Annotated in this window: 52 protein-coding genes and 1 riboswitch (1 of these 53 only partly in view); of the genes, 14 read left to right on the top strand and 38 right to left on the bottom strand. The window is 71.6% G+C overall.

Annotation, left to right across the window (positions count from 1 at the left end):
* Positions 1-656, top strand: partial view of an MFS transporter gene (locus ABZZ74_RS31940; protein ID WP_356770843.1) — the end only. 679 nt of this gene lie to the left of the window's left edge; only the last 656 of its 1335 coding nucleotides appear in the window; its start codon lies off the left edge, out of view; the stop codon is at positions 654-656.
* A 267-nt stretch (positions 657-923) separates the two neighbouring features.
* Positions 924-1298 (top strand): RNA polymerase-binding protein RbpA, encoded by a 375-nt coding sequence (locus ABZZ74_RS31935; RefSeq protein WP_003977404.1) that lies wholly within the window; start codon positions 924-926, stop codon positions 1296-1298.
* A 101-nt stretch (positions 1299-1399) separates the two neighbouring features.
* On the opposite strand, the gene fxsA is transcribed toward ABZZ74_RS31935, so the two are convergent.
* The 4 genes from fxsA to ABZZ74_RS31915 form a co-directional block, all read right to left on the bottom strand.
* A complete protein-coding gene (gene fxsA / locus ABZZ74_RS31930) occupies positions 1400-1960 on the bottom strand; it encodes an FxsA family membrane protein (RefSeq protein ID WP_133044804.1) in 561 nt (186 codons plus the stop codon).
* An 80-nt stretch (positions 1961-2040) separates the two neighbouring features.
* Positions 2041-2835: a polyprenol monophosphomannose synthase gene (locus ABZZ74_RS31925; RefSeq protein ID WP_356770841.1), complete on the bottom strand. Its 795-nt coding sequence runs from the start codon at positions 2833-2835 to the stop codon at positions 2041-2043.
* A 570-nt stretch (positions 2836-3405) separates the two neighbouring features.
* Positions 3406-5007, bottom strand: coding sequence for an amidohydrolase (locus ABZZ74_RS31920; RefSeq protein WP_356770839.1), 1602 nt, complete (start codon positions 5005-5007; stop codon positions 3406-3408).
* Between the two features lie 58 nt (positions 5008-5065).
* On the bottom strand, positions 5066-5506 hold the full coding sequence (locus ABZZ74_RS31915) for an Lrp/AsnC family transcriptional regulator (protein WP_020138156.1): 441 nt from the start codon (positions 5504-5506) through the stop codon (positions 5066-5068).
* A 268-nt stretch (positions 5507-5774) separates the two neighbouring features.
* Between ABZZ74_RS31915 and ABZZ74_RS31910 the strand changes: the two genes are divergently transcribed.
* The gene (locus ABZZ74_RS31910) at positions 5775-6212 is read left to right on the top strand and encodes a hypothetical protein (RefSeq protein WP_356770837.1); all 438 of its coding nucleotides are present in this window, start codon (positions 5775-5777) and stop codon (positions 6210-6212) included.
* Between the two features lie 10 nt (positions 6213-6222).
* Here ABZZ74_RS31910 and ABZZ74_RS31905 read toward each other — a convergent pair whose 3' ends face one another.
* From ABZZ74_RS31905 to ABZZ74_RS31895, 3 genes are all read right to left on the bottom strand, one after another.
* Positions 6223-7317 (bottom strand): phosphotransferase family protein, encoded by a 1095-nt coding sequence (locus ABZZ74_RS31905; RefSeq protein ID WP_356770835.1) that lies wholly within the window; start codon positions 7315-7317, stop codon positions 6223-6225.
* Between the two features lie 13 nt (positions 7318-7330).
* A complete protein-coding gene (locus ABZZ74_RS31900) occupies positions 7331-8431 on the bottom strand; it encodes a hypothetical protein (protein WP_356770833.1) in 1101 nt (366 codons plus the stop codon).
* A 338-nt stretch (positions 8432-8769) separates the two neighbouring features.
* Complete coding sequence (locus ABZZ74_RS31895; RefSeq protein ID WP_356770831.1) at positions 8770-9942, bottom strand: acyl-CoA dehydrogenase family protein; 1173 nt, start codon at positions 9940-9942, stop codon at positions 8770-8772.
* A gap of 357 nt (positions 9943-10299) precedes the next feature.
* On the opposite strand from ABZZ74_RS31895, the gene ABZZ74_RS31890 reads away from it, so the two are divergent.
* A complete protein-coding gene (locus ABZZ74_RS31890; protein ID WP_356770829.1) occupies positions 10300-11532 on the top strand; it encodes a glycoside hydrolase family 18 protein in 1233 nt (410 codons plus the stop codon).
* Positions 11533-11538: 6 nt separating this feature from the next.
* On the opposite strand, the gene ABZZ74_RS31885 is transcribed toward ABZZ74_RS31890, so the two are convergent.
* The 3 genes from ABZZ74_RS31885 to ABZZ74_RS31875 form a co-directional block, all read right to left on the bottom strand.
* Entirely contained in the window at positions 11539-12198 is a 660-nt protein-coding gene (locus ABZZ74_RS31885) for a helix-turn-helix domain-containing protein (RefSeq protein ID WP_356770827.1), read from the bottom strand.
* A gap of 72 nt (positions 12199-12270) precedes the next feature.
* A complete protein-coding gene (locus ABZZ74_RS31880) occupies positions 12271-12411 on the bottom strand; it encodes an SCO1431 family membrane protein (RefSeq protein ID WP_356770825.1) in 141 nt (46 codons plus the stop codon).
* A 142-nt stretch (positions 12412-12553) separates the two neighbouring features.
* A complete protein-coding gene (locus ABZZ74_RS31875; RefSeq protein ID WP_356770823.1) occupies positions 12554-13891 on the bottom strand; it encodes a peptidase C39 family protein in 1338 nt (445 codons plus the stop codon).
* A gap of 206 nt (positions 13892-14097) precedes the next feature.
* Here ABZZ74_RS31875 and ABZZ74_RS31870 point away from each other — a divergent pair, with 206 nt between their 5' ends.
* A complete protein-coding gene (locus ABZZ74_RS31870; protein ID WP_356770821.1) occupies positions 14098-14760 on the top strand; it encodes a hypothetical protein in 663 nt (220 codons plus the stop codon).
* A 429-nt stretch (positions 14761-15189) separates the two neighbouring features.
* The gene (locus ABZZ74_RS31865; protein ID WP_356770819.1) at positions 15190-17052 is read left to right on the top strand and encodes an AAA family ATPase; all 1863 of its coding nucleotides are present in this window, start codon (positions 15190-15192) and stop codon (positions 17050-17052) included.
* 23 nt (positions 17053-17075) lie between these two features.
* On the opposite strand, the gene ABZZ74_RS31860 is transcribed toward ABZZ74_RS31865, so the two are convergent.
* The 9 genes from ABZZ74_RS31860 to ABZZ74_RS31820 form a co-directional block, all read right to left on the bottom strand.
* Positions 17076-18161 carry a hemolysin family protein gene (locus tag ABZZ74_RS31860; RefSeq protein ID WP_356770817.1) on the bottom strand — a complete coding sequence of 362 codons (1086 nt, stop codon included), beginning with the start codon at positions 18159-18161 and terminating at the stop codon, positions 17076-17078.
* The gene (locus ABZZ74_RS31855) at positions 18158-19483 is read right to left on the bottom strand and encodes a hemolysin family protein (protein ID WP_356770815.1); all 1326 of its coding nucleotides are present in this window, start codon (positions 19481-19483) and stop codon (positions 18158-18160) included. The genes ABZZ74_RS31860 and ABZZ74_RS31855 overlap by 4 nt, the downstream gene beginning before the upstream one ends.
* A gap of 176 nt (positions 19484-19659) precedes the next feature.
* A complete protein-coding gene (locus tag ABZZ74_RS31850; RefSeq protein WP_356770813.1) occupies positions 19660-20103 on the bottom strand; it encodes a PH domain-containing protein in 444 nt (147 codons plus the stop codon).
* Positions 20104-20127: 24 nt separating this feature from the next.
* Positions 20128-20976 (bottom strand): ATP phosphoribosyltransferase, encoded by an 849-nt coding sequence (gene hisG, locus ABZZ74_RS31845; protein WP_356770811.1) that lies wholly within the window; start codon positions 20974-20976, stop codon positions 20128-20130.
* 47 nt (positions 20977-21023) lie between these two features.
* Positions 21024-21296: a phosphoribosyl-ATP diphosphatase gene (locus tag ABZZ74_RS31840; protein ID WP_030946750.1), complete on the bottom strand. Its 273-nt coding sequence runs from the start codon at positions 21294-21296 to the stop codon at positions 21024-21026.
* 33 nt (positions 21297-21329) lie between these two features.
* On the bottom strand, positions 21330-21815 hold the full coding sequence (ribH, locus tag ABZZ74_RS31835; protein WP_016434183.1) for a 6,7-dimethyl-8-ribityllumazine synthase: 486 nt from the start codon (positions 21813-21815) through the stop codon (positions 21330-21332).
* Between the two features lie 34 nt (positions 21816-21849).
* On the bottom strand, positions 21850-23139 hold the full coding sequence (locus ABZZ74_RS31830; protein WP_356770808.1) for a bifunctional 3,4-dihydroxy-2-butanone-4-phosphate synthase/GTP cyclohydrolase II: 1290 nt from the start codon (positions 23137-23139) through the stop codon (positions 21850-21852).
* Positions 23136-23777, bottom strand: coding sequence for a nicotinamide riboside transporter PnuC (gene pnuC / locus ABZZ74_RS31825; protein ID WP_356770806.1), 642 nt, complete (start codon positions 23775-23777; stop codon positions 23136-23138). Before pnuC ends, ABZZ74_RS31830 begins: the two co-directional genes overlap by 4 nt.
* The gene (locus tag ABZZ74_RS31820) at positions 23774-24379 is read right to left on the bottom strand and encodes a riboflavin synthase (protein WP_356770804.1); all 606 of its coding nucleotides are present in this window, start codon (positions 24377-24379) and stop codon (positions 23774-23776) included. The genes pnuC and ABZZ74_RS31820 overlap by 4 nt, the downstream gene beginning before the upstream one ends.
* A 142-nt stretch (positions 24380-24521) precedes the next feature.
* Positions 24522-24652, bottom strand: a riboswitch (FMN riboswitch).
* Between the two features lie 230 nt (positions 24653-24882).
* Here ABZZ74_RS31820 and ABZZ74_RS31815 point away from each other — a divergent pair.
* Both ABZZ74_RS31815 and ABZZ74_RS31810 read left to right on the top strand, forming a co-directional pair.
* Positions 24883-25770 (top strand): RNA polymerase sigma-70 factor, encoded by an 888-nt coding sequence (locus ABZZ74_RS31815; protein WP_356770802.1) that lies wholly within the window; start codon positions 24883-24885, stop codon positions 25768-25770.
* Between the two features lie 93 nt (positions 25771-25863).
* The gene (locus ABZZ74_RS31810; protein WP_356770800.1) at positions 25864-26604 is read left to right on the top strand and encodes an SDR family oxidoreductase; all 741 of its coding nucleotides are present in this window, start codon (positions 25864-25866) and stop codon (positions 26602-26604) included.
* A gap of 453 nt (positions 26605-27057) precedes the next feature.
* Here ABZZ74_RS31810 and ABZZ74_RS31805 read toward each other — a convergent pair whose 3' ends face one another.
* A complete protein-coding gene (locus ABZZ74_RS31805; RefSeq protein ID WP_356770798.1) occupies positions 27058-28599 on the bottom strand; it encodes an ROK family transcriptional regulator in 1542 nt (513 codons plus the stop codon).
* A gap of 140 nt (positions 28600-28739) precedes the next feature.
* Here ABZZ74_RS31805 and ABZZ74_RS31800 point away from each other — a divergent pair, with 140 nt between their 5' ends.
* Positions 28740-29951 carry an MFS transporter gene (locus ABZZ74_RS31800; protein ID WP_356770796.1) on the top strand — a complete coding sequence of 404 codons (1212 nt, stop codon included), beginning with the start codon at positions 28740-28742 and terminating at the stop codon, positions 29949-29951.
* Here ABZZ74_RS31800 and ABZZ74_RS31795 read toward each other — a convergent pair.
* Entirely contained in the window at positions 29911-30369 is a 459-nt protein-coding gene (locus ABZZ74_RS31795) for a thioesterase family protein (protein ID WP_356770794.1), read from the bottom strand. The genes ABZZ74_RS31800 and ABZZ74_RS31795 overlap by 41 nt on opposite strands.
* An 88-nt stretch (positions 30370-30457) precedes the next feature.
* Positions 30458-31717 carry an alginate lyase family protein gene (locus tag ABZZ74_RS31790; protein WP_356770792.1) on the bottom strand — a complete coding sequence of 420 codons (1260 nt, stop codon included), beginning with the start codon at positions 31715-31717 and terminating at the stop codon, positions 30458-30460.
* A 137-nt stretch (positions 31718-31854) separates the two neighbouring features.
* On the opposite strand from ABZZ74_RS31790, the gene ABZZ74_RS31785 reads away from it, so the two are divergent.
* Positions 31855-33234 (top strand): solute carrier family 23 protein, encoded by a 1380-nt coding sequence (locus tag ABZZ74_RS31785; RefSeq protein ID WP_356770922.1) that lies wholly within the window; start codon positions 31855-31857, stop codon positions 33232-33234.
* Here ABZZ74_RS31785 and ABZZ74_RS31780 read toward each other — a convergent pair.
* Positions 33213-34322: a glycoside hydrolase family 6 protein gene (locus ABZZ74_RS31780; RefSeq protein ID WP_356770920.1), complete on the bottom strand. Its 1110-nt coding sequence runs from the start codon at positions 34320-34322 to the stop codon at positions 33213-33215. The two genes, ABZZ74_RS31785 and ABZZ74_RS31780, sit on opposite strands and share 22 nt — an antisense overlap.
* Positions 34323-34497: 175 nt before the next feature.
* On the opposite strand from ABZZ74_RS31780, the gene ABZZ74_RS31775 reads away from it, so the two are divergent.
* Together ABZZ74_RS31775 and ABZZ74_RS31770 are read left to right on the top strand one after the other, a co-directional pair.
* Positions 34498-35184 carry a DUF5995 family protein gene (locus ABZZ74_RS31775; RefSeq protein WP_356770790.1) on the top strand — a complete coding sequence of 229 codons (687 nt, stop codon included), beginning with the start codon at positions 34498-34500 and terminating at the stop codon, positions 35182-35184.
* 34 nt (positions 35185-35218) lie between these two features.
* Entirely contained in the window at positions 35219-36151 is a 933-nt protein-coding gene (locus ABZZ74_RS31770; protein WP_356770788.1) for an LLM class F420-dependent oxidoreductase, read from the top strand.
* Here ABZZ74_RS31770 and ABZZ74_RS31765 read toward each other — a convergent pair.
* The 11 genes from ABZZ74_RS31765 to rpe form a co-directional block, all read right to left on the bottom strand.
* Positions 36148-37851 carry an NAD(P)/FAD-dependent oxidoreductase gene (locus tag ABZZ74_RS31765; RefSeq protein WP_356770786.1) on the bottom strand — a complete coding sequence of 568 codons (1704 nt, stop codon included), beginning with the start codon at positions 37849-37851 and terminating at the stop codon, positions 36148-36150. The two genes, ABZZ74_RS31770 and ABZZ74_RS31765, sit on opposite strands and share 4 nt — an antisense overlap.
* Positions 37852-37892: 41 nt before the next feature.
* Positions 37893-38681 (bottom strand): carbon-nitrogen hydrolase family protein, encoded by a 789-nt coding sequence (locus ABZZ74_RS31760; RefSeq protein WP_356770784.1) that lies wholly within the window; start codon positions 38679-38681, stop codon positions 37893-37895.
* Positions 38682-39313: 632 nt separating this feature from the next.
* Positions 39314-40456 (bottom strand): MFS transporter, encoded by a 1143-nt coding sequence (locus tag ABZZ74_RS31755; RefSeq protein WP_356770918.1) that lies wholly within the window; start codon positions 40454-40456, stop codon positions 39314-39316.
* Positions 40457-40539: 83 nt separating this feature from the next.
* Complete coding sequence (locus ABZZ74_RS31750) at positions 40540-40992, bottom strand: Lrp/AsnC family transcriptional regulator (protein WP_133044837.1); 453 nt, start codon at positions 40990-40992, stop codon at positions 40540-40542.
* A 10-nt stretch (positions 40993-41002) separates the two neighbouring features.
* Positions 41003-42469 carry an amino acid permease gene (locus ABZZ74_RS31745; RefSeq protein WP_356770782.1) on the bottom strand — a complete coding sequence of 489 codons (1467 nt, stop codon included), beginning with the start codon at positions 42467-42469 and terminating at the stop codon, positions 41003-41005.
* A gap of 235 nt (positions 42470-42704) precedes the next feature.
* On the bottom strand, positions 42705-43202 hold the full coding sequence (locus tag ABZZ74_RS31740; protein ID WP_356770780.1) for a GNAT family N-acetyltransferase: 498 nt from the start codon (positions 43200-43202) through the stop codon (positions 42705-42707).
* A gap of 73 nt (positions 43203-43275) precedes the next feature.
* Complete coding sequence (locus ABZZ74_RS31735; RefSeq protein ID WP_356770778.1) at positions 43276-44718, bottom strand: GuaB1 family IMP dehydrogenase-related protein; 1443 nt, start codon at positions 44716-44718, stop codon at positions 43276-43278.
* Positions 44719-44825: 107 nt separating this feature from the next.
* Complete coding sequence (locus ABZZ74_RS31730; protein ID WP_356770776.1) at positions 44826-45152, bottom strand: barstar family protein; 327 nt, start codon at positions 45150-45152, stop codon at positions 44826-44828.
* The gene (locus ABZZ74_RS31725) at positions 45149-45520 is read right to left on the bottom strand and encodes a ribonuclease (RefSeq protein WP_356770774.1); all 372 of its coding nucleotides are present in this window, start codon (positions 45518-45520) and stop codon (positions 45149-45151) included. The genes ABZZ74_RS31730 and ABZZ74_RS31725 overlap by 4 nt, the downstream gene beginning before the upstream one ends.
* 40 nt (positions 45521-45560) lie before the next feature.
* Entirely contained in the window at positions 45561-46604 is a 1044-nt protein-coding gene (locus ABZZ74_RS31720; RefSeq protein WP_356770772.1) for a sugar-binding domain-containing protein, read from the bottom strand.
* Between the two features lie 88 nt (positions 46605-46692).
* Positions 46693-47379: a ribulose-phosphate 3-epimerase gene (rpe, locus tag ABZZ74_RS31715; protein ID WP_356770770.1), complete on the bottom strand. Its 687-nt coding sequence runs from the start codon at positions 47377-47379 to the stop codon at positions 46693-46695.
* 134 nt (positions 47380-47513) lie between these two features.
* Between rpe and ABZZ74_RS31710 the strand changes: the two genes are divergently transcribed.
* Complete coding sequence (locus ABZZ74_RS31710) at positions 47514-49667, top strand: MMPL family transporter (protein WP_356770768.1); 2154 nt, start codon at positions 47514-47516, stop codon at positions 49665-49667.
* A gap of 304 nt (positions 49668-49971) precedes the next feature.
* Here the strand turns inward: ABZZ74_RS31710 and ABZZ74_RS31705 are convergent, their stop codons facing one another.
* Positions 49972-51381 (bottom strand): transcription antitermination factor NusB, encoded by a 1410-nt coding sequence (locus tag ABZZ74_RS31705; RefSeq protein WP_356770766.1) that lies wholly within the window; start codon positions 51379-51381, stop codon positions 49972-49974.
* A gap of 98 nt (positions 51382-51479) precedes the next feature.
* Entirely contained in the window at positions 51480-52412 is a 933-nt protein-coding gene (gene fmt, locus ABZZ74_RS31700; RefSeq protein WP_356770764.1) for a methionyl-tRNA formyltransferase, read from the bottom strand.
* A 310-nt stretch (positions 52413-52722) separates the two neighbouring features.
* Between fmt and ABZZ74_RS31695 the strand changes: the two genes are divergently transcribed.
* The gene (locus ABZZ74_RS31695) at positions 52723-53265 is read left to right on the top strand and encodes a hypothetical protein (protein ID WP_356770762.1); all 543 of its coding nucleotides are present in this window, start codon (positions 52723-52725) and stop codon (positions 53263-53265) included.
* 363 nt (positions 53266-53628) lie between these two features.
* On the opposite strand, the gene ABZZ74_RS31690 is transcribed toward ABZZ74_RS31695, so the two are convergent.
* Positions 53629-55779, bottom strand: coding sequence for a primosomal protein N' (locus ABZZ74_RS31690; protein WP_356770760.1), 2151 nt, complete (start codon positions 55777-55779; stop codon positions 53629-53631).
* A gap of 90 nt (positions 55780-55869) precedes the next feature.
* On the bottom strand, positions 55870-56034 hold a 165-nt coding region (locus ABZZ74_RS31685; RefSeq protein ID WP_356770916.1), incomplete at its 5' end, for a methionine adenosyltransferase domain-containing protein.

Below are 56034 nucleotides of genomic sequence, written 5' to 3'. Positions count from 1 at the left end.
CCTCAGCACCTCCCGTCCACGGCTGGCGGCAGCTCGCGTCCACCGTCCGGGACATGCGCGCCAAGCCCCTCACGCTCTCCTTCCTGCTCGCCTACCTCATCTACAACGACGGCATCCAGACCGTGATCTCGCAGGCGTCGGTCTACGGCTCCGAGGAACTCGGCCTGAGCCAGTCCACGCTGATCACGGCGGTGCTGATGGTCCAGGTGCTGGCGGTCGCGGGGGCGCTCGGGATGGGGCGGCTGGCGCGGACGTACGGGGCCAAGCGCACCATCCTCGGCTCGCTGGTGGCGTGGACGGTGACGCTGGCGGCCGGCTACTTCCTGCCGGCCGGTGCGCCGGTGTGGTTCTTCGTCCTGGCGGCCGGCATCGGCCTGGTGCTCGGCGGCAGCCAGGCCCTGTCCCGCTCCCTGTTCTCCCATCTGGTCCCGCCGGGCAAGGAGGCCGAGTACTTCTCGGCGTACGAGATGAGCGATCGGGGTATGAGCTGGCTCGGTCCGCTCCTGTTCGGGTTCACCTACCAGCTGACTGGAAGTTATCGCGACGCGATCATCTCTCTGGTGGCCTTCTTCGTCATCGGATTCGCCCTGCTCGCACGGGTTCCGGTGCGGCAGGCGATCAACGACGCGGGCAATCCCGTTCCCGAGAGGATTTAGCGCCGGAGGCGAAAGGGCTGTAGTGTACGCGTTTGGCCTGCCAGGCGTACCGTTACTGCGCGTCAAAGATGACGAAACGCTGGGTGACATCTGCTAGCAGATGTGACAAACCGGGCGACGGTGGGTACAACAAGGGGCGGCTACGACGGCGACGCATGACCCGGAACGGGACTCGGAACGGGAATCTTTACCGCCGACCGGACGTTGACCGGATGACGACGACAGCGACACCTGTCCTGTGGGCGACAAGCCCGGGAGGCACGATTCATGAGTGAGCGAGCTCTTCGCGGCACGCGCCTCGTGGTGACCAGCTACGAGACGGACCGCGGCATCGACCTGGCCCCGCGCCAGGCCGTGGAGTACGCATGCGAGAAGGGGCACCGCTTCGAGATGCCCTTCTCGGTCGAGGCGGAGATCCCGCCGGAGTGGGAGTGCAAGGTCTGCGGGGCCCAGGCACTCCTCGTCGATGGCGACGGCCCGGAAGAGAAGAAGGCCAAGCCCGCGCGTACGCACTGGGACATGCTGATGGAGCGGCGCACCCGCGAGGAACTCGAAGAGGTCCTTGAGGAGCGCCTGGCCGTTCTGCGTTCGGGGGCGATGAACATCGCCGTCCATCCGCGGGACAGCCGCAAGTCGGCCTAGTCCCTCCCAGGGCCGGGCGTACGACAACGAAACACACGACTGCGGGCGCCCTACGTGAGGTCATCACGTAGGGCGCCCGCAGTCGTGCGTCCCCGGAGCGCTCAGCGCGTCAGCGGCGGGCGCGGCCCCTGCGGGGCGTCACCGCGCGGCTCGTCGTCCCGCACGACCTCGCCCTGCACGACCTTGCCGTCGGGGCGGTGGATGCGGGCCTGCTGGAAGGCGTCCCCGAAGCTGCCCGCGGCGGCCTCGCGCAGCTTGCGGTCGAAGGTGCGCTCCGCGCTGCGACTGAGAGCCTTCTGAACCGGCGGAACGAGCAGGAGCAGACCGACCGCGTCCGAGATCAGGCCGGGGATCATGAGCAGCAGACCGCCCAGCATCAGCAGGCCGTTACCGCCGCCGCGCTGCGGGGTTCCGCCGCGCTGCAGCGCCTCGTTGAGGTTCTGGAAGGCGCGCCGGCCCGCCTTCTTGATCACCGCGCCGCCGAGCACGAACCCGGCGAGCAGCAGCAGGAACACCACGAACCCGCTCGACGCCCCGGCGACCACGGTCAGCAGCCAGATCTCCAGCACCAGCCAGGCCGCGACGCCGAGCGGCAGGAAGGTACGCAGCCGGGAGCGCCGGGGCCGGGCGGGATACGTGGGGGTCGGAGCACCAGTCGTCATGCGTCCAGTGTGCCTGGCCCCGGCTCAGAGCGGGATAAACGAACGATCAGCCGGGTCTGTGAGCCGTACGCCGGTGGCGATCAGGCCTTCTTCCCGCGGCTCCGGACCCTGGCGACCCGCTCCGAGGCGCCCCACGCGGTGACCCGCCACAGCGCCTCGACGAGGATGTCGCGGCTCATCTTGGAGTCGCCGAGTTCGCGCTCGACGAAGGTGATGGGGACCTCGACGACGTGGTATCCGGCCTTGACCGCGCGCCGGGCGAGGTCCACCTGGAAGCAGTAGCCCTGCGAGGCGACCTGGTCGAGGCCGAGGCCCTCGAGGGTCTCGCGGCGGAAGGCGCGGTAGCCGCCGGTGATGTCGCGCAGCGGCAGATCCAGGGCGAGGCGGGAGTACAGGCTGCCGCCGCGGGAGATGAACTCGCGGGACTTGGGCCAGTTCACCACGCGGCCCCCGGGCACCCAGCGGGAGCCGAGGACCAGGTCGGCGCTCTTGAGGGCGGTGAGCAGACGGGGCAGTTCCTCGGGCTGGTGGGAGCCGTCGGCGTCCATCTCGACGACCACGCCGTAGCCGTTGTCCAGGGCCCAGCGGAAGCCCGCGAGGTAGGCGGCGCCCAGGCCCTCCTTGCCCTTGCGGTGCATGACGTGGACGTGATCGTCCTCGGCGGCCAGCTCATCGGCCAGCTTGCCGGTGCCGTCAGGGCTGTTGTCGTCGGCCACGAGGACGTGCGCCTCGGGAACGGACTTGCGGACCCGGCCGACGATCTTCTTGATGTTCTCCGCCTCGTTGTAGGTCGGGATGATCACCAAGGCCGTGCCGAGCGGGCCGAACTGCCTCTTGCCGGCCTGTGCCGCGAGGGTTCCGTCGCCGTCGTTCACTGCTGCCCCTTCATGTCCGTACGCAGGACGTCCACCATAGTGGCCGCGGCCTGCGCAGACGTGCCAGGACGTTCGTATGGTGGTGTCGATTCCACAAGAGTGGGGTAAGAGTGCCCTTCCAGGCCTTTTGCCCCCGTGGCGTCCTCGCATGCCTGGCAGTGACATGCTGCGGATGGGGGCCCGGCGCCCTTCGGGCCGACCTGGGACCCGCTGGCTGCGGGTCGACCGAAAGCCGTTGTCTACTGAACGACCGGGCCCCACCCGGGTCACACCTTCCCGACCGGCCGGAACGTTCCCTCGCCGCGTCGCGGGCGCTGAGCCTGGCTCCCAGTGGCGGTGCCCCGGTGCGGCACACCGTCCCTGACCCAGCGGCGCCGCGGGCGAGTGCGCGGAAGTCCCCCGGTAGGGCGTCCGGTGGTGGACTCGGCCGAACCTATCGGCCCCGTGCGGCCGCCTGTCAACAGCCGTTTGACCTGCGGCTATTCGATCAATGACCTGGTCAGCGGGGCGGAGGCGCAGGTCGCGCGACGAGGCCCGGGGCCCCGTTCGGACCTGCACCACCCCGGGAGATCACTCGCCCGGCCGTACGAAGACCGTCCGCCCGCCGACCACCGTGCGCAGACAGACGGGCAGGTCACGGCCCGGGGTGAGATCGGGCAGGCCCGGAGTGCCGGAGCGGGGATCGGTCGACCAGCGCGCGACACGGTCGTCGGGAGCCTGCACGACCAGTTCGTCGGTACGCCAGACGGCGTAGTCGGCCGGCGCGCCCGGGACGAGCACGCCCGCGTCGTCACGGCCGATCGCACGCCAGCCGCCGCGCGTGTGGGCGGTGAAGGCGGCGCGGACGGAGACGCGGTGCTCCGGAGTGCGGTGGAAGGCGGCCGCGCGGACCGTGCCCCACGGATCGAGCGGGGTGACCGGGCTGTCGGACCCGAAGGCGAGGGGCACCCCGGCCCGCAGCAGGGCGGCGAAGGGATTGAGCGTGCAGGCCCGCTCTACTCCCAGCCGCTGGGCGTAGAGGCCGCCCTCGCCGCCCCACAGGGCGTCGAAGGCGGGCTGCACCGAGGCGGTCAGGCCGAGTTCGGCGAAGGCGGCGATCGTCTCGGGCGTCAGCATCTCGGCGTGCTCGACGCGGTGCCGGGAGGCGCGGATCCGGGCGAGGCCCATTTTCTCGGCGGCTGCCCGGACCCCGTCGACCACGGCGGTCACGGCCGCGTCGCCGATCGCGTGGAAGCCCCCCTGGAGGCCGGCCTCGGTGCAGGCGACGACATGGGCCGCGACGGCGGCCGCGTCGAGGTAGGCGGCGCCCGTGTGGTCGGCGTCGGTGTACGGCCGGTGCAGACAGGCGGTGTGGGAGCCGAGGGCGCCGTCGACGAAGAGGTCTCCGGCCGCGCCGACCGCCCCCAGCCCGCGGGCCTTCTCCACGTCCTGTTCGGCCCAGTAGCCGACCACCCGGGGGGTCGGCTCCTCGGCGGCGAGCCGCAGCAGACCGGTGAAGTCGTCCTCGGAGGAGATCTCGGGGCCACCGCACTCGTGGACCGAGCCGATGCCGAGGGAGGCCGCGTGGGCGAGGGCCGCGCGCTGCGCCCCGGCGCGCTGCTGCGGCGTCACGGCTGCGAACGCGGCCGCGCGGACGGCGTGGTGGGCATCGGCGGTGAGCGGTCCGTCGAGGGCCTCGAGCCCGTGGACCCTGTCCAGCAGGGCCGTGGTCACCACCGCCGAGTGGACGTCGATCCGGCTCAGATACAGAGGACGTCCGCCGGTGGCCTCGTCCAGCTCCGCGCGCGTCGGCGGCCGTCCACCGGGCCACCGGGAGGCGTCCCAGCCGTGCCCGAGCAGGACACGGTCCTCGGGCCGGCCTGCGGCGAACTCCCGTACGAGGGCGAGGGCCGCCTCCAGCGTGGGCGCGCCGGACAGGTCGAGGCCGGTGAGCGCAAGCCCGGTGGAGGTGGTGTGCACATGGGCGTCGGTGAAGGCGGGGGTGACGAGGGCACCTTCGAGATCGACCACTTCGTCGACCCCGTCCGCGAAGGCGTCGGCGGCCCCTTCGGATCCGACCCAGGCGACCTGTCCGGCCTCCACGACCATCGCGGTCGCGAAGGGGTCGGCGGGGCTGTGGACCTCGCCGCGGCGGAGGAGGACGGTGCTGGGCTCGGGGCTGCGCTCACTCATGGGGACAGTCTCCCGTGCCCCCGCGCGCCCCCTGCACACGGGGGCGGCGCCCGTGCGGTCAGATCCTCGGCGGGCGGGCCTCGTAGGGCGTGGAAAGAACCACCGTCGTCCGCGTGGAGACCCCCGCCAGCGTGCGCAGCCGGGCCAGGAGCTCCTCCAGCTCGTGGGGGGTGGCCACCCGGACCTTGAGGATGTAGTTCTCGTCGCCCGCGACGCTGTGGCAGGCCTCGATCTCGGGAACGCCGGCGAGGCGTTCCGCGATGTCGTCCGGCGCGCTGGGATCGAAGGGTTTCACCGAGATGAACGCGGTCATGGGCAGCCCGACGGCCTCGGGGTCGACCACCGCGGCATAGCCGCGGATGACGCCACGCTGTTCCAGCCGGCGCACCCGCTGGTGCACGGCCGACGTGGACAGGCCCGTGGCCTTGCCCAGGTCTGTGTAGCTCATCCGCCCGTCCTTGACGAGCAGCTGCACGATCTGACGGTCCAGCTCCTCCATGCGGCAGAACCTACAGTGCGGGTGATCTCCTCGGATACCTGAGCAGCCCAGGTCATACCCGGTTTGTGATGTGGGCGAGAGCGGTCCGTGAGCCGTTCGGGCGACAGACGGTCCGCCAGCGGCACCTGCGAGCGGCATGTGACGAACGCCACATACGCCGAGACATCTCCGTGATGGTCTCGTGATTACCTCCGAGAGCGGACGGGAAGTGCTTGCTGTGGTCGAGGCCGCAGCGCCTTCACGGCCCCAGCCCAAGGGGGAGTTATCCATGCAGAGTCTCAAGCGCCCTGGTCGCACCGCGCCCAAGCGGCTCCACTCGGTCGTCGAGCCCGAGCCGGAGGGCGTCGAACCCGACGCCTACGACGACGAGGAACTCGACGCGTACGACACCTTCGAGATGTTCCGGGTGGTCTGCCCGGACTGCGCGCAGCCCATCGCCCTGCTCGCCGACGAGGAGGTCCTGCCGGAGCACGCGCTGTGCGCCTCACCGTGGAACCCGTTCGGCCTGACGGTCTGTGCCGGTACGGGCCGCAGGGCCGCCGAGGCCCGCTCCGCGGACGAGTCCGCACAGGCCCAGGAGCAGGACACCGCCCTTCTGTTGACGCTCCCTCAGGGGCTCGACTGGCGGACGCAGCCGTTCTCGCACGTCGGCGGCCCGGGCTCGCGCCCGATGCGTGTGCCGGTGATGCGCCGTCAGGCCGCCTGAACCGCCTCGCTCAGTCCCAGTAGCTGCCCTGCACCATGGCTCGCAGGCTGCCGTGGTGCAGGATCAGTGTGTCCGGGTCCGCCGGGACGGCCACCTCGCCGAAGTGCACCTGCCGGTAGGCGATGCGCAGCATCACGATGGCGTGCCGCAGCGCCGCGTACAGGGTGTGGAAGTCCATGTCGCGCGGTGTGTGACCGGTGAGTTCGGCGTAGCGGGCCTCGACGCGGTCGCGGCGCAGGAAGTCCGGCAGGCCGCGCTGGCCGAAGGCGACCGTCAGGTCCTGGAAGAAGCGGTGCAGGTAGACGGTCCAGCCGAGGTCGACCTCGCGCGGGGCCAGGGCCGCCATCTCCCAGTCGAGGACGGCGACGGGCTCGAAGCCGTCGTAGACGACGTTCCCGATGCGCGCGTCGCCCCAGTTGAGGACCGGCGTGCCCGGATCGTCGGGCCAGAGGTCCTCGAGGCGGTCGAACGCGGCCTCGATGAGCGGTGAGCGCGCGTGTCCGTCCACCACCCAGTCGTAGTAGGCGCGTTGGGCGGTGACATGGCGGCGCAGCGCGTCGCCGTCGCCGGGCAGGGTGAGGAACTCGGCTGCCGCCAGCGGCACTTGGTCGTGCAGCCGGGCCAGGAGTCCGATCGAGGCCGCCTCCAGCCGCTCGCGCTCGGCGTCGCTCGCCGCGTGCAGCCAGTTGCCCTGGTAGGTGTACGGCATCACGTCCGGCGGCACGCGCCCCGCGACGCGCTCCATCACGAAGAACGGCGCCCCGAGCGGCTCCGGGTCCTCCTCCAGCCACAGCACCTTCGGCACGGGCAGGTCGGTGTGCTCGGCCGCGACACGCATCGTGCGGTACTGGCGCGGCATGTCGTACACCGGGAAGACGGTGTACGCCGCCGGGTCCGCCGCCAGCCTCAACGCGCAGGAGACAACCGGCGGCCGGGGGTGCTCGATGTCGAAGAGCAGGGTCTCGCTGGACAGTCCGTTGGACTCGGGGACGCTGACGCCGACCGCCTTGGCGCCGGGCAGCCGAGTGCCCAGCCAGACGGTGAGGCGACGGGCGAGCTCCTCCGGGTCCCGGGTGGTGGTGCGGGGGCGGGGTGCCGTGGCCATGTCGTGAACCCCCTTACGGTGCGACCGAGGTGAAGTCCGTGAAGCCGCTCGGGTCGTGCCGCCCGAACGAGCCGTGCTCGAAGATGCCGTAGCCGACCTGCCCGTCGAGCCGGAAGCGCGCCGCGTGGTCGGTGACGCCGTACGCGGCGAGAGGGTGGGGCTGTGTCAGGTCGTACGCACGCCGGTCGGTCCAGCCCCGGCCCTGCCAGGTGCCGTGCTGCCAGTCGTCGGCGGGCGGATAGCCGGCGCCGATCGCGAGCGGGGACGAGGTGAGGATCTCGGCCTCCAGTTCCTGCGGCTTGCGGAGGTCGCCGAGGTGGACGACGGCGCGCTCGGGGTGGCGGGTGCCGGAGCGGTAGGTGATCTCGGGCTGGGGCCAGCCGAGTTGGCGGTCGCGGTGGCCGGGGCGGACGAGGGTGGCGTCGTTGAGGGAGCGGTAGCCGTCGGCGTCCTCCTGGACGATCACCATCAGGAACCGGTCCTCGAAGCGGACCGGACACCACAGCCAGTGGAACCCCTCGGTCGGCCGCTCCTCGGCGAACCGGCCGCCCTCCTCCCCCGGTATGGGCCGCACTCCCCAACTGCGGTCCCGGGTGCCGGTCCAGCGGGCGGCGCTGACCCGGAGCTCCTCGCCGGCCGCCCGGATCACCCCCTCCACGCTCCCCGCCTGCACGAACCGGCGCCCTTCGAGGGTGAGCCGGTCGCCGCGGCGCTGGACGTGGTGGGGCTCCCACAGGGCAGGAAAGTCGGCGGTCCAGGTGAGGTCGTACGACAACGCCTCGTCGTCGCTGAACAGCCGGAGCCTGCGCAGCGGTTGCCCGACCTCGATGCGCAGCGGTCCGACGGCGAGCCGCATCCGGTCCTCGTCGAGCGCATCGGACGCCCGTACCGCGTGGACCGTGTCCCCCACCCGCAGGGTCGCGTAGGCGTCGATCACGCCGACGTTCGGGTAGACGCCGAGGCCGGCGATGAGCAGGGCACGGCCCTCGTGGTCCAGGACGTGGAAGATGCAGCGGTCGTAGGCGTTGCGGTCCCCGGTGGCCACGTGCCGCATGGACAGGGGGACCTGGTGCACGGGGTACTCGTCGAGCGGCACGGGACGGTCGTCGGCCATGCCAAACCTCCCTGGAGACGGCGTGGCTGACGGTACGTCAGACAGCGGCCGGTGACCAGAGACGGGTCGCGAACTCACGCTCGATTCGACGGATCGGTGACCTGTCCGTCCCTTGCCGCGTTGCCCTGGTATGACCCCCACCTATTCAGCGACCGGGCGTCAGCGCCGCATCTTCGTCCCGCCGCCGGCAGGAACGGTTCCCCCGGCGCCGCCCGTCCCGGACCCGCCGATCTACCGTGATCTGATGCGCACCTGGGCCGACCGGGGCCGCACCTTGCCGGGCCGCCATGACCCGGAGTGGGTCAGGCTGGCGGCCCCGCAGGTGCTGCCGGGGCAGTTCAGCGGGTCTCCGGGCCCGCAAGGTGACGGGCGATGACCATGCGCTGGATCTGGTTGGTGCCCTCGACGATCTGCAGCACCTTGGCCTCGCGCATATGGCGCTCGACCGGGAAGTCCGCGGTGTAGCCGTATCCGCCGAGGACCTGGACGGCGTCGGTGGTGACCTTCATCGCGGTGTCGGTGCAGTGCAGCTTGGCCATGGCCGCCTGCTTGGCGAATGGCCGGCCCGCGTCGCGCAGCCGCGCCGCCGACAGGTACAGGGCACGGCCCGCCTCGATCTGGGTGGCCATGTCGGCGAGCATGAACCGCAGCCCCTGGAAGTCGGCGATGGGCCGCCCGAACTGCTGCCGTCCGGTGGCATAGGCGACCGCCTCGTCGAGCGCCGCCTGGGCGAGTCCGATGGCGCAGGCCGCGATGCCTAGCCGGCCGGAGTCGAGGGAGGCCAGGGCGATCGCGAAGCCCTGCCCCTCCTCGCCGATGCGCCGCTCGTCGGAGACCCGCACCCCGTCGAAGTGGACCTGGGCGGTGGGCGAGCCCTTGAGGCCCATCTTCTTCTCGGGCACCGCGCCGCTGAGCCCCTCGGCGTCGCCGGGCACCAGGAAGGCGGTGATCCCGCGCGGGCCGTCCTCGCCGGTGCGGGCCATGACGGTGTAGAAGTCGGCGATGCCGCCGTGGGTGATCCAGGCCTTGGTCCCGTCGATCACCCAGTGGTCGCCGTCGCGCACCGCCCTCGTGCGCAGGGAGGCGGCGTCGGAGCCGGACGACGGCTCGGACAGGCAGTAGGCACCCAGCAGGCCGCCGCCGAGCATCGCGGGCAGGTGCTCGACCTGCTGCTGCTTGGTGCCGTAGGCCGCGAGGGCGTAGGAGGCGAGCGTGTGCACGCTGACGCCGAGGCCGACGGTGAGACGGGCCGCTGCCAGCTCTTCCAGGACCTGGAGGTAGACCTCGTACGGCTGGTCGCCACCGCCGTGCTCGGAGTCGTACGGCAGTCCGAGCAGTCCGGACTTCGACAGCAGGGTGAAGACGTCGCGGGGGAAGCGTCCGGCGTCCTCCTCGTCGGCCGCCTTCGGCGCGATCTCGCGCTGGGCGATGTCCCGGACGAGCGAGATCAGATCCCGGGCCTCGTCCGTGGGCAGTTGACGGTCCACCGGCTGCGGGGCGCGGTCGGGCATGGCGACGCTCTCCTCCCTGTTTCGGGCACATCGGCGGCGTGCGCCCTGGGTGGGGGCGGCTCCGCCGGGTCCTGCTCGCGGCCTGCCGGTGCTCGCGCCTCCGGGTCTCGGAAGCTGCTGACCAGCGGCTGTGCGCTGTGAGTATGCCCGATCGGAGACATCCCGTCACCAGTTAACGACCGCTTACTTCAAGAATATCCCGCGCCACCCCGAAGCGCCGTCCAGTCCCGGCGAACCGCCTCGCATTGGTCCGCACCATTGACCGACTGGTCTAGTCCTCCTAAGGTTCATGACCAACGCTTTACCGCGTTCATGCCAATCGGCGCGCGTTCCCTCTCCCCCACGAGGAGACACCCGATGCACCTTCCGCACCGCCCCCGCGCCTCCTTCCGGGCGCTGGTCTCCGCCGCGTGTTGCGCCGTCCTCGGCGCCGGTCTGCTGGCCGGCGCGGGCACGGCCTCCGCGAAGCCGTCCACCCAGGAAGCGGCCGGCTCCAAGGTCGTCGGCTACTTCACCGAATGGGGCACCTACGACCGCAAGTACTACGTCAAGAACGTCGAGACGTCCGGATCGGCGGCGAGGCTGACCCACATCAACTACGCCTTCGGCAACGTCACCGGCGGCAAGTGCGCCATGGGCGACTCCTACGCGGCGACCGACCGCGCCTACACGGCCGCCGAGTCGGTGGACGGCGTCGCCGACACCTGGGACCAGCCCCTGCGTGGCAACTTCAACCAGTTGCTGAAGTTGAAGAAGAAGCACCCGGGGCTGAAGATCCTCTGGTCCTTCGGCGGCTGGACCTGGTCCAGCGGCTTCGGCGAGGCCGCGAGGAACCCAGCCGCCTTCGCCCAGTCCTGCTACGACCTGGTGAAGAACTCCAAGTGGTCGGGCCTGTTCGACGGCATCGACATCGACTGGGAGTACCCGAACGCCTGCGGAAACACCTGCGACACCAGCGGCCGGGAGGCCTTCAAGAACCTGATGGCGGCACTGCGTTCGAAGTTCGGCAGCGGTGCGCTGGTCACCGCGGCGATCACCGCGGACGCCACCGGCGGCGGCAAGATCGACGCGGCGGACTACGCGGGCGCGGCCCAGTACGTGAACTGGTACAACCCGATGACGTACGACTACTTCGGCGCCTGGGACGCGGCCGGTCCGACGGCCCCGCATTCACCGCTGAACTCCTACTCCGGCATCCCGAAGGCCGACTTCCACACCTCGGCGACCATCGCCAAGCTCAAGGGCCTCGGCATCCCGGCCTCGAAGCTGCTGCTGGGCATCGGCTTCTACGGCCGCGGCTGGACCGGCGTGACGCAGTCGGCGCCCGGCGGCACGGCGACCGGGGCCGCGGCGGGGACGTACGAGCAGGGCATCGACGACTACAAGGTGCTCAAGTCCAAGTGCCCGGCGACCGGGACGGTCGGCGGCACCGCGTACGCCAAGTGCGGCAACAACTGGTGGAGTTACGACACGCCCTCGACCATCGCGACGAAGATGACCTACAAGAACCAACAGGGCCTGGGCGGCACCTTCTTCTGGGAGCTGAGCGGCGACACCTCGAACGGCGAGTTGATCAAGGCCATCGGCTGACCTCGCTCAGTCGTCCCGGCGGGCCGGGGCCGGGGCCGGGTACGCGGGGTCGAGTTCCTCGATGGCGCGCATCGCACCGCCGAGGGTCTTGACCAGTAGTTCGCGCATCTGGTCCCGGGTCAGGGCGGGGCGGTCGATCCAGTCGAGGGTCGCGCCCTCCACGCTGCACACCCAGGCGAACAGGCCCATCCGGGCCAGCGGCGCGATGTCGGTCCGGCCGTACGCCCCGTCGGCGACGGTCGCGACGATCGCCTCGCGCACTCCGTCCCGGATGGCCTGCACCTCGGCGTCGAAGCCGACGCCGCCGCTGACGATCGTGCGGTAGGCGGCCTGGTTGTGCTCGGCCCAGCGGAGATACGCCTCCATGGTGCGGTGGACCCGGTCCAGCTGTCCCCGGTCCACCTCGCCGCTCGCGAAGTTGATCAGGTCGGCGACCGAGTCGTGGATGATCGCCAGGTAGTAGCCGCGCTTGGACTGGAAGTAGTAGTAGATCAGCCCCTTGGCGACGTGCGCCTGCTTGGCGATGTCGTCCATGGAGAGTGCGTCGTAGGACGTGTCGGCGAACAACTTCCGCCCGATGGCGATGAGTTCGGCGCGGCGCGCCAGTGAGCGCTCGGTGCCGCGCGCCCGTGGACGGGCGGCACCGCTCTGTTCGCTGATCTTCAATTCGGACCCTGGTCTCGGGCGGGGGGCGGGACATCCGCAGTATGTCAGAACGACAACGCCCGTTAGTTCGAGTCAGAGCAGACCGAACTGGGCGACGAGCATCGCGACGACCACCGCCAGAGTCCAGCCCATGACGTGCTCGAGGATCTTCGGGCCGTCGTCCCGGGGGCCGCCGGTGCGCGTGCGGGCGGCGGTGACTGAGTGTACTGTCATGGTGTCTCGCTGTGCTCGGCGTGTGGTGGACTCCCCCGTCGTTGTGTCCACCTTGCCACCAGCAGCGGCTTTTGCGACGGAGACGTTGGTCACAGCACAAAGGCCCCGGTCGACCCGGGGCCTTCACGCAGGGACCGACCGCTCAGCGCACGCCGACCGCCGCGAGCGCCTTGCGCTGCCGGGCACTGGGACACGCGGGGAAGTACAGGTAGCAGACACCGCCGCTGCCGGAGACGACCTTGCCGGAGGCGTTGTACCGCTTGGTGCGCAGCCAGATGTTCTCGAACTCGCGCCGCCGGTACACCCGCCGCACCGCCTCGTCGCTCGGCGAGGCGGGGTCGTTGGCGATCACGTCGCCGTCCGCAGTGAACCCGATGACGGTCATCAGATGGCCCGAGGTGCCGTAACCCGCCCCGGTGAGTTCCTCCTTGAGGAAGGACTGGGACGTTATGGCCGGGATACCGGCCGCGATCAGCGTCTCCACGTCGGTGAGCGAGCCGAGCCGGGTGACCACGCCCTGCAGGTTCTCGTAGGTGGCGGCGTAGGCGGCGTTGAACGGCCAGTTGCCGCAGCCCTCGTACTGGTAGTCGTAGGTGAAGCGGGCCGCGTGGTCGACCTGCGGGTCGCCGTAGCTCGGGTCCACCCAGGCGAGTTGCCCGGGGGTGAGCCGGCCGCCCCAGTACTCGATGATCATCTGCGAGGAGGTGGGGCTGCACCAGGCCTCGCCGCCGTTGTCGTACTCCGGGTACTGGCCCTTGTGGATCTCCTGCGAGTAGCGCGGGACGGTCAGTTCCCTGGCCAGGCCCGGCGTGGAGGCCGGGACGGTGAAGCGGTCCGGGACGTCGGAGCCCATCGCGCCGAGCCGCCAGACGGTGGGGGTGAGCCGGGTGCCGGGCCTGCGGTGGAGGGTGAGGCGCAGCCGGTAGGAGACCAGGCGCAGGCCGCTGGTCGCGTCGTCGACGGCGAAGGTGTCGGTCCAGATCGTGCTCTTGCCGTCGGTCTGCCCGTCCACCGAGGTCCGCTTGATGTCCTGGTCGCCCGCGGCCCAGCGGCCCATCACGTACCACGGCGTCTCCGTGCCGTCGGAGTACCTGCCGTGCAGCTCGACCTGGAGCCAGGTGCCCGCCGGGGTGTGCGCGTTCCAGGAGGCGACCACCTCGGTGGCGGGGACGCGGAGCGTGTGGTCGGGGGACGTCCAGGTCGCGTACTCCCAGCTCGCTGTCGTACCGGTGTGCGGGTCCGTGTACTCGGTGGTGCCGGCCGGGTCGGCGATCACGATGCCGGGGCGGGTGCCGGCGACGGCGCGGGTGCCCAGGGCGGCACCGGTGCGCCAGTCGCGGTACGAGGTCCAGGCGTGGTAGTCGACGGGGCGGGCCGGGTCGGCATGGGCCACGCCGACCGAGAGCGAGGGGCCCACCACCGCGGCGGCGACCGTGGCGGCCAGGAGGGTTCTGCGGGACGGCTGTTCGGCTCTGCTCATGGGTGGGACGACCCCCAGGTGTCCGAGTCGGGACGGGTCCGATGCGCGCGTGCGGCGCGGGCTTGTGGCGCCGCCGTGGGCCAACTATGGCCGCCGAGGAGGTCCACGGCCAGCACTTCGGCCCGCGGCGCGCCCACCAATATTGGCCTGGACCACTGGCATGACCTGCGACGCTCCGCCGCCCCGATCCCGCCCCCGGCTAAACTGTGGCCGAAACCCGCCCGCCTCCGTGCAGCCAAGGAACGACCATCCACTCCCTCGCCTCCCGGCTCCGCCGTCTCCCCCCGTCCTGCGGTCCGGTCCGCCTGGTCGGGGTCGACGGACACGCGGGCTCCGGGAAGTCGACCTTCGCCGGCCAGTTGGCCCGGGCCCTCGGTGACGCACCGGTGCTGCACCTCGACAACATGGCCAGCCACGACGAGTTGTTCGGCTGGACCGGGCGCCTGCTGACCCAGGTGATCGAACCGTTCCGTCGCGGCGAGACCGCCCACTACACCCCCTACGACTGGCGCGCCCGCCGCTTCGGCCCACCGCACCCGCTGCCGACCGCCCCCGTGGTGCTGGTCGAAGGAGTCGGCGCCGGCCGCCGCGCGCTCCGCCCCCATCTCGCGCATCTGCTGTGGATGGAGTTGCCGCACGAGGAGGCGTGGACGCGGGGACGGCAGCGGGACGGCGAGGAACAGCGGGAGTTCTGGGACGGATGGGTCCGCGCGGAACGACAGCACTTCGCCGAGGATCCCTCCCGGCCGTTCGCCAACTCCCTGGTACAGCAGTGCGAGAAGGGATACGAGGTACTCCCGGGGCCCGGGAAGAGAGTTGGACCGGACCAGGCGCTCACCCAGGGTGACGGACCATCCGCAATGTGCTGAACTTGTGAAGGCGAGCCGCCGGGGAACTTCCCGGAGTGCCTCAACTCGGCTTGACCGAGGGGCCGTACAGGTCTTACGTTCTCAATGTGCGGCCATACGAAGCCGCCCACTGTCGCGAAGCCCCCGGTTGTTCCCCCGTGATCGGGGGCTTCGTTCTGCCCTCCCCCACCTTTCCGGACGCTCTGTGGTGCGTTTCCCTCACCCTCTGTCACCGTCCGCTCCCCGGCTCATCTGCTCCCACCTCGTCAAACGTCCTGTGCGGCACCCTTCGGCGGGCGACACCGGCGCAGGTACCATGCCCTCGGTGCGACCTACGAGCGGCTGTGCGCGCACCGCAACTCCGGTCAGCGGTACGGCGGTTCGATCAAGGCGGCCGACGGGTGACCACCCGGCGGTCAACCGACGGGGGCACGGTTTGTGGGGGACGTGATGGACTTCGGCACGCAGGGCCCCGAGGCCCCGGCCGACCTCGCCTGGCTGCGAGGCGTGGACGCCTACACCATGGGCGCGTATCCGCAGGCGGAGGAGGAGTTCCGGACCGCGGTGCGGATGGATCCCGGGATGGCCGACGGCTGGCTCGGACTGCACGCGCTGCGCGTCGACACGACGACCGCGCTGCTGCGGATGTTCCGGCACCGGGACCGCTTCGGCGAGCAGCGCGCCCGGCACCGCCGCTCCCTCAACTCCTGGTACTGGCTGGGCTGGTGGGTGCAGCCGGTGCTGGAGAGCCCGCGCGACCTGCTGCTCGCGCACGCCTCGCACTGGCTGGACGGCCGTCATGTGCCCGAGCTGGACCGGGCGCTGGCCGGTCTGCCGCCCATCGACACCGACCACCAGGTCCGCTTCCTGCACGCCTGCCGGGCCTACCTGGTCAAGGACTGGGAGCAGCTCGTCCGCCACACCGACCCCCTGATCGACGACCCGCTGCTCGGGATCGAGGCGGGCCTGTTCGGCGGGATGGCCCGGGTCCGTCTGGAGATGTACGGCCAGGCCGAGCCGCTGCTCGCGGCGGCGCTGATGCGCTGCCGCAGCGAGCAGCCGCAGCGCAAGGAGCTGCGGTACTGGCTGGCGCGGGCCCATGAGGGCACGGGCCGTTCGGCCGCCGCGCTGCCCCTGTACCGGGCCGTGCACCGCGTCGACCCCGCTTTCATGGACACCTCGGCCCGGCTCGCGGCGATCGCCGAGGGGGACGGGTACGACGACGACTCCGCCGACCTCGCCGCGATCACGCTCTCCGGCGCGCAGGACGTCCTGGAGGGTCCCGACGCCCTCGACCCGCTCTTCGGCACCGAGGTACGGGACCTACGGCTTCCCGAACCCGACCTCCCGCCCGTCGGCCCCGTGCCGTCGGTGATCGATCCGACGGTACGTGAGAAGGGCGTCGCCGGCTCGCCGCTGCCGGCCGGGCCGACCGACCCGGCGTTGCTCGAGGAGGCGCTCGCCGAGCTGGAGCGCATGGTCGGCCTGGAGCCCGTGAAGCGACAGGTCAAGGCGCTGTCCGCGCAGCTGAACATGGCACGGCTGCGGGCGGGGCAAGGGCTGCCGGTCCAGCCGCCCAAACGGCACTTCGTCTTCTCCGGCCCCTCCGGCACCGGCAAGACGACGGTCGCCCGCATCCTGGGCCGTGTCTTCTACGCCCTCGGCCTGCTCGGCGGCGACCACCTGGTCGAGGCCCAACGAGCCGACCTGGTGGGCGAGTACCTGGGCCAGACGGCCGTGAAGGCCAACGAGCTGATCGACTCCGCGATCGGCGGGGTGCTCTTCGTGGACGAGGCCTACTCGCTCTCCAACTCCGGTTACGGCAAGGGGGACGCCTACGGCGACGAGGCGCTGCAGGTGCTGCTGAAGCGGGCCGAGGACAACCGGGACCACCTGGTGGTGATCCTGGCCGGGTACCCCGAGGGCATGGACCGGCTGCTCGCCGCCAACCCCGGTCTGTCCTCCCGCTTCACGACCCGCGTCGACTTCCCGTCCTACCGGCCGCTGGAACTCACCTCGATCGGCGAGGTGCTGGCCGCGGAGAACGGCGACGTGTGGGACGAGGAGGCCCTGGACGAGCTGCGCTCGATCGCCGGGCACGTGGTGGACCAGGGCTGGATCGACGAACTGGGCAACGGACGCTTCCTGCGGACCCTGTACGAGAAGAGCTGCGCGTACCGGGATCTGCGGCTGTCGACGTACCCGGGGATGCTGTCACGGGACGACTTGTCGACGTTGCGCTTGCCTGACTTGATGCAGGCGTACGGGGAGGTGCTGTCGGGGCGGGGGCCGCAGGATCCCAGTGCCATGTGACATACCACTGGCCCCCGCACCGATCAGGTCGCCAGCGCCTCCTCCGGCTCCCCGCTCCCCCGCGGCTCCGTCACCCGGACCTCCGGTGTGTCCCGGTGCGCCGGGTCCGTGACCTCGCCCACCAGCAGTTCCAGTACGTCCTCCAGGGCGACCAGCCCCAGCACCTTGCCCGAGCCGTCCGCCACCTGGGCGAGGTGGGTCGCCGCTCGGCGCATGACCGTGAGGGCGTCGTCCAGGGGCAGGTCGGCGCGGAGGGTCGTCATCGGACGCCACAGCTGCTGCGGCACCGCCCGTTCGGAGTCCTCCAGGTCGAGTACGTCCTTCACGTGCAGGTAACCCATGAAGGCGCCCTTGTCCGCGGCGACCGGGAAGCGGGAGTAGCCGGTGCGGGCGGTGAGCCGGACGATCTCGCCGGGAGTGACCGAGGGGCTGACCGTGATCAGCGACTCGCGCCCCAGCAGCACGTCCGTCACCGGGCGGGAGCCCAGCTCCAGGGCGTCCTCCAGGCGTTCCTGCTCCTCGGGGTCCAGCAGCCCCGCCTGACCGGAGTCCTCCACCAGGCGGTTGAGCTGTTCGCTGGTGAAGACCGCCTCGACCTCGTCCTTCGGTTCGACCCGGAAGAGCCGCAGGATGCCCCGGGCGCAGGCGCCGAGGGTCACGGTGATCGGCTTGCAGACCCGGGCGAAGTAGACCAGCCCGGGGCTGAGCCACAGCGCGGCCTTCTCGGGCGCGGCCATCGCCAGGTTCTTCGGGACCATCTCGCCGATGACGAGGTGGAAGAAGACGACCGCGGCCAGCGCGATGACGTAACCCAGTGGGTGGATCATGCCGTCGGGAAGGTGGATCCACTCGAAGACCGGCTCCAGCAGATGCGCGACCGTCGGTTCGGCCACCGCGCCCAGGGTCAGCGAGCAGACGGTGATGCCGAACTGGGCCGCCGCCATCATCTGGGGCAGGCGTTCGAGGCCGTAGAGCACCTGGCGGGCCCGTGCCGTGCCGAGGGGTTCGATCTGGCTGCGGCGGACGGAGACCAGGGCGAACTCGGCGCCGACGAAGAAGCCGTTGGCGAGCACCAGCAGGGCGGCGAAGAGGAGTTGCAGCACGCTCATCGGGCGACCTCCACGACCGGCCCGGTCCTGACCAGCCGGACACGCTCGGCCCGGTAGTGGCCCACCCGGCGCACGGTCAGCCGCCAGCCGGGCAGTTCGGCCTTGTCACCGGCGGCCGGGATCCGGCCGAGCAGATCGGCGACGAGGCCGGCGACCGTCTCGTACGGCCCCTCGGGCACGTCCAGGCCTATGCGCTGCAGGATGTCGACCCGGCAGCTGCCGTCGGCGTCCCATGCGGGCCTGCCGTCCTCCGGCGGGGCGGCGGCGAGCTCGGGCACGTCCTGCCCGTCGTGCTCGTCGCGGACCTCGCCGACGATCTCCTCGACGATGTCCTCAAGGGTCACCACCCCGGCCGTGCCGCCGTACTCGTCGACGACGACCGCGATGGGCTGCTCGCTGCGCAGCTGCGCCAGCAGGGGCTGCACCGGCAGGGTCTCGGGGACCAGCAGGGCCGGGCGGGCGATACGGCCGACGGGGGTGCGCAGCCGGTCGTGCACGGGGACGGCCAGCGCGTCCTTGAGGTGGACCATGCCGACGACCTCGTCGATCTTCTCCTTGTAGACGGGGAACCGGGACAGGCCGGTGGCGCGGGTCAGGTTGACCACGTCCTCGGCGGTGGCCGAGGACTGCAGCGCGCTCACCTTCACCCGTGGGGTCATCACGTGCTGCGCGGTCAGCTCGGCGAGCGACAGGGTCCGCACGAAGAGGTCCGCGGTGTCCTGTTCCAGGGCGCCGGCCTGCGCGGAGTGCCGGGCCAGGGAGACCAGCTCGCCCGGTGTGCGGGCGGAGGCCAGTTCCTCGGCGGGCTCGACGCCCAGGGCGCGGACGAGGCGGTTGGCGACGGTGTTCAGCGCGGCGATGACCGGGCGGAACAGACGTGCGAAGACGTGCTGCGGGCCGGCCACGAAGCGGGCGACCTGCATGGGCTTGGAGACCGCCCAGTTCTTGGGCACGAGCTCGCCGATCACCATCTGCACGGCGGAGGCCAGCAGCATGCCGACGACGACCGCGATGCCGGAGACGGCACCCTCCGGGATGCCGACGGCCGTGAAGGGGCCGCGCAGCAGTGCGGCGAGGGCCGGTTCGGCGAGCATGCCGACGACCAGGGAGGTGATGGTGATGCCGAGCTGGGTGCCGGACAGCTGGAAGGACAGCTCCTTCAGCGACTCGGCGACCCTGCGGGCGCGTTTGTCGCCCTCGGCGGCGGCCTTCTCGGCGTCCGTCGCCTCGACCGTGACCAGCCCGAACTCGGCGGCCACGAAGAAGCCGTTGGCGAGAATCAGCAGGACGGCCGCTCCGAGGAGCAGCAGGGGGGTGGTCATGATGCCGCCGCCTCGGAATGTCGGGAGGGGGCGGCGCAGGTACTACAGGACGATCCGTCCATCGCTGGAGGGAGTCACTCCTCGGGTAGCAGGGGGCCGCTGAGGGCCGTGGGGCACGTCGGCGGCGGAGGCGCGAGAAAACGCCTCCGCCAACAGATTAATCAAGACAGGGGCCTCTACGGCAGATCCCTCGTCGAGCGGGCCTCGGCGAGCGCGCGCAGCGTACGCGCGTCGGCGATGGCACGGTCCTTGGCGATACCGGGCTGGATGCCGAGCGCGGGCAGGCTGGTGCCGTCGCTGAGGTTGAGGAAGACCCAGGGGTCGCCGGGACGCAGGTTCACATGGAGGATCTCGGTCCACTCCAGGTGCCGCCTGCTGACGATGTTCACGACGGTGACACCGGACTCCTCCGCGACGACCTTCACCCGGGCGAGCATGGCCAGGACACCGAAGAGGAGCGCGCCGGTGAGGATGAAGCTGAGCCGTTCACCGGGGCCGAGCTGCTCCAGGAGCATGGCGACGGTCGTGATCACCACGAAGATCGCGACGCCGCCGGTGAGCAGGACGGCCCGGGTGCGGCCCGGCCGGAAGGTGACGGGGAGAGCGGGCAGATCAGACATCTCGTACGGTCCTCGTACGGTCTCTCAGAGGCGGCAGGCGTGGATGGCCGTGGTCAGGATGGCCCGGGCGCCGATCTCGTACAGATCGTCCATGATCCGCTGGGCGTCCTTGGTCGGGACCATGGCACGCACGGCGACCCAGCCCTCGTTGTGCAGCGGCGAGATGGTCGGCGACTCCAGACCCGGGGTGAGGGCGACGGCCTTCTCCAGCTGCTCGACGCGGCAGTCGTAGTCCATCATCACGTACGTCCGGGCCACCAGGACGCCCTGCAGCCGGCGCAGGAACTGCTGCACCTTGGGCTCCTCGCCGTCCGCGCCGGTACGGCGGATGACGACGGCCTCGGACTTCATGATCGGCTCGCCGAAGACCTCCAGGCCCGCGTTGCGCAGGCTGGTGCCGGTCTCGACGACGTCGGCGATGACCTCTGCGACGCCCAGCTCGATGGCGGTCTCGACGGCGCCGTCGAGGTGGACGACGGAGGCGTCGACGCCGTGCTCGGCGAGGTGGCCCTCGACGATGCCCTCGTAGGAGGTGGCGACGGTACGGCCCTTGAGGTCCTCGACGCCGCCCGCCGTCCCCGGCTTGGCGGCGAAGCGGAAGGTGGAGCGGGCGAAGCCGAGCGGGAGGATCTCCTCGGCCTCGGCACCGGAGTCGATCAGCAGGTCACGGCCGGTGATGCCGATGTCCAGCTGACCGGAGGAGACGTAGATCGCGATGTCGCGGGGCCTGAGGTAGAAGAACTCGACGTCGTTCGACGGGTCGACGGTGCGCAGTTCCTTGGACTCCCGGCGCTGCCGGTAGCCGGCCTCATGCAGCATCTCCGCCGCAGGGCCTGACAGGGAACCCTTGTTGGGGACGGCGATGCGCAGCATGAGGTCGGCTTCCTTCGCGTGGGTTTCGTGTGGGAACGAGGCGGGGCTTACAGGTGGGCGTAGACGTCGTCCAGGGAGATCCCGCGGGCGACCATCATCACCTGGACGTGGTACAGCAGCTGCGAGATCTCCTCGGCGGCCGCCTCCTTGCCCTCGTACTCGGCGGCCATCCAGACCTCGGCGGCTTCCTCGACGACCTTCTTGCCGATGGCATGCACGCCCTTGCCGACCAGTTCTGCGGTGCGGGAAGTGGCGGGATCGCCGTGGGCGGCCTTGTGCTGGAGCTCGGTGAAGAGCTCCTCGAACGTCTTGTTGGACATGGTGAGCGTCAGACTACGCCACGGCCGGTTACCTCAGTGCCACGGTTCAGATACTGAGCGGAGGGTGGCCGCGGTCGCCACCGCCGCCGTCACCGCCTCGTGCCCCTTGTCCTCGTTGGAGCCCGGCAGACCGGCCCGGTCCAGCGCCTGCTCCTCGTTGTCGCACGTCAGCAGGCCGAAGCCGACCGGGACGCCGGTGTCGACGGAGACCTGGGTCAGGCCCTGGGTGACGCCCTGGCACACATAGTCGAAGTGCGGGGTGCCGCCGCGGATGACGACACCCAGGGCGACGATCGCGTCGTAGCCGCGGCCGGCGAGGACCTTGGCGACCACCGGGAGCTCCCAGCTGCCGGGGACCCTGAGCAGGGTCGGCTCGTCGATGCCGAGGTCGCGCAGGGCGCGCAGCGCGCCGTCCACCAGGCCGTCCATCACCTTTTCGTGCCACTGTGCCGCGATGACGGCGACCCGCAGGTCACCCACATTGCGTACGGACAGCTCCGGTGCGCCCTTGCCGCTCACGTTCTCTCGTCTCCTGGATGTGCTGGGGGTGCGGTTACTGGTTGCTGCAGGTGGACACCGGGTTGGTGTCCAGCCAGGGCAGGTCGTGTCCCATCCGGTCCCGCTTGGTGCGCAGGTAGCGGAGGTTGTGCTCGCCCGCCTGTACGGGCATCGGCTCCCGGCCGACGACCTTGAGCCCGTGCCGGACGAGCGCGTCGGTCTTGTCCGGGTTGTTGGTCATCAGGCGCACACTGCGCACGCCGAGATCCTCAAGAATCTGCGCCCCCGCGCCGTAGTCCCGGGCGTCGGCGGGCAGGCCGAGCTCCAGGTTGGCGTCGAGGGTGTCGCGGCCGCGCTCCTGGAGCTCGTACGCCCGCAGCTTGGACAGCAGGCCGATGCCGCGTCCCTCGTGGCCGCGCAGATAGACCACCACTCCCCTGCCCTCGCTCTGGATGCGCTCCAGGGAGGCCTCCAGCTGGGGGCCGCAGTCGCAGCGCAGGGAGGAGAAGATGTCGCCGGTCAGGCACTCGGAGTGGACGCGGACCAGGACGTCCTCGCCGTCGCCGATCTCGCCGTGGACGAGGGCCACGTGCTCGACGCCGTCGACGGTGGAGCGGTAGCCGTAGGCCTTGAACTCGCCGTGCACGGTGGGCAGTTGGGTCTCGGCCTCGCGGCGGACGGTGGGCTCGGAGCTGCGGCGGTAGGCGATCAGGTCCTCGATGGAGATGATCGTCAGGCCGTGCTTGCGGGCGAAGGGGATCAGCTCGGGCAGGCGCAGCATCCGGCCGTCCTCGCCGGCGATCTCGACGATCGCGCCGGCCGGGCGCAGCCCAGCGAGGCGGGCGAGGTCGACGGCGGCCTCGGTGTGGCCGTCGCGGGTCAGGACACCGCCGGACCGGGCCCGCAGCGGGAAGATGTGGCCGGGGCGCACGAAGTCGGCCGGCTCGGCGTCGCCGCTCGCCAGCAGTTGGAGGGTGGTCGCGCGGTCGGCGGCCGAGATCCCGGTGGTGACGCCGTGGGCGCCCGAGGCGTCCACGGAGACCGTGAAGGCGGTCTTCATCGACTCCGTGTTGTCGTCGACCATCTGCGGGAGCTTCAGCCGGTCCAGTTCCTCGCCCTCCATGGGGGCGCAGATCAGGCCGCGGCACTCGCTCATCATGAAGGCGACGATCTCGGGGGTGACCTTCTCGGCGGCGATGACGAGGTCGCCCTCGTTCTCGCGGTCCTCGTCGTCGACGACCACGATCGGGCGGCCGGCCGCGATGTCGGCGATCGCCTGCTCGACGGGGTCGAGGGACCAGTCCTCGATACCGTCCGTGCTGTAGAGAATCGGGGCCGCGGTCATGCCGGCGCTCCTTCCAGGACGGGTTGCGGTGTGTTGCGGGAACGCAGCCACCAGTCGCGCATGCCCCACAGGACGAGCGCGCCGTAGATGACGTAGACGAAGCCGGAGAAGGCGTAGCCGTTGGTGAAGTTGAGGGGGACGCCGACGAGGTCGACGAGGAGCCAGGCGATCCAGAACTCGACCATGCCGCGCGCCTGGGCGTACATGGCGACGATCGTGCCGACGAAGATGTAGGCGTCCGGCCAGGGGTCCCAGGACAGGGACGGGTAGGCCTTGAAGAGCAGGGCGACCGCGACCGTGCCGACGGCTGCCGCGCCCAGCATCGCGCCGCGTTCGCGCCAGGTGGCGAACCGCGGGGTGATGTGGCCGTCGGCGGACCTGCCCTTGCTGCGGCTCCACTGCCACCAGCCGTACAGCGCGACGACCATGACGACGGCCTGCTTGCCGGCGCTGCCCGCGAGATGGCCGTAGAACGCGATGAACAGCACAAGGCCGGAGAGGAACTGCACCGGCCAGGTCAGCAGCGAGCGGCGCCAGCCGAGGGCGAGGGTGATCAGGCCGAGGATGTTGCCGATCATGTCCGACCAGATGATGTGCTGGCCGAGGAGGGTGAACGCCTGCGAGTTCAGCCAGTTCACCGGCCTGCTCCCTGCGTGCTCGCGAGCAGGCGCTCGACGTACTTCGCGACGACGTCCACCTCGAGGTTGACCGGGTCACCGGGCTGCTTGAGGCCGAGCGTGGTCAGGGCGAGCGTGGTGGGGATGAGGCTGATCGTGAAGTAGTCGGGCCCGGCGTCCACGACGGTGAGGCTGATGCCGTCGACGGTGATGGAGCCCTTCTCGACGACGTAGCGCGAAAGGTCCGCGGGCAGCGAGATCTTGACGATCTCCCAGTTCTCGGACGGCTTGCGCTCCAGAACCCGACCGGTGCCGTCGACGTGGCCCTGCACGATGTGGCCGCCGAGGCGAGAGCCGACGGCGGTGGGGCGCTCGAGGTTGACGCGGGAGCCGACGGCGATGGCGCCGAGGCTGGAGCGGTCGAGGGTCTCCGCCATGACGTCGGCGGTGAACTCGTCGCCCTCGTGCTCGACAACGGTGAGGCAGACGCCGTTCACGGCGATGGAGTCCCCGTGTTTCGCGCCCTCGGTGACGACAGGGCCGCGCACGCGGAAGCGACAGGAGTCACCGAGGTTCTCGACGGCGGTGATCTCACCCAGCTCTTCGACGATTCCGGTGAACACTTCCCGGGTCCTCCTGCCTCATTCGGGCACGGACTCCGGGGCTGTCGAAGACGACAGAAGCGAGCGAGGACACCGGGGCGACGCCGGACAGACTCGTCCGCATGGACGAGCGCATACGGCGGCGCGCACGAATGCCCGCCCGCCGCGCACTGCCTCCCATCCGGACTTTAACCGTCGGTCCAGGAATTTCACCTGGTCAACCGGCCGCTGGAAGCGGACGGGTCGCGGACTGTAACCGCCGGTTCGGAATTTCACCGACCCCGGAGTGCGCTGCTTCTGGTACAGAGCCAGTGTGCCACGCCTGATCGACGTCCATACGGGCGAACGGTGTGGGGTGGCTCACAAGGAGTGTCGCTGTACTTCTCAACTCGGCCTGTTTACCGGACGCTTTGGTCTAGTCCTTTAGGGCTCCCTTGGACGGGCCCGGCGGCGGTGACGACGGCCCTTGCCCGTCGCCGGGCCTTCTCAGCCGTGGTGTCGGTGGGCTCTGGCAGGGTGGTGCCATGAGCAGCGCGACCGCCGACGACTTCGAGCCGCACCGCCCGCGGCTGTTCGGTCTTGCCTACCGCATGCTGGGCTCGGCCGACGAGGCGGAGGACGTGGTGCAGGACGCGTATCTGCGCTTCAGCGGCGCGGACCGCGCGGGCATCGAGCATCCTTCGGCCTGGCTCGCCAAGGTCGTCACCAACCTCTGCCTCACCCGGCTGACCTCGGCGCGGGCCCGGCGCGAGCGGTACGTCGGCACCTGGCTGCCCGAGCCGGTGATCACCTCCGACGGCACGCTCGGCCCGCTGGAGTCGGCGGAGCAGCGGGAGGCCGTGTCGCTGGCGATGCTGGTCCTGCTGGAGCGGCTCACGCCGAACGAGCGGGCGGTGTACGTGCTGCGGGAAGCGTTCGGGTACGGCCACCGGGAGATCGCCGACGTGCTGGACCTGACCGAGGCCAACTGCCGTCAGCTGTACCGGCGGGCGGTGCGGCGAGTGGACGAGGACCGGTCGCGGTTCGAGCCGGTGCCGGGGCGGAGGGCGGAGCTCGTCAGCTCGTTCCTGGCCGCGGCTCGGGACGGCGATCTGGCCGGACTGGAGAAGGTGCTGGCGGCGGACGTCACCTGGTCCAGCGACGGCGGCGGCAAGGTCAGCGCGGCGCGGCGGCCGGTCGAGGGGCGCGAGAAGGTCGCACGGCTCGCGGTGGGCGGCGCCGAGCGGTTCGCGGCGGGGCTGGAGTTCACGCCGACCGAGATCAACGGCGAGTACGGGCTGGCCGCCTGGGCGGGCGACACGCTCGCCGGCGTGGTCGCATTCGAGGTGCGGGACGGTCTGATCGCCCATCTGCGGATCGTGCTGAACCCGGAGAAGCTGGCCTTTGTGAGGCGTCAGCTCACGCGTTCCTAGGAAGCTGTCACATTTTGCGCGGACCGCGTGGTCTCAGCTGGCGAAGGGCGCCCCACCCCCGGGGCGTCCACGTCCGTCGGAAGGCTGAACAGCATGACCACGATCCTGGTGACCGGTGGGACGGGCACCCTCGGCAGGCTCGTCACCGAGCGGCTGCGGGCGGACGGGCACGAGGTACGGGTGCTCAGCCGGCGCACCCCGCCCTACGCCGTCGATCTGCGCGAGGGCGGGGCTGGGCTGGACGCGGCGGTCGAGGGCGTGGACACGGTGGTGCACTGCGCGACCACGCAGACCGGCGGGGACGAGAAGGCGGCCGCCCATCTGATCGCGGCGGCGCGGCGGGCCGGGGTGCGACACCTGGTCTACATCTCGATCGTCGGCGTCGACCGGGTGCCGTTCCCGTACTACCGGACCAAGCTCGCGGTGGAGAGGATGGTCGAGGAGTCGGGGCTGGGCTGGACGGTGCTGCGGGCGACGCAGTTCCACGATCTGCCGGTGATGATGTTCCGGGCGCTGGCGAAGCTGCCGGTGCTGCTGCTGCCGGCCGGGGTGCGGGACCAGCCGGTCGAGGTGGCCGAAGTCGCCGAGCGGCTGGCCGAGTTGGCGCAGGCGGCACCCGCCGGGCGCGTCGCGGACATGGGCGGTCCCGAGATCCGCACCTTCGAATCACTGGCCCGCGCCTGGCTGAAGGCGACGGGGCGCAGGCGCGCGGTGCTGAACGTACCGCTCCTGGGCAGAACGTACCGAGCCTTCCGCGACGGCGGCCATCTGGCACCGGAACACGCCGTCGGAAAGGGCACGTTCGAGGAGTACCTGGAGGGGCAACGGGGTTGAGGCGTGCCACTCACCACAGCGGGGCCGGGGCGACCCGCTCACCCGCAGGGGGGCCGGGGCGACCCGCTCACGGCAGTGGGGCCGAGGCGACCCGCTCACCGCAGTGGGGCTTAGGCGACCGGCTCGCCGCAGCGGAGCCGATGCATGCCGCCCACCGCACCGGAGCCGGGGCGTCCCGCCCACCGCACCGGAGCCGGGGCGACCCGCCCACCGCAGCGAGGCCGAGGCGACCCGCTCAAGCAGCGGAACCGAGGCATCCCGCTCACCACAGCGGGGCCGTGGCGACCACGCTCAAGCAGCGGAACCGAGGCATGCCACTCGCCGCAGCGCGGCTCAGGCGACACGCTCGCCGCAGCGGGGCCGAAGCATGCCGCCCACCGCCGCGGAGCTGAGGCCTGCCCGTCACCGCAGCGGGCCCGGGGCGACCCGCTCGCCGTCCGGGGGTGCCGTCGCTCACCGATCCGACGGCGCGAACAGTTCGTCCTGGGCGCGGTCCCGTGCGGTGAGCAGGGCGCCGCGTAGTACGGCGGCGCCGCCCAGGACGCTCGGCCGCACCTCGGTGGCCAGCGGTGACATCCGCCGGACCCGCGCCTGCACCCGCCGGGCGAGCTCCGGGCCCCCGGCCTGCCCGATCTCACCGCCGAGCACGACACACCCCGGATCGAGAACCGCCACGACGGAGGCGACACCTATGGCCAGCCGGTCGGCGAGGGCGTCCAGGAAGTGGTCGGCGGCCTCGGGGACGATGGGAGGCGTCACCCCGTCCGGCACCGCCGGCCCACCGGCAGCGGCTGTCCCGCCCGCGTCAGCAGCGCCTGAGTCTCCGGTGGCAAACGACGCAGCCTCCGCCACCACTGCACCCGAAGCGGCAATCGCCCCGCCTGTGTCAGCCCCATCTGAGTCTCCGGTGGCCAACCACGCAGCCTCCCCCGCCACCACCCCAGAACCAGCAACCGCCCCGCCCGCATAAACCCCACCCGAGCCGCCAGTGGCCGACCACGCAGCCTCCGCCGCCACCGCCCCAGAATCGGCGACCGCGCTACCGGCGTCAGCCCCGGTACCTTCCCGCACCACCGCCACGGCGCCCCGTACCAGCGCCGCCGCCGCTGCCCCGTTCGTACCCGCATCTATGCGGTCACCATCACCGCCGGAGGGCGCCGGCATCCCCCACTCCGCCGCCAGCCTGCCGATCGCCGCCGCCCCTGCCAGCGAATGGAAACCTCCCTCGCAGTCCGTCGCCGACGGCAGGCCCGTCGTTCCCGGGACCGGCAGGAAGCCGATCTCGCCCGTGCCTCCGGAGGCGCCCCGGCGCAGCTTCCCGTCCAGGACCACGGCGGCGCCCGTGCCGTGGCTGAGCCACAGCAGGACGAAGGTGTCGCGGTCCCGGGCGGTGCCGTCGCGCTGTTCGGCCAGAGCCGCCAGGTTGGTCTCGTTCTCGATGCTGACGCGGGCCTCGGGGAGCCGTTCCTGAAGGGCGGCGACCAGCCGGCGGTGCCATTCCGGCAGGCCCGTCGAGTCACGGAGTTCCCCCGTGGCGGGGTCGATCAGGCCCGGCGCGCCGATGCCGACGGTGTGCAGCCGGTCCGCCCCCGCCTCCTTGGCCACCCGCTCCACCAGCGCGACCGTCTGCTCCACCGCCGGCCCCGTCCCCGTGTCGCCCCCGATCGGCACCGACGCCTCCGCGAGCACCCGCCCCACCAGGTCGGACACGACCACGGACACGCCCTCCGTACGGACGTCCAGGGCAGCGAGGTGCGCGCGGTGGGCGACGATGCCGTACAGCTTCGCGTTCGGCCCGCGCCGCACTTCGCCTGCCTCGCCGACCACGGTGATCAGCCCGGACGCGGTGAGCCGCTCGACGAGGTCGGCGACCGTCGGCCTGGAGAGTCCGGTCAGCTGCTTCAACCGCCCCGCCGTCAGCGGGCCTTCCTGCTGGAGCAGACGCAGGGCGAGCCGGTCGTTGATGGCCCGGGCGGTGCTCGGGGATGCGGGCATGCCGGGATCCTTCCAGATCGCGGGACGGGCGGGCGCCAGGCCCGGGGTCCCGTACGGCCAGTAATCCCCTATTTATCAGGCAGGGTTCCTGATAGTTTATCCGGCGCGAGCGGGACGGAGCGGCGACGGGAGGGCCGAGAATGAGTGACGTGGTCTACGACCGGCACGAGGTGAGGCGGGCCCGGTACGCCGTGGCCGGCGTGTTCACCGTGCACGGCGCCGTCACCGGTTCGTTCGCCACCCGCGTTCCCTGGATCCAGGAGCACGCCCACCTCAGCGCGGGCGAGTTGGGCTTCGCTCTCGCCTTCACGGCGTTCGGTGCGTCCTGCGCCATGCCGCTGGCCGGCCGCATCAGCCACCGCTTCGGCAGCCGTACGGCCCTGCGCGGGCTGATCGCGATGTGGACCCTGTCCCTGATCCTGCCGGCGCTGGCCCCGAACATGCTCACGCTGTGCCTGGCGATGTTCGTCTATGGCGCGAGCGCGGGCATGGCCGACGTCGCCATGAACGCGCTGGGCGTCGAGATCGAGCACCGTCTCGACAAGTCGATCATGTCCGGTCTGCACGGCATGTGGAGTGCCGGCGCCCTGATCGGCTCGGCGGGCGGCACGCTCGCCGCGCACCTCGGCGCGGACGCCCGCGTCCACTTCGCGCTCGCCGCGGCGACCCTCACCGCCCTCGGACTGCTGGCCTGCACCTGGGTGCTCGACCTGCAGCCCGCCGAGGACGAGGAGCCCCCGCCGAGGTTCGCGCTGCCACCCAGGTCCGCCCTGCTCATCGGCGCGGTGGGCTTCTGCGCGGTGTTCGCGGAGGGCGCGAGCCTGGACTGGTCGGCGGTGTTCCTGCGCGACCAGCTGGACACCTCGGCTGGTCTCGCGGCGGCGTGCACGACCGGATTCATGCTCACCATGGCGGTGGCGCGGCTGGTGGGCGACGCGGTGGTCAACCGTTTCGGCGCGGTGCGCACCGTCCGGGCCGGCGGTGTCCTTGCCGTCCTCGGCGGTCTGCTCATCGTCGTCGCGGGCGAACCGGTCGTGGCGATGGGGGGCTTCGCGCTGCTCGGCCTCGGCATCGCCGTCGTCGTACCGCTGTGCTTCGCGGCGGCCGGGCACAGCGGCCCGAATCCGAGTCAGGCGATCGCGGGCGTCGCGACCATCACCTACACCTCGGGCCTGATCGCGCCCGGCCTGATCGGCGGGGTGGCGCAGGCGACGAGCCTGGTGGTGTCGTTCGTGCTGGTGACCGTGCTGGCCGGCGGGCTCGCGGCCTTCGCCGGGGTGCTCAGGACCGGTGAGCGCAACCGGCCGAAGGTCAGTCCGCCGAGCGCAGCAGTTCCCGACCCGCGGCCCTGAAGGCGTCGCTCCACGGCGCGGGGCGCATCGTCCGAGGGTCCAGCCGGACCAGGACCCGGGTGCCCTGTGCGTAAGTGACCGCGCCGTCCTCGGAGCAGAACCGGAAGCCGTAGGTCAGGCCGGTGGTGCCGAGCCGCTCCAGCCAGAGGTGGACGGCGTAGGTGCCGGGCCGGGTGACCGGGGCCTCGTAGCTGACGCGGAGCTCCTTGACGGCGTTGCACGCGTCGCCGGCCGCCGCCCAGTCGCCCGCGAAGTGGATGCCGTGCTCCTGCCACAGCTCGGCCCAGGCGCGCTCCACCATCAGCGGGTAGCGGGCGTTGTGGAGGAGGCCGAGCGCGTCGAGGTCGTCGAAGTGGACGGTGACGGGGATGAGTCGGCCGTGGGACAGGGCGGGCGCAATCGGGGCTTCGGCGGTCACGGGTGGGGCTCCTGAGCGTCAAGGGTGAAGCGGTGGGGACACTCCATCCTAAGCGGACGCTCAGGAACCCCGGTCGGGAAGGGCCTGGTCAGCCCGCTATGGAGTCCAGCTGCTCGGCTGCCGGACGCAGCTCCCAGAGGTCACCTCCGGGGGGCGCCTCCAGCTTCGCGACGGCCCTCTGGGCGGCCTTGTCACCGGCATCCGCCGCCGCGTGCACGACGTCGCTCGCCGCGTAGCGGTGGAACTCCAGCTCCGGGTACGGCCAGGCGGCGGATCCGGTCGCGGTGGGCAGCAGGAAGTCCACGGCCTTCTGGACCCCCTGTCCGTCCGGCCCGTGATACGTCCACAGGTTCACGCCGACGTGCCGGCCGATCGCCGCGAGCCGGGTGTAGGCGACCAGGTCGAAGGTCGAGTAGTGCCAGCTGCGGGTGCGGGCCAGCTCTTGCGGTTGGCTGCCGTCGGCGGCAATCTGCGGATCGATGCGCCTGGCGCGCGCGTCGAGGACGGTCTTCCGGGCCAGCGCGCGGTCGCCGGTGGCGTACGCGAGGGCGGCGAACTGCATGTCGTAGAAGGTGCCGTGGTTGTTGGCGGCGGCGCCCTCCTCCTTGCCGAAGGCGCTGTTCTTCAGCCAGCCGAGGAAGTCGGCGTTCCACTTGCCCATCGCGGTGCGGTCCTTGGCGCTCCAGCCCGGTGCCCCGGTGGCCAGGAGGGCCTGGGCGTCGAGGACGCTGGTGTACGACTGCGAGAAGTCGATGATGCCGATGGCCCGCCCGTCGTACTTGCACGGGATGAACTGGGCGTGGTTCAGGTTCGGGTTCATCCGGGTGGCCGGGTCCAGGAACCAGGTGCGCAGGACCTGCGCGGCCTTCTCGGCGTACACCCGCCTGCCGGTGTAGTACCAGGCGAGCGAGAGGTCGTACGTCGAGTCGAAGACCTTCTCGACGTCCTGGCGGTCGGTGCCGCTGTCGACCTCGGGGTTACGCTGTCCGTCCCGCTGAACGTACGGGCAGCCCCAGGGATTGTCGGCGGTCGGGGTCGTGGTGGGCCACCAGTAGGGGGCCTGACTGAGGTAGTCGTGGACGTCGCCGCCGGGGGCGGGCTTGGGTTTGTCGACGACCGTCCACGGCCCCTGGTTCAGCCAGGTGTCGGCGCGGGCCGTCAAGGTCCGCAGCTCCCGGCGCAGTTGGGGATCACCGCGGTCGAGGCGGGCCTTCGTCTGCTGCAGTCGGCCGCCGTCGAGGACGGCGGTGGCGGGGGTCTTGGGGCTCGCGTGTGCGGAGGGGACGAGGGCGGCTCCGACGGTCACCACGGCGGCGAGCAGCACGGCCGCGCGGGATCTTCCACTCATCTGGCACTCCGATCCATCGAACGGACGGTCAGAAATGTGAACGTGGTTCATGAGTAGGACCGTGTGAGCGTAGAACCCCGAGGTAGCCGTGACAATGGTCCGGACAGGACTTCATGTACCGAGAAAGCGAATCCCCCCTGGACCTCGGCGTGCGCTGGAAACTGCACGGAGACGGGCGGACGCCCGCGCCCGGAGCGGTGGTACGGCCCGACGAACGGCTCTCCTGGCCGCGCACCATCGGGCTCGGCGCCCAGCACGTGGTCGCGATGTTCGGCGCGTCCTTCGTGGCGCCGGTGCTGATGGGCCTGGACCCCAACCTCACGATCATGATGTCGGGCGTGGCCACCGTGATCTTCCTGCTGGCGACGCGGGGCCGGGTGCCGAGCTACCTGGGCTGCTCGCTGCCGTTCGTGGGGGTGGCGGCCGTGATCCGCGCGCAGGGCGGCACGAGCGCCACCGTCACTGGCGCGGTCCTCGTCGTCGGCTTCGCGCTGTTCCTGGTGGGGCTCGCCGTGCAGCGCTTCGGCGCGCGGATCATCCATGCCGCGATGCCGCCGATCGTGACGGGTGCGGTGGTCATGCTGATCGGCTTCAACCTGGCGCCGGTGACCGCCTCCACCTACTGGCCGCAGGACCAGTGGACCGCCCTGCTGGTCATGCTGTTCACCGGCCTGGCGGTGGTCTGTCTGCGCGGTTTCCTCTCACGCATCGCGATCTTCCTCGGCCTGGTCTTCGGGTACGCGATCTCCTGGGCCTTCGACCGGATCTTCGGGAAGATCCATTCGGTCGACGCGAGCGGCAGGCCCACCGACCACTGGCGGCTGGACCTCTCCGGAGTCGGCAAGGCGGACTGGATCGGCCTGCCGTCCTTCCACGGGCCCACCTTCCAGTGGTCGGCGATCCTCGTCGCGCTCCCGGTCGTGATCGCCCTGGTCGCCGAGAACGCCGGGCACGTCAAGGCGGTCGGCGAGATCACCGGCGACCGGCTCGACGACCGGCTCGGCACGGCGATCTCGGCCGACGGCGTCGGCTCCATGCTGTCCACCGCGGTGGGCGGCCCGCCCAACACCACCTACTCCGAGAACTTCGGCGTGATGGCCGCGACCCGCGTCTACTCCACCGCCGCCTACTGGGCCGCGGCCGGCTTCGCCCTCCTGTTCGGCCTCTGCCCGAAGTTCGGAGCGGTCGTGGCCGCGATCCCGGGCGGTGTCCTCGGCGGCATCACCGTCATCCTGTACGGCATGATCGGCCTGTTCGGCGCGCAGATCTGGACCAACGCCCGGGTGGACCTGCGCAACCCGCTCAACCTGGTCCCGGCCGCGGCGGGCATCATCATCGGCGTCGGCAACGTGACGATGAAGTTCACCGACACCTTCTCCCTCAGCGGCATCGCCCTCGGCACCCTCGTCGTCATCACCGGCTACCACGCGCTGCGCGCCTTCGCCCCGCCCCACCTCACGTCGCAGGAGCCGCTGTTGGACGAGGGCACGTCCTCCTACGACGAGGCCAAGTCGTAGGCGTACGACGGACTGAACGTCCCCGGCGCCCCCTTGCACCCGTCCGACTCCCCCGGCAGCTTCACCCACAGATAGGCGTCGATGCGCGCCTCGCCGGTGCTGAGCGTCGGCGCCCGCCCGATCCCCCGGCCCGCCGGGTCGCACCACTGTCCGTCGGGCGGGGGGCCGTTGCCGTTGCGGCTGGTGTCGATGACAGCACCGAGGCCCGCGGGGCCGCCCAGGTCGGCGAGGACCGTACGGTCGTAGGCGATCTCATCGGCCGTATTGCGGAAGTTGGAGACGTTGCTGAAGATCCCGTCGGAGGAGTCGGGGGATGCGGCGCCCGCCTGTCTCAGCAGGTCGGCCTGTTTGTCGGCCGGGTTCCAGCCGGAGTGCCCGGCGTCGTAGTACACGCGGGCCTTCGGGTCGGCGTTCTTCAGGACGCGGCCGGCGCGGGCCAACGAGGCGAAGCGGGCGGTGCGTTCGCTCCCGGAGAGGCAGTCGGACTGGGCGATCGAGTCGGGCTCCAGGACGACGACGACCTCGCCCCGGCCCAGACCGGTCGCGAAGGAGTCGATCCACGCGTCGTAGGCGGCGAGGTCCGGCGCCCCGCCCTGGGAGGCGCCCCCGCAGTCGCGGTCGGGTATCGCGTACGCCACGAGGACCGGCACCCGGTCCTGCGCGGCGGCTCCCGAGGTGACCGCGCGGACGCGGGAGGCGATGGTCGCGGATGTGGGGTCGGCGAACCACACGGCCGCCGGTTCGTCGGCGATACGGGACTCGATGAGCGGGGTGCGCGGGTCGCCGGGGTGGGCGCGGACCCAGTCGAGGACGTGGGAGTCGGGGGCTCGGTAGAGACGGGCGGACACCACCGGGGGCCGCGGGCTCTCCTTCGTCCTGGTGGGCGCTGGACTGCTGGTCCTCGGTGAACTCCGCACGGGAGACGGCGACTTGGTGACCGTCGGTGTCGCGGACACCCGGTCCGGTGTCGGCGATCCGGTCACCTCCGGTTTCGCCGCCTCGGTGCCCCCGCCCCGCCGGTCGTCGAGGGCGGACATCATGCCGGTCAGGGTGCCGACGGCGACGACGACGTACGCGAGGGCGACCATGGCACCCCGCCGGGCGGCACGCCGACGCTCGGCCCTGCGGGCCGCCAGACGCCGGGCACGCAAGCCTGACACGGCGTCGCTCCTCCCTCCCCCTGCCGCGAGCGCGTTCCCCCGTTCCGGGGAAGCACCGGGCCCGACGGCGCTCCCGTCAGCCTAGGACTGGGACCCTTCCCCCATGGCGCAATTGGAACACTTCACCACATCCGTAGACACGGTCGTCTCCCGTATGCGCGCCCTGGACGCGAGGCTGCCCGAGCGGGACGGCCTCGCCGTCTTCAACCGCGTCTACCTCGCCGTCACCGAGTCCGTCGACCGGCACATCGACCGGGGCGGTTTCACCGACCCACGGGCGGCGATCACGCTGGACGTGCGGTTCGCGGAGCGCTACCTCGCCGCCGTGGAGGCGGTGGCCGACGACCGCCGCCCGCCCGCCTGCTGGCGTCCCCTGTTCCAGTTCCGCCGCCATCCCGGCGTACGTCCTCTGCAGTTCGCGCTGGCGGGCATCAATGCGCACATCGGCCACGACCTGGCGCTCGCCGTGGTGGACAGCTGTCGTACGTTGGGCTGCGAACCTGCCGACCTGGAGGACGAGTTCGACCGCGTGGGCGAGCTCCTCGTCTCGCTGGAGGAGCGCATCCGCGAGGATCTGATGCCGGGCCCCGACCTGCTCCAGATCGCCGACCCCCTGACCCATCTGCTCGGCTCCTGGAGCCTGGAGCGCGCCCGGGACGCCACCTGGACGGCCGCGCGGGCCCTGTGGGCGCTGCGCCGACTCCCGGACGTGGCAGGCGAGTTCACCGAACGGCTGGATACGGCCGTCGGATTCGCGAGCCGCATGCTGCTGACCCCACTGCCGGATTAGGTTGACCGTTGAACCGACGCGAAGGAGCGTACCCATGGCCATCCGGCTGGGACTGAGCCTGCCGCAAGCGCGGCAGTACGACATCGGACGCGACGTGCCCGACGTGGCCCGCACCGCCGAGCGGATCGGCTACGAAAGCCTGTGGGTCTACGAGCGGGCCCTGTTTCCCGAACCCGCGACCCAGGGCCTGTACGGCATCGAGGGGCTGCCGTGGCCCGACATGTACCGCGGGGTCCCGGACCCCCTGGTGACGCTCACCCTGGCCGCCGCGGCGACCGAGCGGGCCGGACTGGGCACCAGCATCCTGGTCGCCCCGCTGCACAACCCCTTCCAGTTGGCCAAGTCCCTCGCCACCCTGGACGCGGCGAGCGGCGGGAGGGTGCTGGCGGGCCTCGGCACGGGCTGGTCCCTCGACGAGTACGCGGCCGCCGGTGTGGCTCCGTTCGAGGAGCGGGGCCGGGTCCTGGACGAGATCATCGACGTGTGCCGGGCCGTGTGGGGGCCGGACCCGGTGACGTACGAGGGCCGGATCACCCGGATCGCCTCGGCGGTGGTGGGCCCCAAGCCCGCCCGTCCGATCCCGGTCCTGCTGCCCACGAACAGCAGGAAGGCGATGACGCGGCTCGTCGACCGCGCCGACGGCTGGATGCCCATCGCCATGGGCGCGGATCAACTGGCCGCGCAGTGGCGGCGGTTGCAGGACCTGGCGGCCGAGCGCGGCCGCAGCGCGCCGATCGAGACCTGGGTGCGGATCAACGCCTCGCACGACCCCAAGGGCTACGACGGCGCGGACCGCTCCCCGTTCCAGGGCAGCACCGCGCAGATCGTCGACGACCTCGCGGCGCACGCCGGGAGCAGCGGCCTGGACGCGTTCTTCTTCGAGTTCCAGGCCGCGGCCCGGGACGCCGAGGAGCTCAAGGACCTCGCCGCCGAGGTCCACGAGGCGGTCCGCGCGGCCGGTATCTAGTCCTCCGGCAGTTCGACCGGCGCGATCTCGTCGTACACGTCACCCGGTCCCGGGTTGGCCGCGTCGGTCTCGCCGCCCAGATGGTGCATGACGCCCCAGACCGCGTTCAGCGCGGTCTGGATGGCGCCCTCCGCCCAGCCCGCCGTCCACGAGATGTCGTCACCGGCGAGGAAGATGCCTCGCTTGTCCTCGGGCAGCCGGTCCTGCATGAAGTGCGTGAACAGGCGCCGCTGATAGCGGTAGTGGCCCGGCAGGTTGGCCTTGAACGCGCCCATGAAATAGGGCTCGTTCTCCCAGGACACGGTCACCGGGTTGCCGATGATGTGCTTGCGGATGTCGACCTTCGGATAGATCTCCGACAGCGACTTCAGCATGACCTCCATCCGCTCGTTCGCGGACAGCGGCAGCCACTTCAGACTGTCGTCGCACCAGGTGTACGACAGGCAGATGACCGCCGGCCTGTCCGGACCGTCGTCCAGGAGGTAGGTCCCGCGCGTCATGCGGTCGGTGAGCGTCATCGACATGACGTCCCGGCCGGTCTCCTCGTCCTTGTCCAGCCAGAACGGCCGGTCCACGGGCACGAAGAGCTTGCTGGACTCCATGTAGTGGGTGCGCTCGATGGCGGTCCAGTGGTCGATCGGGAAGAGCGAGTCGTCGCAGGCGATCTTCGACAGCAGCATCCAGGACTGGGCGGTGAAGATCGCCGCCTTGTAGGTGCGGATGTCGCCGTTCGCGTCGGTCACCGTGATCCGGTTGCCGGCCGCGCGGTGCAGCCGGGTCACGGCGGGGCGGGGCTCGCCGTTCACGTGCAGGGACTTCAGCGAGGTGCCGTAGGGCCAGTGGACGATCTTCTCCGGCTCGCGCTCCCACAGGCGCAGTGGCAGTTGCTGGGAGCCGCCGACGATGCCGCGGTGATGGTCGTCGGCCTCGGTGTAGACGACCCGCAGGATCTCCAGGATGGAGTTGGGGAAGTCGGTGTCCCAGCCGCCGGTGCCGAAGCCGACCTGGCCGAAGATCTCGCGGTGCCGGAAGGACTTGAAGGCCTCGGAGTCGCAGAGGAAGCCGTAGAAGGTCTGGTTGTCGAGCTTCTCGACCAGCCGCGACCAGATCTCACGGATGCGCGGCACGTCCCGCTCGCGCAGGGCGCGGTTCATGTCGGAGAAATCGGCGCCCTCTTCCAGGCACGTGTTCCAGGCGGCGGCGACATCGCGGTAGACCGGCGGCAGGTCGTCGATGGTCTCCGCGTAGTGCGACTCACCCTTGAGGTCGACCACGGTCGAAGGGGTCGCCTCGGCAAGGGGGTTGGGGAAGGGACGGGTCTCCAGGCCCACCAGGTCGATGTAGTGCTGGAGGGCGGTGGAGGAGGGCGGGAAGCGCATCGCGCCCATCTCGGCCGTCAGGCCCTCGGTGCCCTGGCCGCCGAAGCCGACGGTCCGCAGCCGTCCGCCGATCCGGTCGGCCTCGTACACGACCGGCTTCAGGCCCATCTTCATCAGCTCGTACGCGGCCACGATGCCCGACAGTCCGCCGCCGATGACCGCGACCTCGGTGCCGTGGGCGGTCGCCGGTATCTGGCCGAGGCCCGCCGGGTGGGCGAGGAAGTCGTCGTAGGCGTACGGGAAGTCCGGGCCGAACATGGTGATCGGCGGCAGTTGCTGCTCGTCCGCATGCTCGACGGCGTTGGGCACGGTGGACGTCATGGGGTACGGACTCCTTGCACAGACAGGGCGTTGGGGGTGTTTCAGACCAGGGACCCGTACAGACCGGGGCGGCGGTCCTTCAGGTACGGATTGGCCTCGCGGGAGGCGGCGAGGAGGGCGGGGTCGACGTCGGCGACCACCAGTTCCTCGCCGCGGCCGGCGCGGGTGCGGGCGATGCCGTCGGGGCCGGCGAGCGCGGACAGTCCGAAGAACTCGAACTCGCCCTCCGGGCCGACCCGGTTGACGTAGGCGACGTACATCTGGTTCTCCCAGGCACGCACCGGGACCATGGCCTCGGCGACGAACTGGAAGGGGTGCATGTTCGCCGTCGGCACGACGAGCAGGTCGGTGCCGGCCAGGGCGTGGGCGCGGGCGTTCTCCGGGAACTCGACGTCGTAGCAGATCATCAGGCCCACGGTCAGGCCGCCGAGCCGGGCCTGGACGAGGGACTGCTCGCCGGGGGTGAAGTGCTCGCGCTCTGCAGGGCCGAAGAGGTGGGTCTTGCGGTAGTTCGCGAGCCGTGTGCCGTCGGCGGAGATCAGCTGCGCGGAGTTGTGGACGGTCTCGCCGTCCCGCTCCGGGTAGCCGTAGACGAGCGCGATGCCGTGCCGGGCGGCCATCTCGGCGACCGCGTCGGCGGACTCGCCGTCGGCCGGCTCGGCGAGGCGTGCGATGTCGTCGCCGATCGCGTAGCCGGTCAGGAACATCTCCGGCGCGGCCAGCAGCCCGGCCCCCGCGGCGGCGGCACGGCCCGCGGCCGCGTCGAGGACCTTGAGGTTCTCGGCGACGGATCCGGGACGGCCGGAGCTCTGCAGCAGGGCGGTGCGCATGCGGGTTCCTCACCGGTGCGGATGCTGTTGGGGGTCACCTAGAAGGTACGTTCGCGGCGCCACGACCAGCAAGAAGAAGCCGTTGCGCGCCGGTGAGCGGTTCATTGCGTACGACACCGGTCCGACGGCGATTCGTTGCGCGCCCGATGCGAGGCCCTGACGCCACAGCAGGATCGCCCACCGACGGGCAACCGAACGACGTCACGAGCGCCCCCGGCCGAAGACGTCCGACCGTCCCCCCGACATGCCACGCGAAACCCTCGCCCCAGGCGTACCGGGCTCCCGGACGACCGACGACGATCCGTTTGCGCACCCGGTGCGAGACTCTGACGCCACAGCAGGGTCGCCGCCCGACGGGGAACCGCGCGACGTCACGGGCGCCTCCGGCCGAAGATGTCCGACCGTCCTCCCGACACGCCGCGCGGAAGCCCTCGTCCCAGGCGTACCGGGCTCCCGGCCGGTCCGGCGACGATTCACTGCGCAGCCGGTGCGCAGGCCTGTCGCCGCGGCAGGGTCGTCGACCGATGGGCGACCGCGCGACGTCATGGGCGGGCGAAGGGGTTCGAAAAGCCCTCGTCCCCGGCGTATCGGGCTCCCGGACGGTCCGGCGGCGATTCGTTGCGCGCCTGGTGCTATCGCTCGCGGGCGCGGATCGTCAGGGCGAGGGCCGTCAGCAGGTACGGCAGGGCGAACAGGGTGAAGGCGGTGGCGTGGTCGGTTCGGGTGGCTGTCGCCGCGTATCCGGCGTACACGGCCACGGTGAGCAGTTCCGTGCCGAGGCCGGCGACCGAGGTGAGGGTGGCCCGGCCGGTGTCGTCGATGCGCTGCTGGAGGCGGACGTCGGCGAGGACGGTCGCCAGCTGGAAGCCGCCGAAGGCCGGCGCCACCAGGCCGAGGGCGACCGGCGTCCCGGCCGCGGCGCCCGCCGCGAGGGCGACGGCCGCTCCCCCGAGCAGCAGGGCGAGGCCCCTCCTCCCCAGCCGTTCGCAGCGCCCCGCGAGCAGGCTGCCGGCCGTGGCGCCCGCCCAGATCAGCAGGAGCAGATAGGGCACGCGCGCCTCGGACACACCGGTCTCGCGCACCAGCAGAGGCGTGTACTCGTCCAGCGCTCCCCATACGGCGGTCACGACCGGGACGAGCAGGATGGCCCCGCGCAGCGAGCGCTCGCGCCGGACCTCCACGAAGCCGCCCCTGAGGGTCGCGACCCAGCTCTCGGCCTCGCCCTCCGCGGCCGCCCGGTGTTCCGGGAACCGGCTCCCCACGACGGCGCTCGCCAGACAGGCCAGCACGCTCGCCGCGCCCACGGCCAAGAAGCCGCCCCAGGCGAGGACCGGCCCGGCCAGGCCCATCGCGGCCATCACCGCGACCAGCCCCGCCGCACGGGACCGGCCCATGACGCGCGCGTACCGCTCGCCCTCACCGAGCCGCTCCAGCTCCTCGTAGACGAGCGCCTCCAGCGCGCCGGAGACCAGGGCTCCACGGGCGCCCCACAGCACGAAGCCGAGGGCGAACGCCCAGTAAGAGGGCACGAGCACCCACAGGGCGAAGCCGAAGGCGGTGAGCAGCGGACCGAGGACGAGCAGCAGGCGCCGGGAGACCGCGTCTGCCCAGGCGCCGGAGGGCACCTCCAGGACGACTCCGGTCACCGACCAGATGACGAAGAGCGAGGAGATCTGCCAGACGGACAGGCCGGTGTCGCTGAACAGCAGCGCGTACACCGGGTAGAGCAGGACGAAGTCGTCCAGGAACGCGTAGCCGTACAGCGTTGTGATGATCCGGCGGGCGCCGGCGGTGCAGGATCAATGTCGCCAGGTCATGTCACCGATGGTAGGCGGGCCGGGCGGGTCCGTCCCCCGAATTACCCGGGTGAGCCCGATGAGAAGCGGCGCAGCAGCGGCGAAAGGACCAGGACGGACTTGGTGCGCTCCACGAACGGCTCCCCGGCGATCCGCTCCAGCACGCGCTCGAAGTGCCGCATGTCGGAGGCGAAGACCTGCACGATGGCGTCCGCGTCGCCGGTGACGGTGGAGGCGGCCACGACCTCCTGGTACCGCTCCAGACCTCGCCGGATGGTCTCCGGCGAGGTGTTGTGCCGGCAGTAGATCTCGACGAACCCCTCGGTCTCCCAGCCCAGGGCCGAGGGGTCCACCCGGACGGTGAAACCGGTGATGGCGCCGGTGGCCCGCAGCCGGTCCACCCGCCGCTTCACGGCGGGGGCGGAGAGGCCCACGATCTGCCCGATGTCCGCGTAGGAGCGGCGGGCGTCCTCGGCGAGGGCGTGCACGATGCGTTCGTCGAGATCGTTCAGCACGGTGAGTGGATCAGCTTTCCGGTGTTGCGAGACGGGAGCGGCGATGGCCGTACCCGAAGTAGACCACGAGCCCGACGGCCATCCAGACGCCGAAGACGACCCAGGTGACGCTGGACAGACTGCCCATCATCCAGACGCAGAACCCGAAGCCGAGCGCGGGCAGCACCGGCGAGAGAGGGACGCGGAAGGTGCGGCGCATCCCCGGGCGGGTCCGGCGCAGTACGACGACGGCTATGTTGACCAGCGCGAAGGCGAAGAGCGTGCCGATGCTGGTGGCGTCGGCGAGCTGACCGAGGGGGATAGCGGCCGCGAGGACGCCGCAGAACAGGGACACGATCACCGTGTTGGCGCGGGGGGCGCCGGTCTTCGGATGGACCTTGGCGAAGACCTTGGGCACGAGTCCGTCGCGGGACATCGCGAAGAGGATGCGGGTCTGGCCGTAGAGGACGGTCAGCACCACGCTGGCGATGGCGATGACCGCGCAGGCGGCGAGCAGGGTGCCCCAGAAGGTCTGACCGGTGACCTCGCGCATGATCTGGGCGAGCGCGGCCTCGGAGTCGTTGAACCGCCGCCAGGGCTTGGCACCGACGGCGACGGCCGCGACGAGCACGTACAGCGCGGTGACGATGACCAGCGACAGCATGATGGCGCGGGGCAGGTCGCGCTGGGCGTCCTTGGCCTCCTCGCCGGCGGTGGAGGCGGCGTCGAAGCCGATGTAGGAGAAGAACAACGTGGCCCCGGCGGCGCTGACGCCCGCCATGCCCAGCGGCATGAAGTGCGCGTAGTTCCCGGACCGGAAGCCCTGGATGCCGATGGCGCAGAACAGCACCAGCGCGGCGATCTTCACGCACACCATGACGGTGTTGGCGCGGGCCGACTCCCGGGCACCGCCCAGCAGGAACGCCATGGCCAGCAGGACGACGATCAGCGCGGGCAGGTTGAAGACGCCGCCGTCTCCGGGCGGGGCCGACAATGCGTCCGGGATCGTGACGCCGATCGTCCCGTCGAGCAGTTCGTTGAGGTACTCGCCCCAGCCGACGGCGACGGCGGCCACGGACACGCCGTACTCGAGGACCAGGCACCAGCCGCAAATCCAGGCGATCAGCTCGCCCATCGTTGCGTATGCGTACGAGTACGAGGAGCCGGAGACCGGGATGATGCCGGCCAGTTCGGCGTAGGAGAGGGCCGAGAAGAGGGCGGTGAGCCCGGCGATCACGAAGGACAGGGTGACGGCCGGACCGGCCTTGGGGACGGCCTCGCCGAGCACCACGAAGATGCCGGTGCCGAGGGTGGCACCGATGCTGATCATGGTCAGCTGCCACAGCCCGAGGGAGCGTCTCAGGCTCCCTCCCTCACCCTGGCCGCCCTCCGCGACCAGGCGTTCCACCGGCTTGCGCCGCATGAGACGCGCACCGAGGCCCGGGGACGGTGAGGCCGACGGGGTGCGCTTTCGCGGGGGTGCGCCTTGGTCCAGCACGCGCTGACTCCTTCGTCACGGCGGTTCGGGCGGCGGGGACCGGCGGCACCCCCGCGCCTGCGGGGATCCACCGAGCGGGGTCCCCGCCACGCCACGTACAGCGCATGACCCTACGGGCAGCCCCTTCGCAGACGAAATGCAGCAACCTTGCGTACCCGCGCAAGTTCCTTGCGTTCATCGCGGGCGAATGCCCATTCGTTGCGCCCGGTCCGCATGTCCCGTCGCAACGCCCCCTTCAGCGCAGCTTCTTGACCAGGAACCGGCACCGCTCGGCGTACTCGTGCCGGACCCCCTCCGCGTCCACGTGCGCACGTGGGTCCTGGTAGACCATGGTGGGCAGATAGCCGAGCCTCGCGTACAGCGCCGCCGCGCGGGCGTTGTCCTCGCCCACGCCGAGGCCCATGAGCCCGAGACCGCGCCGCAGCGCCAGTTCCTCGGCGGCGTGGATGAGTGCCGTGCCGACGCCCAGGGATCGGACCGACTCGGGCCACACGAACAGGCCGTTGATCTCCGGGCAGTCCGGATGCGCGGCCCTGACCTCGGGCGCCCGGCCGCCGGTCCAGCGAACTTCCGCGTGGCCCACCGGAGTTCCGTCGATCCACGGAAGGAGATAGCTGCTCTGGCCCGCCTCCTGTCGTGCGAAGCGGGCGGCATGACTGCCGTCGACGCTCGTCGACGGCATGAAGCGCTCCAGGACCTCGACGTCCTCCGGCCGGCACACGGCGATCTCCATGCCCCGACCGTAGAGCCTCGCGCGCGCCCGTTGCCCCCGATTTTCAACGGGGGCCTCGGACAACGGACTTGGCTCAGTTCCAGCTGGCGTGCAGGGGCTTGCCCTCGGCGTAGCCGGCGGCGCTCTGGATGCCGACGACCGCCTTCTCGGCGAACTCCTCCAGGGAGCCGGCACCGGCGTAGGTGCAGGAGGAGCGGACGCCCGCGATGATCGAGTCGATCAGGTCCTCGACGCCGGGGCGGGCCGGGTCGAGGTACATCCGGGAGGTGGAGATGCCCTCCTCGAACAGTGCCTTGCGGGCCCGGTCGTACGCGGACTCCTCGGAGGTGCGGTTGCGGACGGCGCGAGCCGAGGCCATGCCGAACGACTCCTTGTAGAGGCGCCCGTTCGCGTCCTGCTGCAGGTCGCCCGGGGACTCGTAGGTACCCGCGAACCACGAACCGATCATGACGTTCGACGCCCCGGCGGCCAGCGCCATCGCCACGTCACGCGGGTGCCGGACCCCGCCGTCGGCCCACACGTGCTTGCCGTACTTCCTCGCCTCGGCGGCACACTCCAGGACGGCGGAGAACTGCGGCCGGCCGACGCCGGTCATCATCCGGGTGGTGCACATGGCGCCGGGCCCGACACCGACCTTGATGATGTCGGCGCCGGCCTCGATCAGATCCCGGACGCCCTCCGCGGCGACGATGTTGCCGGCCACGATCGGGACCTGCGGGTCCAGGGCCCGTACCACCTTGATCGCGCCGATCATCGACTCCTGGTGGCCGTGCGCGGTGTCGATGACGAGCGTGTCGACGCCCGCGTCCAGCAACTGCTTGGCCTTGCCCGCGACATCGCCGTTGATGCCGACGGCGGCGGCGATGCGCAGCCTGCCGTTCGCGTCGACGGCCGGCGTGTACAGCGTGGCGCGCAGGGCGCCCTTGCGGGTCAGGATGCCGGCGAGGCGGCCGTCCTTGTCGACAGCGGGCGCGTAGCGGCGGTTGGCCCCGTCGAGGCGGTTGAAGGCCTCGCGCGGGTCGATGTCGGCGTCGAGCAGCACCAGGTCCTTGGACATCACGACCTCGAGCTGCGTGAAGCGGTCCACCCCGGTCAGGTCCCGGTCGGTGACCACACCGACCGGACGGTGCTCCTCGTCGACGACGACCCCGGCGTTGTGCGCCCGCTTGGGCAGCAGGGCGAGGGCGTCGGCGACCGTCTGGTGCGGGGTGAGGACGATCGGGGTGTCCAGGACGAGGTGCCGGCTCTTCACCCAGGAGACGACCTCGGTGACGACCTCGATCGGGATGTCCTGCGGGATGACCACCAGTCCGCCGCGCCGGGCCATCGTCTCGGCCATCCGACGGCCGGCGATGGCGGTCATGTTGGCGACGACCAGCGGGATCGTGGTGCCCGTGCCGTCCGGGGAGCTGAGGTCCACACCCTGTCGTGAGCCGACCGCGCTGCGGCTCGGGACCATGAAGACGTCGTCGTACGTCAGGTCGTAGGGGGGCTGGATGTCGTTGAGGAAACGCACGTGCTGCACATCCCAGTCGATCAGAGGTGGCCCCCGGACAGGTCAGCCAGGGGGAAGAGCACGTACTTCATTGTCCCATGCCGACCGGAATGCACTGCCCGGGAGAATCATCCAGGCAGGTCAGAGGCGTCTTGGGAGGAACCTCCAAGGGCGAGGGCCACCGTGGCGGCGGAGGCGTGCGCGAACACGTCGAGCGCGGTCTCCCATTCGTCCGGACGGGCCTCGGCGTACGGCCGCCAGTTGTGCACGACGACCAGCAGCCCCCTGCCGGCGGCCTCCTCGGGCCACACACCCGGGTCGGAGAGGACGTCGGCCAGCGCGTCCCAGTTGCGGCCGAAGTACTCCGGCAGCCGCAGGTCCCGGGCGCACCGGTCCATCAGGCCCGCCTTGTCCGTGACCCCGTCGAGGTCCAGCGTGACCGTCAGCTGTGTCATCTGCGTACCGCCCTGAACGACTTGTAGTGATCGTCGGTGTAGTAGATCTCGCCGCCCTGCCCGGTGACGATGCGCCGGGCCCCGCGGTCGCGCGAGCCGGGCGTCGGCACCGTGTACTCGTGGTAGTAGCCGCGCTCGTGCCGAGGCAGCAGTCCCTCGAAGTTGCCGAAGACGACACCGTCACGGGCGTACGGGAAGGGGCCGCCCCGGTCGATGAGGGCGAGCGTCTGCCGTGCCTCGGCGGGGAGTTGGGCGACCCGGACCGTCGCCGTGCCGTCGGACCGCCCTGACCCGGAACCGGTGGCGGAGCAGCCCGCCACGAAGACCAGCAGACACAGAAGCAAGCGGGGGACGGACCGGAGCAGCATGAGCTGATGCTGCCACGGTCCGTCGCCTCGCGACCGTCTGTCAGGGGCCGTCCGGGTCCGCCCGGTTGAGCGCCGAGCGCGGTGTCGGGCCGGCCGTCATCAGGACGTCCGCCGCCGACGTGTCCGTCACCAGGCTGGTGACCAGCCCCGACCTCAGCACCGCGTCGATCGCGGCGGCCTTGCGCGCCCCGCCCGCGATCGCGACGACCTCGGGGATACGGCGCAGCTGGTCCGTCTTGACGGTGATGCACCGCTCCCCCAGGTCCCGTCCGACCCGGCGCCCCTCGGCGTCGAAGAGGTGCGCGGACATCTCCGCGGCGACACCGAGGGAGGCGTAGTGCGCGCGCTCCTCGTCGCTGAGCATGTCGTGCACCGTGGAGATCCCGGGCTCCCAGGAGCCGATGGAGACACAGGCGACGGTGACCTTGTCGAAGTACTCGAAGGCGCGCGCGATCCCGGTCTGGTTGCGCAGCGCGGCCGCGGTGGCCGCGTCGGGCAGCAGCATCGGCGCGTAGATCGGGTGGGCGTCGCCGCCGGAGACCTGGGCGGCCCGGCGCACGGCCTCCACCGAGCCGCGCTCGGCGGTCCCGGCGTCGTACACGCCCGTCAGCTGCACCACCGTGCACGGCGGCAGCTTGTCCAGGGCCGCGGCCATGTGGATGGTGGAGCGGCCCCAGGCAAGGCCGAGCACATCGCCCTCGTTGACGAGTTCGCCGAGCAGATCGGCGGCCACCTCACCGAGGTTCTCCGGGTCGGGTGAGTCCTCGGCCTCGGCCGGGGACTCGACGACGACGGCGTGCCTGAGGCCGTAGCGGGCGCGCAGCGCGTCCGAGCGCTCCGCGTCCAACTCGGCCGGGACGCGGATCTCGATGCGCACGAGATCCCGTTCGAGGGCCGTCTCCAGGACCCGGGCCACCTTGAAGCGGCTGACGCCGAACTCCTCCGCGATCTGGATCTTGGACTTGCCCTCGAGGTAGAAGCGGCGGGCCATGGCCGCCGCCTGCACCAGCTCAGCGGGTCCCATCCGCACTGCTGACCGGCCCGCCGACATACCCGACACGGCGATCTCCTCACTTCTGTTCACACTCTGGACTCGCCGTTCATCCTTGCAGATTCGGCGTACTTGATCCGCCCTGATGGGCGCCGTTCACGTCTGTTCACCGACCTGTGGCTCAGTGGTTGCATGCCCAGGACGCCTTGGCCGTGGCTCCCTCCGCCTGCGCGCGCAGGGCACGGACCGCCTCGGAGGGGTCCTCGGCCCCGTACACCGCGGAACCGGCCACGAAGACGTCCGCGCCGGCGTCCGCACAGCGCTCGATGGTGGACTCCGAGACCCCGCCGTCGACCTGGAGCCACAGTTCGAGGCCGTGCTTGCTGATCAACTCGCGGGTGCGCCGGATCTTCGGGAGCATGATGTCGAGGAAGGCCTGCCCGCCGAAGCCCGGCTCGACCGTCATGATCAGCAGCATGTCGAGCTCCGGCAGCAGGTCCTCGTACGGCTCGATGGGCGTCGCGGGCCGCAGCGCCATGGAGGCACGGGCGCCCTTGGCCCGGATCTCCCGGGCCAGCCGCACCGGAGCGGTGGCCGCCTCGATGTGGAAGGTGACGGAACCGGCACCCGCTTCGACGTACTGGGGCGCCCACCGATCGGGGGCCTCGATCATCAGATGGCAGTCCAGTGGGGTGTCCGTCGCACGGGCCAGGGACTCTACGACCGGCACACCGAGCGTGAGGTTCGGGACGAAATGGTTGTCCATGACGTCTACGTGGAGCCAGTCGGCTCCGTCGACCGCCTTGGCCTCGTCCGCGAGGCGGGCGAAGTCGGCGGACAGGATGCTGGGGTTGATCTGCGCGGCCATGACCCAAGCCTGCCATGTCCGGGCACGTTTGTTCGCGTCGGTCCAGACCTAAGCCGTTCATCGGATGTTGTGCGCGGGCGCATCGTGCCATGCTGGGCCGCTCACCGGCACCACGTACGTCCACGGGGGTCGCCATGAGGCAACTGGACGCATGGAAGCGGAACACCATCCGGTTCGTCTGCGGACGGCGCTCCAAGTGGCTGATCGTGATCCTGTGGCTGGTGGTCCTGGTGATCGCGGCGCCGTTCGGCTCCAAGCTCAACAGCGCCCAGGACAACGACGCCCAGTCCTGGCTGCCCGGCTCCGCCGAGTCCACCCAGGTCCTGAACGCTTCCGAGCACTTCAGGCCCGAGCAGATCCCCGCGGTCGTCGTCTACGCACGCGCGAGCGGACTGACGGTCCAGGACCGGCGGCACATCGCCGAGGACGCCCGACAGCTCAGGACCCTGCACGACCACGGCATCCGAGGCGCCGAGACCCGCGGCCCGGTCTACGACCGTACGACGGCCCCGCGTGCCGCCCAGATCTATGTGCCGATCACGATGGACGCGCAGGGCTGGCAGCGCATCGCGCCCGCGGTCGACTCGATCCGCGACCAGGTCGGCAGGGGCGGCGACGGGCTCGCGGTGCACATCACCGGACCCGGAGGTACCTCCGCCGACTTCTCCAAGGCCTTCGAGGGCATCGACTCGACGCTGCTGTTCTCCGCGATGGCGATCGTGATCGTGATCCTGCTGTTCACGTACCGCAGCCCGACCCTGTTGTTCGTGCCCCTGGTCGGGGTGGTGGTGGCGCTGTTCACGGCGCAGGCGCTGATCTACGTGCTGGCGAAACACGCCGGCCTGACCGTCAACGGCCAGAGCGCCGGCATCCTGACGGTCCTCGTCTTCGGCGCGGGCACCGACTACGCGCTGCTGCTGGTCGCCCGCTACCGGGAGGAGCTGCGCCGGCACACCGACCGGCACGAGGCGATGGAGCTCGCCATGAACCGGGCGGGCCCGGCGGTGCTCGCCTCCGGCGCCACCGTCGTCCTGAGCATGCTGGTCCTCCTGGTCGCCGAGATGAACTCGACCCGGGGCCTGGGCCCGGTGGCGGCCATCGGCGTGATGGTCGCCCTGCTGGCCATGCTGACGCTCTTCCCCGCCCTGCTGCTGGTCTTCGGCCGCTGGATCTTCTGGCCCGCCATCCCGCACGAGGGTTCGGCCGATCCGGTCGAGCGCGGCGTCTGGGCCCGCATGGGCCGCCGTTTCGCCCACCACCCCCGCATGGTCTGGGGCATCACCGCCGCGGTACTGGTCGTCCTGTCCTTGGGGCTCTTCCAGCTGCGCGCGGCGGGCATCGCCAACGCGGACGCCTTCACCAACACGCCCGACTCGATCGTGGGGCAGAAGGTCTCGGCACGGTACTTCCCTGCGGGCACCGGAGACCCGCTCGTGATCGTCTCCAACAAGGCCCAGGCCGTCTCGGTGGGCCGTGCCGTCGCCGCGGACCGCGGGGTCGTGCCGCAGAGCATCGGCGTACCGCCGGGCACCGCGCCCGAGCACGACGGGCAGGTGCTGTTCGAGGCGACCATGCGCGCCCCCTCCGACAGCGACGCGGCCAAGGCGACCGTGCAGCGGGTACGGGACGCGGTGCACGCCGTGCCCGGCGCCGACGCGAAGGTCGGCGGCGGCACGGCCGCACTGCTGGACATGGAGAACGCCCAGACCCACGACAACTACCTGGTCATCCCGCTCGTGCTGGCCGTCGTGCTGCTGGTGCTCGGCGTGCTGCTGCGCGCCCTGGTGGCCCCGCTCCTGCTGATCGGGACGGTGTGCCTGTCGCTGGCGAGCGCGCTGGGCCTGAGCGCCCTCGCCTTCCGCCATGTCTTCGACTACGCGGGCGAGGACGTGTCCTTCCCGCTGTTCGTCTTCGTGTTCCTGGTGGCCCTCGGCATCGACTACAACATCTTCCTGACCACCCGTGTCCGCGAGGAGGCCATCCGCCAGGGCACCCGCCCCGGCGTGGTCACGGGCCTGGCCGCGACCGGCGCGGTGATCACGTCCGCGGGACTGGTCCTCGCCGGCACCTTCGCCGCGCTGGGCACCCTGCCGATGGTCGGCTTCGCGGAGATCGGCTTCGCGGTCGCCCTCGGCGTCCTGCTGGACACCTTCGTGGTGCGCTCCGTGCTGGTGACGTCGCTCTTCCTGGACGTCGGCAAGAAGGTGTGGTGGCCGCACCACCTGGCGCACGCGGACGGGGAGACACCCGCTCCGGAGGCGGTCGGTGTGGGTTCTCGAATCCGCTGACCAATCGCACCTGGCCACCGAGGTGGCGCCACGGGCTCAGTGGTGCGGTCGGCTTCCTCGCCCTCCCCGATGCCGTCAAGGCCCTCACCGACCGCGAACGCGAAGTGGTCGCGCAAGAATCTGCTCACCCCGAACCGCGTAGAGCGAGCATCAAGTCGTTGTGCGCCCTCCGAAGTGACCGGCTTGGTCACGCGTCACTGGCAGGAGTCGGATAGGCCTCGAGATCTACTCGAGATCTATTCGAGTCCGCCGAGGTCCAGGTGGCGCCGGGCGCGAGTGACGGCCATATAGGCAACGGCGCAGGTCAGCCAGTCCTCCGAATGAGCGCCAGATACATGGCGTCGGTCCCGTGCAGATGCGGCCACAGCTGTACGTCGGGACCCTCGCCGAGGTCCGGCACGCCCGGCAACAGGGGCCGGGCGTCGAGGAGTTCGGCCTCCGGGTGCTGCTTGAGCAGGTCGTCGACGACGGCCCGGGTCTCGGCGAGGTGGGGAGAGCAGGTGGCGTAGCCGACGACTCCCCCGACCCGTACGGCCTCCAGCGCGCTCTTCAGCAGGCCGCGCTGGAGCGGGCCGAACCCGTCCAGGTCCTCGGGGCGGCGCCGCCACCGCGCCTCGGGCCGTCGGCGCAGGGCGCCGAGTCCGGTGCAGGGCACGTCGACCAGAACCCGGTCGAAGGAGCCGGGCCGCCACGGCGGTCGGGTGCCGTCGGCGGCGATGACCTGGTAGGGACCGGGGTTGCCGTGCAACGCCCTGGCCACCAGGCCCGCCCGGTGCGGCTGCTTCTCGGAGGCGAGCAGCACGGCCCCGCGCTCGGCGGCGAGCGCGGCGAGCAGCGCGGCCTTGCCGCCGGGTCCGGCACAGCCGTCGAGCCACTTCTCGTCCGGCCCGTCGAGGGGCGCGCCCGCGAGAGCGAGCGCGACGAGCTGGCTGCCCTCGTCCTGCACGCCGGCCCGCCCGTCCCGTACGGCCTCGATGGCCCCGGGCTCCCCGCCCTCGGCCAGCCGCACGGCGTACGGCGACCAGCGTCCCGGGACGGCGGACTCCTGGGCGAGCAGTTCCTCGGTGGTGGCGCGCCCGGGACGGGCCACGAGGGTCACCTCGGGCCGTTCGTTGTCGGCGGCCAGCAACTCCTCGATGCCGGCGCGCCCGCCGCCGAGCGAGTCCCACAGCGCCGAGACGACCCACCGGGGGTGCGAGTGCACCACGGCCAGATGGTCCTCGGGATCCTCGTCGTAGGGCGGCGCGACCTTCGCCAGCCATCCGTCGAGATCGTCCTGAGCGACCTTGCGGAGAACGGCGTTGACGAACTTGGCCCGACCGTCGCCGAGGACGACGCGGGCCAGCTCGACGGAGGCGGACACCGCCGCGTGACTGGGGATGCGCGTCCCGAGCAACTGGTGCGCACCGAGGCTCAGCACGTCCAGCACCGGCGGATCGACCTCACCCAGCGGCCGGTCGACACAGGCGGCGATGATCGCGTCGTACGTCCCCTGCCGGCGCAGCGTCCCGTACACCAGCTCGGTCGCCAGCGCCGCGTCGCGCCCGTCGAAGTCGCCCTTCTCCCGCGCCTTCCGCAGGAGCGGCGGAAGTACGAGGTTGGCGTAGGCATCCCGCTCGTCCACGGCCCTCAACGCCTCGAAGGCGAGGAAGCGGACGGGGTCCTTCTTGGGCCTGCGGTAGGGCTTGCCGGGTCGACGGTGCTGGTCGCTCACGAAAAAGGTGCTCCGGATGCGGGATCAGGCGATACGCCTGTGGGGTCAGAGGATGCGCCTGGGGGAATCAAGCGATACGCCCCCAGCGTACGTCGGCCTCAGCGGCCGAGACTCTCCCCGTCACCGATCCGCACACCGCGCGCCCAGTCGGCCGCCCGCATCGGCTTCTTCCCCTGCGCCTGCACCCACAGCAGCTCCACGCCGTACGAACCGGTGCCCACGTGGACGCTGTTCTTGCCGACGGCGAGCTGCCCCGGCGCCAGGTCGGTCCGTTCGGGGACGGGCTTGACCTGGATCAGCTTCAGCCGCTCACCGCGGAAGGTGGTCCAGGCGCCGGGGGCGGGGGTGCAGCCGCGCACGACCCGGTCGACCCGGAGCGCCGGTGCGGCCCAGTCCACCTGAGCGTCCTCGACGGTGATCTTCGGTGCGAGGGTGATGCCCTCGGAGGGCTGCGGCACGGCCTTGAGGGCGCCGTCCTCGATGCCGTCCATGGTCGCCGCGAGGAGTCCGGCGCCCGCGAAGGCGAGGCGGGTGAGCAGGTCGCCGCTGGTGTCGGTGGGCCGGATCTCCTCGGTCACGGTGCCGTAGACGGGCCCGGAGTCGAGCCCCTCCTCGATGAGGAAGGTCGACGCCCCCGTGATCTCGTCGCCCGCCATGATGGAGTGCTGCACCGGCGCGGCCCCCCGCCAGGCCGGCAGCAGCGAGAAGTGCAGGTTGACCCAGCCGTGCGCCGGGACGTCCAGGGCGACGCGCGGCAGCAGTGCCCCGTACGCGACGACGGGACAGCAGTCCGGCGCGATCTCCCGCAGCCGCTCCAGGAACTCCGGGTCCCTCGGCTTGAGTGGCTTCAGCACCTCGATGCCGGCCTCCTCCGCCCGCTGCGCCACGGGGGACGCGACCAGCCGACGCCCGCGCCCCGCCGGGGCGTCCGGCCGCGTGACGACGGCGGCCACCTCGTGCCGCCCGGAGGCGATCAGAGCGTCCAGAGCGGGAACGGCGACCTCGGGGGTCCCGGCGAAGACGAGCTTCATGGATGGCTACGGGCCTCTCGGACGGCGACGGTGGCGGGCGACGCACAAGTCTATGACCTCGACGGGAGCGACGGGTAAGCGGCCGACGGCGTTTGCCGACGGACCGTCCGGCGTCACGGGAACGCGGCCGACGCGCTCACCCGCACACCGCCCCCACCGCGCGCCCTCCCTCCACAGGGCGCGCGCAATTGCCCTCACGCCCCCTGTGCGTGACCAGCGGAGCGAATCCGCGTTGGTCAAGAAAGAGTTGACCACAAGGGCCGCCTTCGCGCTGCCCGATCCCTTTCACGCCGGTTCGAGAGGCTTGTTCATGGCCGACCACGCAACCCACGACGCCCAGGCTCGGGCCAGCCTGCACTTGCTGGTGCGGGACATCGAGCGGGTCCGCCGGCAGGTGGACGCACTGCGCACGCTCACCGCCCAGTTGGGCAACGTCTACCGCCCGCGCCGCTCCGGCCCGTCCACGGGCTTCGTCGTCTACGGACGCGCGCCCGCGCCGACGGTCCGTCTCGCCCAGGAGCTGCGGGACAGTGTCGAGACCCTGGTCACGGCGGCGGTCGACTTCGACCGCTCCCTCGGCTTCTCGTGGGACGCGGTGGGTTCCGCGCTGGGCGTCACCAAGCAGGCGGTGCACCGCCGTTACGGCGCGCGCCGGGCCGCGGCCCAGGCGGCCGCCGAGGCGGAACGCTCGACCGATCCGTCGGGCACCCGGACGGTCAACGTCGGCACCGGCATCCCCTCGGTGCCGACGGTCCCCGCGGCCCGCTCGATGCCGACCCAGCCGACGGCGGGCAGCCCCGTCCTCCGCGAGGAGACCAGACCAACCGCTTTCCCCGGCCCCCGCAACGGCTGAGCCACCCACGCCCTCCCACCCTCCCGGCACACGTCCGGGAGGGCATACGCATGCCGTGCACGAGCCATCGGATCCGCCTGCGGACCAGGGGGTCACCCGTTCACGAAGCACCGGATCCGCCTGGCGACCAGCGGCCACCCGACCACCAGGCATCGGGCCCGCCCGACGACCAGCGGCCACCCGCGCACGAGGCACCGGCCCCGCCCGACCACCAGCGGTACCCGTCCACCAGGCACCGGCCCGCCCGACCACCAGCGACCACCCGTCCACCAGGCACCGGCCCGCCCGACCACCAGCGACCACCCGACCACCAGGCACCGACCCCGCCCAACCACCAGCGGCCAGCCGTACCTCCCAGGCCGCTCAGCCGATGTCCGGTGGATCGATTCGTACCCGGACCAGCGGCTCACCGGCCCCCCGGGCCATCCGCGCCGCCTGGGCGGCCTTCAGCGCCGAGGCGAGCGCGGCTCCGCTTCCCGGTGGTACCCGTACCAACGCCCGCTCCCAGTGCTCCCCGGGTGGCGGCGCGCCGGGCCGTCGGGGGCGCCCGGACGTCGTGACCGGGATCGGGACCGGGCCCAGCACCTGGGCCTCGCCCGGCAGTTCCACCGTGCGCAGGAACTCCGCGACCGCTTCCGGCGCCCCGGAGACGGCGGCCATCCGCGACACCGGCGGGAAGCCCAGCTCGGCCCGCTCGCCGAGCTCGCGCACCGCGTGACCGACGGGGTCCCACCGCACCAGCGCCTGCACGGGCCGCAGGGTCGGCTCGGCGACCGCGACGACCGTGCCCCCGGCACCCTGCGGCCGCACCAGCGCGGCGGCCGCGATCCAGCGCCGCAGCGCGTCCTCGCCGGCCCGCAGATCGGGCCGCCCCAGCATGGCCCAGCCGTCCAGGAGCAGCGCCGCCGCGTATCCGCCCTCGGCGACGGGCTCGGCGCCGGGTGTGCTCACCACCAGCGCGGGCACGCCCGGCACGGTGTCCAGCACATGCTCACGCCCCGAGGTCCGCACCGGTACGGCGGGGAAGGCGCGCCCCAGCTCCTCGGCCGTCCGCCGGGCGCCCACGACCTGGGCCCGCAGCCGGAAGCCGCCGCACTCCGGGCAGTGCCAGCCGCTCTCCTCGCGCCCGCACCACCCGCACCGCAGCGATCCGCCGTCCTGCCCCTCCAACGGTCCTGAGCAGTGCCGGCATCGGGCGGGCGCCCGGCAGTTGGCGCACGCCATCCGCGGCACGTACCCCCGGCGGGGCACCTGCACGAGCACCGGCCCCTGCCGCAGGCCGTCCCTGACGACCTGCCAGGCGAGGGTGGGCAACCGGGCCGCACGGGCCGCCTCGTCGCGTGCGAGATCCCCGTCCCCCACGGTCCGAACGAGCGGCGCGGCCGCCCTGACCTGCTCCCGCGGGGCGACGAGCGGCCGCGCCCAACCGCTCTCAACAAGCTGCGCGGCCTCCACGGTGCAGCTCCAACCGCCCAGCAGGAAGGCGCACTTGTCCTGGGCGGCCCGCAGCAGCAGCACTTCGCGTGCATGCGGCTGCGGTGCGTGCAGCTCGCTGTGACTGTCGTCCCCGTCGTCCCAGATGGCGACGAGTCCGAGGTCCTCGACGGGCGCGAACATGGCCGCACGCGTCCCCACGACGGCCCTCACGGCCCCCCGGCGCACGGCCAGCCACTCCCGGTACCGCTTCTCGGGCCCGGCGTCGGCGGTGAGCACGGCATGCCGCCCCTCCCCCAGAAGGAAGGTCAGCGCCGCGTCGACCCGGGCGACCGCCCGCCCGTCCGGCAGCACGACCAGCGCCCCGCGCCCGGAGGCCAGTGTGGCCGCGACGGCCCGGGCGATCTCCTCGCTCCACTCGGGCCCGGGCAGCGCGTTCCACACGGCGCGCGGCGCCCCGCCCGACGCCAGCGCCTCCAGAAACGCGGCGCCCCGCTCGTACCGTGTCCAGGTCCCCGCCTCCGGCCTCCCCGGCGGCGGCAACGGCTCCGGCGAGGGCCGCTGCTCGGCCCGCGCGCTGCGCGGCGGCACGGCGAGCTGCAGGACATCGGCGAGGCTGCCCGCATAGCGATCGGCGACGGCCCGCGCGAGCCCGAGCAACTCCTCGCTCAGCACCCGCTCGGGCGACACGACCTGGGCCAGCGCGGCCAGCGGCCCGGAGTAGTCCGACTCGGCCAGCCGCTCGACCAGAAACCCGTCGATCAGCCCGCCGCCCTCGCGTCGCCCCTCCCGCACCCGGTGCCGCCCGGCCCCGAACCGCACCCGCACCCGCACCCCGGGCTGCGCGTCCGCGTCCAGCTCCTCGGGCACGGCATAGTCGAAGTACCGGTCGAGATGCAGCACCCCCTTGTCCACCAGCACCCGCGCGACCGGCAACTCCTTGGCCAACGCGGCCCCCCGCCACGTCCGCGGCTTCGCCCGGGGCACGTCCGCCTTGCGCACGGTCTCCCGGATGAGCGCAAGCTGCTCGGCCGAAGCGTCTTCCGCCCCGCCGCCCGACCGCCCGTTCTCGCTGCTCACCCTTGCATTCTTACCAAACGGCACTGACACCGGGACACGACGAGGCCCGGTCCCCCGAAGGGAACCGGGCCTCGTGCGGTGCGGTGGCGCCTACAGGCCCGCGGCCTTGCGCAGGGCGTCCACGCGGTCGGTCTTCTCCCAGGTGAAGTCCGGGAGCTCACGGCCGAAGTGGCCGTAGGCGGCGGTCTGGGAGTAGATCGGGCGCAGCAGGTCGAGGTCGCGGATGATCGCGGCCGGGCGCAGGTCGAAGACCTC

Source organism: Streptomyces sp. NPDC006476 (assembly GCF_040612015.1).
GTDB lineage: Bacteria > Actinomycetota > Actinomycetes > Streptomycetales > Streptomycetaceae > Streptomyces > Streptomyces griseorubiginosus_B.
Note: the sequence above shows the minus strand (reverse complement) of the source record. Positions and strands in the feature narration are given on the sequence as shown.

What these genes read in the sequence shown, in the direction of transcription:
- ABZZ74_RS31740 (WP_356770780.1), bottom strand. Translation starts at nt 43,202, where the DNA reads ATGGAGATCGCCGTGTGCCGGCCGGAGGACGTCGAGGTCCTGGAGCGC.
- ABZZ74_RS31830 (WP_356770808.1), bottom strand. Translation starts at nt 23,139, where the DNA reads ATGACCGCGGCCCCGATTCTCTACAGCACGGACGGTATCGAGGACTGG.
- ABZZ74_RS31855 (WP_356770815.1), bottom strand. Translation starts at nt 19,483, where the DNA reads ATGACCACCCCCCTGCTGCTCCTCGGAGCGGCCGTCCTGCTGATTCTC.
- ABZZ74_RS31775 (WP_356770790.1), top strand. Translation starts at nt 34,498, where the DNA reads ATGGCGCAATTGGAACACTTCACCACATCCGTAGACACGGTCGTCTCC.
- ABZZ74_RS31725 (WP_356770774.1), bottom strand. Translation starts at nt 45,520, where the DNA reads ATGCTGCTCCGGTCCGTCCCCCGCTTGCTTCTGTGTCTGCTGGTCTTC.
- ABZZ74_RS31915 (WP_020138156.1), bottom strand. Translation starts at nt 5,506, where the DNA reads ATGGAGGAGCTGGACCGTCAGATCGTGCAGCTGCTCGTCAAGGACGGG.
- ABZZ74_RS31780 (WP_356770920.1), bottom strand. Translation starts at nt 34,322, where the DNA reads ATGGTCGCCCTCGCGTACGTCGTCGTCGCCGTCGGCACCCTGACCGGC.
- ABZZ74_RS31805 (WP_356770798.1), bottom strand. Translation starts at nt 28,599, where the DNA reads ATGCCCGCATCCCCGAGCACCGCCCGGGCCATCAACGACCGGCTCGCC.
- ABZZ74_RS31840 (WP_030946750.1), bottom strand. Translation starts at nt 21,296, where the DNA reads ATGTCCAACAAGACGTTCGAGGAGCTCTTCACCGAGCTCCAGCACAAG.
- ABZZ74_RS31860 (WP_356770817.1), bottom strand. Translation starts at nt 18,161, where the DNA reads ATGAGCGTGCTGCAACTCCTCTTCGCCGCCCTGCTGGTGCTCGCCAAC.
- ABZZ74_RS31800 (WP_356770796.1), top strand. Translation starts at nt 28,740, where the DNA reads ATGAGTGACGTGGTCTACGACCGGCACGAGGTGAGGCGGGCCCGGTAC.
- fxsA (WP_133044804.1), bottom strand. Translation starts at nt 1,960, where the DNA reads ATGACGACTGGTGCTCCGACCCCCACGTATCCCGCCCGGCCCCGGCGC.
- ABZZ74_RS31910 (WP_356770837.1), top strand. Translation starts at nt 5,775, where the DNA reads ATGCAGAGTCTCAAGCGCCCTGGTCGCACCGCGCCCAAGCGGCTCCAC.
- ABZZ74_RS31900 (WP_356770833.1), bottom strand. Translation starts at nt 8,431, where the DNA reads ATGGCCGACGACCGTCCCGTGCCGCTCGACGAGTACCCCGTGCACCAG.
- ABZZ74_RS31765 (WP_356770786.1), bottom strand. Translation starts at nt 37,851, where the DNA reads ATGACGTCCACCGTGCCCAACGCCGTCGAGCATGCGGACGAGCAGCAA.
- hisG (WP_356770811.1), bottom strand. Translation starts at nt 20,976, where the DNA reads ATGCTGCGCATCGCCGTCCCCAACAAGGGTTCCCTGTCAGGCCCTGCG.
- ABZZ74_RS31815 (WP_356770802.1), top strand. Translation starts at nt 24,883, where the DNA reads ATGAGCAGCGCGACCGCCGACGACTTCGAGCCGCACCGCCCGCGGCTG.
- ABZZ74_RS31890 (WP_356770829.1), top strand. Translation starts at nt 10,300, where the DNA reads ATGCACCTTCCGCACCGCCCCCGCGCCTCCTTCCGGGCGCTGGTCTCC.
- rpe (WP_356770770.1), bottom strand. Translation starts at nt 47,379, where the DNA reads ATGGCCGCGCAGATCAACCCCAGCATCCTGTCCGCCGACTTCGCCCGC.
- ABZZ74_RS31850 (WP_356770813.1), bottom strand. Translation starts at nt 20,103, where the DNA reads ATGTCTGATCTGCCCGCTCTCCCCGTCACCTTCCGGCCGGGCCGCACC.
- ABZZ74_RS31790 (WP_356770792.1), bottom strand. Translation starts at nt 31,717, where the DNA reads ATGAGTGGAAGATCCCGCGCGGCCGTGCTGCTCGCCGCCGTGGTGACC.
- ABZZ74_RS31880 (WP_356770825.1), bottom strand. Translation starts at nt 12,411, where the DNA reads ATGACAGTACACTCAGTCACCGCCGCCCGCACGCGCACCGGCGGCCCC.
- ABZZ74_RS31810 (WP_356770800.1), top strand. Translation starts at nt 25,864, where the DNA reads ATGACCACGATCCTGGTGACCGGTGGGACGGGCACCCTCGGCAGGCTC.
- fmt (WP_356770764.1), bottom strand. Translation starts at nt 52,412, where the DNA reads ATGAAGCTCGTCTTCGCCGGGACCCCCGAGGTCGCCGTTCCCGCTCTG.
- ABZZ74_RS31875 (WP_356770823.1), bottom strand. Translation starts at nt 13,891, where the DNA reads ATGAGCAGAGCCGAACAGCCGTCCCGCAGAACCCTCCTGGCCGCCACG.
- ABZZ74_RS31865 (WP_356770819.1), top strand. Translation starts at nt 15,190, where the DNA reads ATGGACTTCGGCACGCAGGGCCCCGAGGCCCCGGCCGACCTCGCCTGG.
- ABZZ74_RS31710 (WP_356770768.1), top strand. Translation starts at nt 47,514, where the DNA reads ATGAGGCAACTGGACGCATGGAAGCGGAACACCATCCGGTTCGTCTGC.
- ABZZ74_RS31895 (WP_356770831.1), bottom strand. Translation starts at nt 9,942, where the DNA reads ATGCCCGACCGCGCCCCGCAGCCGGTGGACCGTCAACTGCCCACGGAC.
- ABZZ74_RS31920 (WP_356770839.1), bottom strand. Translation starts at nt 5,007, where the DNA reads ATGAGTGAGCGCAGCCCCGAGCCCAGCACCGTCCTCCTCCGCCGCGGC.
- ABZZ74_RS31695 (WP_356770762.1), top strand. Translation starts at nt 52,723, where the DNA reads ATGGCCGACCACGCAACCCACGACGCCCAGGCTCGGGCCAGCCTGCAC.
- ABZZ74_RS31760 (WP_356770784.1), bottom strand. Translation starts at nt 38,681, where the DNA reads ATGCGCACCGCCCTGCTGCAGAGCTCCGGCCGTCCCGGATCCGTCGCC.
- ABZZ74_RS31905 (WP_356770835.1), bottom strand. Translation starts at nt 7,317, where the DNA reads ATGGCCACGGCACCCCGCCCCCGCACCACCACCCGGGACCCGGAGGAG.
- ABZZ74_RS31935 (WP_003977404.1), top strand. Translation starts at nt 924, where the DNA reads ATGAGTGAGCGAGCTCTTCGCGGCACGCGCCTCGTGGTGACCAGCTAC.
- ABZZ74_RS31730 (WP_356770776.1), bottom strand. Translation starts at nt 45,152, where the DNA reads ATGACACAGCTGACGGTCACGCTGGACCTCGACGGGGTCACGGACAAG.
- ABZZ74_RS31770 (WP_356770788.1), top strand. Translation starts at nt 35,219, where the DNA reads ATGGCCATCCGGCTGGGACTGAGCCTGCCGCAAGCGCGGCAGTACGAC.